The organism is Variovorax sp. UMC13 (genome assembly GCF_014170375.1).
Classification (GTDB): Bacteria; Pseudomonadota; Gammaproteobacteria; order Burkholderiales; family Burkholderiaceae_C; genus Variovorax.
Genome location: NZ_LZZW01000014.1, coordinates 1 through 55,822 on the forward strand (window position 1 = coordinate 1; position 55,822 = coordinate 55,822).

At 68.5% G+C, this 55,822-nt stretch carries 54 protein-coding genes and 1 pseudogene (1 of these 55 cut by a window edge); 46 read left to right on the forward strand and 9 right to left on the reverse strand.

The window, feature by feature from the left end; translation table 11 throughout:
- A pseudogene (locus tag A9977_RS11290) lies at window positions 1-169 on the forward strand (ABC transporter permease); the annotation flags it as partial.
- A gap of 104 nt (window positions 170-273) precedes the next feature.
- Here the strand turns inward: A9977_RS11290 and A9977_RS11295 are convergent.
- Genes A9977_RS11295 through A9977_RS11305 form a run of 3 tightly spaced genes read right to left on the reverse strand, consistent with a single transcriptional unit; the run spans window position 274 to window position 3,013 of the window.
- Window positions 274-1,146, reverse strand: coding sequence for an ABC transporter permease (locus A9977_RS11295; RefSeq protein ID WP_183024942.1), 873 nt, complete (start codon window positions 1,144-1,146; stop codon window positions 274-276).
- 23 nt (window positions 1,147-1,169) lie between these two features.
- The gene (locus A9977_RS11300) at window positions 1,170-1,982 is read right to left on the reverse strand and encodes an ABC transporter ATP-binding protein (RefSeq protein WP_183024943.1); all 813 of its coding nucleotides are present in this window, start codon (window positions 1,980-1,982) and stop codon (window positions 1,170-1,172) included.
- Between the two features lie 2 nt (window positions 1,983-1,984).
- A complete protein-coding gene (locus A9977_RS11305; RefSeq protein ID WP_183024944.1) occupies window positions 1,985-3,013 on the reverse strand; it encodes an ABC transporter substrate-binding protein in 1,029 nt (342 codons plus the stop codon).
- A 159-nt stretch (window positions 3,014-3,172) separates the two neighbouring features.
- Here A9977_RS11305 and A9977_RS11310 point away from each other — a divergent pair, with 159 nt between their 5' ends.
- Entirely contained in the window at window positions 3,173-3,847 is a 675-nt protein-coding gene (locus A9977_RS11310; RefSeq protein WP_183024945.1) for a response regulator transcription factor, read from the forward strand.
- Window positions 3,848-3,858: 11 nt separating this feature from the next.
- Window positions 3,859-5,301 carry a sensor histidine kinase gene (locus tag A9977_RS11315; RefSeq protein WP_183024946.1) on the forward strand — a complete coding sequence of 481 codons (1,443 nt, stop codon included), beginning with the start codon at window positions 3,859-3,861 and terminating at the stop codon, window positions 5,299-5,301.
- 3 nt (window positions 5,302-5,304) lie between these two features.
- On the opposite strand, the gene metK is transcribed toward A9977_RS11315, so the two are convergent.
- Window positions 5,305-6,489 (reverse strand): methionine adenosyltransferase, encoded by a 1,185-nt coding sequence (gene metK, locus A9977_RS11320; RefSeq protein ID WP_183024947.1) that lies wholly within the window; start codon window positions 6,487-6,489, stop codon window positions 5,305-5,307.
- A gap of 209 nt (window positions 6,490-6,698) precedes the next feature.
- Here metK and A9977_RS11325 point away from each other — a divergent pair, with 209 nt between their 5' ends.
- Together A9977_RS11325 and A9977_RS11330 are read left to right on the forward strand one after the other, a co-directional pair.
- Window positions 6,699-7,577 carry a lysophospholipid acyltransferase family protein gene (locus A9977_RS11325; RefSeq protein WP_183024948.1) on the forward strand — a complete coding sequence of 293 codons (879 nt, stop codon included), beginning with the start codon at window positions 6,699-6,701 and terminating at the stop codon, window positions 7,575-7,577.
- Between the two features lie 61 nt (window positions 7,578-7,638).
- The gene (locus A9977_RS11330; RefSeq protein WP_183024949.1) at window positions 7,639-8,523 is read left to right on the forward strand and encodes a lysophospholipid acyltransferase family protein; all 885 of its coding nucleotides are present in this window, start codon (window positions 7,639-7,641) and stop codon (window positions 8,521-8,523) included.
- A gap of 10 nt (window positions 8,524-8,533) precedes the next feature.
- Here A9977_RS11330 and A9977_RS11335 read toward each other — a convergent pair whose 3' ends face one another.
- Window positions 8,534-9,445: an alpha/beta fold hydrolase gene (locus tag A9977_RS11335; RefSeq protein WP_183024950.1), complete on the reverse strand. Its 912-nt coding sequence runs from the start codon at window positions 9,443-9,445 to the stop codon at window positions 8,534-8,536.
- Window positions 9,446-9,576: 131 nt separating this feature from the next.
- Entirely contained in the window at window positions 9,577-10,260 is a 684-nt protein-coding gene (gene yihA, locus A9977_RS11340) for a ribosome biogenesis GTP-binding protein YihA/YsxC (protein WP_183024951.1), read from the reverse strand.
- A 70-nt stretch (window positions 10,261-10,330) separates the two neighbouring features.
- Between yihA and A9977_RS11345 the strand changes: the two genes are divergently transcribed.
- From A9977_RS11345 to A9977_RS11365, 5 genes are all read left to right on the forward strand, one after another.
- Window positions 10,331-10,999, forward strand: a complete 669-nt coding sequence (locus A9977_RS11345) for a cytochrome c (protein WP_183024952.1) — start codon at window positions 10,331-10,333, stop codon at window positions 10,997-10,999.
- Window positions 11,000-11,153: 154 nt separating this feature from the next.
- Entirely contained in the window at window positions 11,154-13,289 is a 2,136-nt protein-coding gene (locus A9977_RS11350; protein ID WP_183024953.1) for a cytochrome c biogenesis protein ResB, read from the forward strand.
- Entirely contained in the window at window positions 13,286-14,602 is a 1,317-nt protein-coding gene (ccsB, locus tag A9977_RS11355; protein ID WP_183024954.1) for a c-type cytochrome biogenesis protein CcsB, read from the forward strand. Before A9977_RS11350 ends, ccsB begins: the two co-directional genes overlap by 4 nt.
- 85 nt (window positions 14,603-14,687) lie before the next feature.
- The gene (gene msrP / locus A9977_RS11360; protein ID WP_183024955.1) at window positions 14,688-15,686 is read left to right on the forward strand and encodes a protein-methionine-sulfoxide reductase catalytic subunit MsrP; all 999 of its coding nucleotides are present in this window, start codon (window positions 14,688-14,690) and stop codon (window positions 15,684-15,686) included.
- 16 nt (window positions 15,687-15,702) lie between these two features.
- Window positions 15,703-16,371: a sulfite oxidase heme-binding subunit YedZ gene (locus tag A9977_RS11365; RefSeq protein ID WP_183024956.1), complete on the forward strand. Its 669-nt coding sequence runs from the start codon at window positions 15,703-15,705 to the stop codon at window positions 16,369-16,371.
- Here the strand turns inward: A9977_RS11365 and lysA are convergent.
- Together lysA and A9977_RS11375 are read right to left on the reverse strand one after the other, a co-directional pair.
- A complete protein-coding gene (lysA, locus tag A9977_RS11370; protein ID WP_183024957.1) occupies window positions 16,368-17,648 on the reverse strand; it encodes a diaminopimelate decarboxylase in 1,281 nt (426 codons plus the stop codon). The genes A9977_RS11365 and lysA overlap by 4 nt on opposite strands.
- Window positions 17,645-17,863: an LPS translocon maturation chaperone LptM gene (locus tag A9977_RS11375; protein ID WP_405054684.1), complete on the reverse strand. Its 219-nt coding sequence runs from the start codon at window positions 17,861-17,863 to the stop codon at window positions 17,645-17,647. Before A9977_RS11375 ends, lysA begins: the two co-directional genes overlap by 4 nt.
- Before the next feature lie 36 nt (window positions 17,864-17,899).
- Between A9977_RS11375 and cyaY the strand changes: the two genes are divergently transcribed.
- Window positions 17,900-18,229 (forward strand): iron donor protein CyaY, encoded by a 330-nt coding sequence (gene cyaY / locus A9977_RS11380; protein WP_183024959.1) that lies wholly within the window; start codon window positions 17,900-17,902, stop codon window positions 18,227-18,229.
- A 9-nt stretch (window positions 18,230-18,238) separates the two neighbouring features.
- Here the strand turns inward: cyaY and A9977_RS11385 are convergent, their stop codons facing one another.
- Window positions 18,239-20,638, reverse strand: a complete 2,400-nt coding sequence (locus A9977_RS11385; protein WP_183024960.1) for a penicillin-binding protein 1A — start codon at window positions 20,636-20,638, stop codon at window positions 18,239-18,241.
- 241 nt (window positions 20,639-20,879) lie between these two features.
- Between A9977_RS11385 and A9977_RS11390 the strand changes: the two genes are divergently transcribed.
- The 35 genes from A9977_RS11390 to hisF form a co-directional block, all read left to right on the forward strand.
- A complete protein-coding gene (locus A9977_RS11390) occupies window positions 20,880-21,959 on the forward strand; it encodes a pilus assembly protein PilM (RefSeq protein WP_183024961.1) in 1,080 nt (359 codons plus the stop codon).
- Window positions 21,956-22,567, forward strand: a complete 612-nt coding sequence (locus A9977_RS11395; RefSeq protein ID WP_183024962.1) for a PilN domain-containing protein — start codon at window positions 21,956-21,958, stop codon at window positions 22,565-22,567. Before A9977_RS11390 ends, A9977_RS11395 begins: the two co-directional genes overlap by 4 nt.
- Window positions 22,568-22,579: 12 nt before the next feature.
- Complete coding sequence (locus A9977_RS11400; RefSeq protein WP_183024963.1) at window positions 22,580-23,257, forward strand: type 4a pilus biogenesis protein PilO; 678 nt, start codon at window positions 22,580-22,582, stop codon at window positions 23,255-23,257.
- On the forward strand, window positions 23,254-23,796 hold the full coding sequence (locus A9977_RS11405; protein WP_405054685.1) for a pilus assembly protein PilP: 543 nt from the start codon (window positions 23,254-23,256) through the stop codon (window positions 23,794-23,796). Before A9977_RS11400 ends, A9977_RS11405 begins: the two co-directional genes overlap by 4 nt.
- Entirely contained in the window at window positions 23,793-25,943 is a 2,151-nt protein-coding gene (gene pilQ / locus A9977_RS11410; RefSeq protein WP_183024965.1) for a type IV pilus secretin PilQ, read from the forward strand. Before A9977_RS11405 ends, pilQ begins: the two co-directional genes overlap by 4 nt.
- A gap of 25 nt (window positions 25,944-25,968) precedes the next feature.
- Window positions 25,969-27,543 carry an Ig-like domain-containing protein gene (locus A9977_RS11415; RefSeq protein ID WP_183024966.1) on the forward strand — a complete coding sequence of 525 codons (1,575 nt, stop codon included), beginning with the start codon at window positions 25,969-25,971 and terminating at the stop codon, window positions 27,541-27,543.
- A gap of 79 nt (window positions 27,544-27,622) precedes the next feature.
- The gene (locus A9977_RS11420; RefSeq protein WP_183024967.1) at window positions 27,623-28,177 is read left to right on the forward strand and encodes a shikimate kinase; all 555 of its coding nucleotides are present in this window, start codon (window positions 27,623-27,625) and stop codon (window positions 28,175-28,177) included.
- Window positions 28,178-28,203: 26 nt separating this feature from the next.
- Window positions 28,204-29,313: a 3-dehydroquinate synthase gene (aroB, locus tag A9977_RS11425; RefSeq protein ID WP_183024968.1), complete on the forward strand. Its 1,110-nt coding sequence runs from the start codon at window positions 28,204-28,206 to the stop codon at window positions 29,311-29,313.
- A 12-nt stretch (window positions 29,314-29,325) separates the two neighbouring features.
- Window positions 29,326-30,495, forward strand: coding sequence for a deoxyguanosinetriphosphate triphosphohydrolase (locus A9977_RS11430; protein ID WP_183024969.1), 1,170 nt, complete (start codon window positions 29,326-29,328; stop codon window positions 30,493-30,495).
- A 2-nt stretch (window positions 30,496-30,497) separates the two neighbouring features.
- The gene (locus tag A9977_RS11435) at window positions 30,498-31,757 is read left to right on the forward strand and encodes a CynX/NimT family MFS transporter (protein ID WP_183024970.1); all 1,260 of its coding nucleotides are present in this window, start codon (window positions 30,498-30,500) and stop codon (window positions 31,755-31,757) included.
- Window positions 31,754-32,332, forward strand: coding sequence for a DUF1415 domain-containing protein (locus A9977_RS11440; protein ID WP_183024971.1), 579 nt, complete (start codon window positions 31,754-31,756; stop codon window positions 32,330-32,332). The genes A9977_RS11435 and A9977_RS11440 overlap by 4 nt, the downstream gene beginning before the upstream one ends.
- On the forward strand, window positions 32,329-33,201 hold the full coding sequence (locus A9977_RS11445) for an SAM-dependent methyltransferase (protein WP_183024972.1): 873 nt from the start codon (window positions 32,329-32,331) through the stop codon (window positions 33,199-33,201). The genes A9977_RS11440 and A9977_RS11445 overlap by 4 nt, the downstream gene beginning before the upstream one ends.
- Window positions 33,202-33,223: 22 nt before the next feature.
- Window positions 33,224-33,919 (forward strand): transposase, encoded by a 696-nt coding sequence (locus A9977_RS11450; protein WP_183024973.1) that lies wholly within the window; start codon window positions 33,224-33,226, stop codon window positions 33,917-33,919.
- Between the two features lie 197 nt (window positions 33,920-34,116).
- Complete coding sequence (locus A9977_RS11455) at window positions 34,117-38,856, forward strand: glutamate synthase-related protein (protein WP_183024974.1); 4,740 nt, start codon at window positions 34,117-34,119, stop codon at window positions 38,854-38,856.
- Between the two features lie 38 nt (window positions 38,857-38,894).
- Window positions 38,895-40,373: a glutamate synthase subunit beta gene (locus A9977_RS11460; protein ID WP_183024975.1), complete on the forward strand. Its 1,479-nt coding sequence runs from the start codon at window positions 38,895-38,897 to the stop codon at window positions 40,371-40,373.
- A 144-nt stretch (window positions 40,374-40,517) separates the two neighbouring features.
- Window positions 40,518-41,348, forward strand: coding sequence for an ABC transporter ATP-binding protein (locus A9977_RS11465; RefSeq protein ID WP_183024976.1), 831 nt, complete (start codon window positions 40,518-40,520; stop codon window positions 41,346-41,348).
- Window positions 41,345-42,124: a lipid asymmetry maintenance ABC transporter permease subunit MlaE gene (gene mlaE, locus A9977_RS11470; RefSeq protein WP_183024977.1), complete on the forward strand. Its 780-nt coding sequence runs from the start codon at window positions 41,345-41,347 to the stop codon at window positions 42,122-42,124. The genes A9977_RS11465 and mlaE overlap by 4 nt, the downstream gene beginning before the upstream one ends.
- A 27-nt stretch (window positions 42,125-42,151) precedes the next feature.
- Window positions 42,152-42,661 carry an outer membrane lipid asymmetry maintenance protein MlaD gene (gene mlaD / locus A9977_RS11475; RefSeq protein WP_183024978.1) on the forward strand — a complete coding sequence of 170 codons (510 nt, stop codon included), beginning with the start codon at window positions 42,152-42,154 and terminating at the stop codon, window positions 42,659-42,661.
- The gene (locus A9977_RS11480; RefSeq protein ID WP_183024979.1) at window positions 42,658-43,413 is read left to right on the forward strand and encodes a VacJ family lipoprotein; all 756 of its coding nucleotides are present in this window, start codon (window positions 42,658-42,660) and stop codon (window positions 43,411-43,413) included. The genes mlaD and A9977_RS11480 overlap by 4 nt, the downstream gene beginning before the upstream one ends.
- Before the next feature lie 192 nt (window positions 43,414-43,605).
- Window positions 43,606-44,265: a phospholipid-binding protein MlaC gene (locus tag A9977_RS11485; RefSeq protein WP_183024980.1), complete on the forward strand. Its 660-nt coding sequence runs from the start codon at window positions 43,606-43,608 to the stop codon at window positions 44,263-44,265.
- A 2-nt stretch (window positions 44,266-44,267) separates the two neighbouring features.
- Entirely contained in the window at window positions 44,268-44,540 is a 273-nt protein-coding gene (locus A9977_RS11490) for a lipid asymmetry maintenance protein MlaB (RefSeq protein WP_183024981.1), read from the forward strand.
- 71 nt (window positions 44,541-44,611) lie between these two features.
- Window positions 44,612-45,559, forward strand: coding sequence for an ABC transporter ATP-binding protein (locus tag A9977_RS11495; protein ID WP_183024982.1), 948 nt, complete (start codon window positions 44,612-44,614; stop codon window positions 45,557-45,559).
- The gene (locus A9977_RS11500; protein WP_183024983.1) at window positions 45,556-46,320 is read left to right on the forward strand and encodes an ABC transporter permease; all 765 of its coding nucleotides are present in this window, start codon (window positions 45,556-45,558) and stop codon (window positions 46,318-46,320) included. Before A9977_RS11495 ends, A9977_RS11500 begins: the two co-directional genes overlap by 4 nt.
- A 161-nt stretch (window positions 46,321-46,481) precedes the next feature.
- Window positions 46,482-46,724, forward strand: coding sequence for a BolA family protein (locus A9977_RS11505; protein WP_183024984.1), 243 nt, complete (start codon window positions 46,482-46,484; stop codon window positions 46,722-46,724).
- Between the two features lie 43 nt (window positions 46,725-46,767).
- The gene (gene murA / locus A9977_RS11510; protein WP_183024985.1) at window positions 46,768-48,039 is read left to right on the forward strand and encodes a UDP-N-acetylglucosamine 1-carboxyvinyltransferase; all 1,272 of its coding nucleotides are present in this window, start codon (window positions 46,768-46,770) and stop codon (window positions 48,037-48,039) included.
- 28 nt (window positions 48,040-48,067) lie between these two features.
- The gene (hisG, locus tag A9977_RS11515; RefSeq protein WP_183024986.1) at window positions 48,068-48,709 is read left to right on the forward strand and encodes an ATP phosphoribosyltransferase; all 642 of its coding nucleotides are present in this window, start codon (window positions 48,068-48,070) and stop codon (window positions 48,707-48,709) included.
- A gap of 4 nt (window positions 48,710-48,713) precedes the next feature.
- Window positions 48,714-50,036: a histidinol dehydrogenase gene (gene hisD / locus A9977_RS11520; protein WP_183024987.1), complete on the forward strand. Its 1,323-nt coding sequence runs from the start codon at window positions 48,714-48,716 to the stop codon at window positions 50,034-50,036.
- 10 nt (window positions 50,037-50,046) lie between these two features.
- A complete protein-coding gene (locus A9977_RS11525) occupies window positions 50,047-50,400 on the forward strand; it encodes a hypothetical protein (RefSeq protein ID WP_183024988.1) in 354 nt (117 codons plus the stop codon).
- 6 nt (window positions 50,401-50,406) lie between these two features.
- Window positions 50,407-51,507, forward strand: a complete 1,101-nt coding sequence (gene hisC, locus A9977_RS11530) for a histidinol-phosphate transaminase (RefSeq protein WP_183024989.1) — start codon at window positions 50,407-50,409, stop codon at window positions 51,505-51,507.
- Window positions 51,504-52,133: an imidazoleglycerol-phosphate dehydratase HisB gene (gene hisB, locus A9977_RS11535; RefSeq protein ID WP_183024990.1), complete on the forward strand. Its 630-nt coding sequence runs from the start codon at window positions 51,504-51,506 to the stop codon at window positions 52,131-52,133. The genes hisC and hisB overlap by 4 nt, the downstream gene beginning before the upstream one ends.
- A complete protein-coding gene (hisH, locus tag A9977_RS11540; protein ID WP_183024991.1) occupies window positions 52,133-52,780 on the forward strand; it encodes an imidazole glycerol phosphate synthase subunit HisH in 648 nt (215 codons plus the stop codon). The genes hisB and hisH overlap by 1 nt, the downstream gene beginning before the upstream one ends.
- A gap of 21 nt (window positions 52,781-52,801) precedes the next feature.
- Window positions 52,802-53,545, forward strand: a complete 744-nt coding sequence (hisA, locus tag A9977_RS11545; protein WP_183024992.1) for a 1-(5-phosphoribosyl)-5-[(5-phosphoribosylamino)methylideneamino]imidazole-4-carboxamide isomerase — start codon at window positions 52,802-52,804, stop codon at window positions 53,543-53,545.
- 49 nt (window positions 53,546-53,594) lie between these two features.
- Window positions 53,595-54,782, forward strand: coding sequence for an AAA family ATPase (locus tag A9977_RS11550; protein WP_183024993.1), 1,188 nt, complete (start codon window positions 53,595-53,597; stop codon window positions 54,780-54,782).
- A gap of 19 nt (window positions 54,783-54,801) precedes the next feature.
- Entirely contained in the window at window positions 54,802-55,635 is an 834-nt protein-coding gene (locus A9977_RS11555) for a D-hexose-6-phosphate mutarotase (protein ID WP_183024994.1), read from the forward strand.
- A 28-nt stretch (window positions 55,636-55,663) separates the two neighbouring features.
- Window positions 55,664-55,822, forward strand: the 5' portion of a protein-coding gene (gene hisF / locus A9977_RS11560) for an imidazole glycerol phosphate synthase subunit HisF (RefSeq protein ID WP_183024995.1). 621 nt of this gene lie beyond the right edge of the window; the window shows 159 of its 780 coding nt (coding positions 1-159); its start codon is at window positions 55,664-55,666; the stop codon falls past the right edge of the window.

The window sequence follows — 55,822 nt, forward strand, 5'->3', positions numbered from 1 at the left end:
CGGCGCCAAGGAAGGCATCGGCCTGCTGATCTCGACCGCGCAGGGCGCGTTCAACGCCAGCGGCGTGTTCGCGGCCATGATCGTGCTGGCGGTGGTCGCACTGGCGGCGGACTTCCTGCTGAGTTCGCTGGAGAAGCGGCTCCTGAAGTGGCGGCCCGCGGCGTTCTGACGGGCTGCGCTTCCCCTCCCCTTCCTTGAAAGAGAGCTGGGCCGCGATGGGCTGAAGCCGCAGCCCCGCTCTCTTTCAAGGAAGGGGAGGGGAAGCGCAGCCCGTCAGAACGCCGCGGGCCGCCACTTCAGGAGCCGCTTCTCCAGCGAACTCAGCAGGAAGTCCGCCGCCAGTGCGACCACCGCCAGCACGATCATGGCCGCGAACACGCCGCTGGCGTTGAACGCGCCCTGCGCGGTCGAGATCAGCAGGCCGATGCCTTCCTTGGCGCCGAGGAACTCGCCCACCACCGCACCCACCAGCGCGAAGCCGAAGCTCACGTGCAGGCTGGCCAGGATCCACGACATGGCCGAGGGGATGACCACGTACCAGGTCAGCTGGCGCGGCGAGGCGCCCAGGATCTGCGCGTTGGCGATCATGTACTTGTCGGCTTCGCGCACGCCCTGGAAGGCATTGCCGAAGACCACGAAGAACACCATCACCACCGCCAGCGCCACCTTCGAGGCCATGCCCAGGCCCAGCGCGATCACGAAGATCGAGCCCAGCACCACGCGCGGGATCGAATTGGCGATCTGGATGTAGAGGCTGAACACGTCCGACAGCAGCTTGTTGCGGCCCAGCAGGATGCCGCAGACGACGCCGGCGACCGAGCCGATCAGGAAGCCGATCACGGTCTCTTCCAGCGTGACCGCCACCTGCATCCACAGCGAGCCCTGCGAGGTGCCGTCGCGCATCCACTCCACCAGCTGGTCGTAGATCAGCGTGGGCTGCGAATAGAAGAAGGGATCGATCCACTTGAGGCGGGCGGCCAGCTCCCAGCCGCCGAGCACCACCACCAGCACGATCAGCCGCAGCGTGATGATCATGCGGCGGCGCGCGCGGATGGCGGCCTGCGCGATCTCGGATTCGCGCGCCAGCGCGGCGTCGCTCAGCGAGGAGGGCAGCGCGCCGGTCTTGGGGGCGGTCGAAGGGTTCATGGCGGGGGTTGTCGTCGTCGTGTTCATTGAATCACCACCTCTTCACGCAGGTCGTCCCAGATGTGCTTGGACAGTTCGATGAACTGCTTGTCGTAGCGCACCTCGGACATCACGCGGGGGCGCGGCAGGTCGATCTCGTAGATGCGCTTGAGCGTGCCGGGGCGTGCCGACAGCACGAACACGCGGTCGGCCAGCGCGATGGCTTCCTCGAGGTCGTGGGTGATGAACAGCACGCTGCCGCCATTGCCCGACCACAGCTGCAGCAGCTCGTCCTGCATCAGCGTGCGGGTCTGCATGTCGAGCGCCGAGAAGGGCTCGTCCATCAGCAGGATCTCGGGGTCGTTGATGAAGGTTTGCGCCAGCGCCACGCGCTTGCGCATGCCGCCCGACAGCTGGTGCGGGTAATGCTTGCCGAACTTCGACAGGCCCACGCGGTGGATCCACTCCTGCGTGAGTTCCATGGCTTCCTTCTTGGGCTTGCCGCGGAACATCGGGCCGGCGGCCACGTTGTCTTCCACGCTGCGCCACGGGAACACCGCGTCGGCCTGGAACACGAAGCCGATGCGCGGGTCCACGCCGTTCACCGGCTGGCCCATCACCTTCACTTCGCCCACGGTGGGCTTGAGCAGGCCGGTGATCATGTTGAGCGTGGTCGACTTGCCGCAGCCTGTCGGGCCGACGATGGCGACGAACTCGCCGCGCGCCACCGACATGCTGAAGTTGCGCAGCGCCACGGTGGCGTTGCCGTCCTGCGAGATGAAGCGCAGCGAGACGTCGTCGAAGTCGATCGCCGAGGTCACCGCGGTGCCCTGGCCGGTGGGGGTTCCGTTGCGCATGGTCACTTGGCCGCCGTTGCCGCTGCCGCCAGGTAGGCGTTGCTGTAGGTCTTGGACAGGTCGATGTTCTTGCTCTTGACCAGCGGCTTGTACGTGGCCAGCACCTTCAGCACGGTCTCGGGGCCGCCGGCGGGCATCTTCGCGTCGGTGGTGAACATCGACAGCGAGGCCTTGAGGGCCGTGACGTACAGGTCCTTGTCGTTGCCGTAGTAGTCGCGCGGCACCTTCTCGGCGATCTCCTCGGCGCTGTGCGTGTGGATGTACGCCATGGTGCGGGCGAAGGCATGGGCCAGCTTGGTGGCCTCGGCCTTGTGCGACTCGGCCCAGCTGTTCTGCACGTAGAGGCTGGCCGCCGGGTACAGGCCGCCCAGCGCCTTGACGGTGTCGGGCTCGGTGCGCAGGTCGACCAGCACCTGGGCGTCGCCGGTCTTGAGCATCTGCGAGACCGTGGGTTCGGTGGTCATGCCGACCTGGATGCGGTCCTGCTTCATCGCGGCGATGAAGGTGTTGCCCGCGCCCACGGGCAGCAGCGAGTATTCCTTGGAAGCCACGCCGGCGCGGTCGGCCAGGTAGCGCGTGAGGAAGTCGGTCGACGAGCCCAGGCCGGTCACGCCCAGCGTCTTGCCGCCCTTGGCATCGGCCATCGACTTGAAGCCCGCGGCCGCGGCCTTGGTCGACACCAGTTCGACTTCGCCCGGCACCTTGCAGAACACCGCGATGGCCTGGATCTCCTTGCCCTTGCTCTGCAGGTCGATGGTGTGGTCATAGAAGCCCACCACGCCCTGCACCGCACCGGCGATCAGCTGGTTCTCGGCGTCGACGCCGGCCGGCTGCGATTGCAGCTCGACGTTCAGGCCTTCGTCCTTGAAATAGCCCAGCGCCTCGGTGAGCTTGGCCGGCAGGTAGATGATCTTGTTGATGCCGCCCACCATGATGGTGATCGGCGCCTCGGCGGCCTGCGCGAGCGGCGCGGCGACGGCGAAGGCGGTGCACAGGGCGGCAGCCAGCAGGGTGCGGCGGGAAGCGGACATGGTGTGTTGTCTCCGGAAAAGGTTGAGCGACGAGGCCAGTCTAGGAATCGGCATCCTTCGGCCAGCTTTCGGCGGGCTGCGTGATTTCTCATGGTTATCCCTAGGCCGGGACGACATCGGCGATGCTTCCTAGAATCCACCGCCACCACCCCGACCCCCATGAAGCTGCTGCTGATCGAAGACAACCCGCAACTCGCGCACTGGCTCTCCAGCCTGCTGCGGGCGCAGGACTTCGTGGTCGACCATGTGGAAGACGGCGACGCCGCCGACCGGCTGCTGCTGCAGGCGGCCTACGACGTGGTGCTGCTCGACCTCAACATCCCGCAGCTCTCGGGCAAGGGCGTGCTGCGCCGCCTGCGCGAGCGCGGCGACACGGTGCCGGTGATCATCCTCACGGCCACCGCCTCGCTCGACCAGAAGGTGCTGTGCCTGGAGATCGGCGCCGACGACTACCTGGTCAAGCCCTTCGAGATCCGCGAGCTGGTGGCGCGCATCAAGGTGCTGGTGCGCCGGCAGATGCCGGGCAAGGCCAACGACATCGCCTGCGGCGACCTGCGCTACGACCTGCGCACGCGCCAGTTCACGCTGGCCGGCGAAGAGCTCTCGCTGCCGCCGCGCGAGCGCACCCTGCTCGAGACGCTGGTGCTCAAGGCCGGCAGCACGGTGTCCAAGCAGGCGCTGATCGACGCCATCTTCGGCCTCGACGACGAGCCCAGCGCCGACGCGGTCGACATCTACATCCACCGGCTGCGCAAGAAGCTCGAGGCCAGCCAGGCGACCATCATCACGCTGCGCGGCGTGGGCTATCTGCTGCGCACGCGGCAGGAAGACTAGCGGGCCGCCGGATGAAACGCGCCAGCCTGCGCCTGCGCCTGGCCCTCTGGCTGCTGTTGCCCCTGTCGGTCTTCGTCGCGATCTGCGGCTGGCTCAGCTGGCGCAACGCGGCCGAGGTGGCCGACTACGTGCAGGACCACGACCTGCTGTCTTCGGCCAAGGTGCTGTCGGACCGGCTGATCTGGGAGGGCGACGACGTGCAGGCCAGCGTGCCGCCCTCGGCGCTGAGCCTGTTCGTCTCGCCCGAGCGCGACCGCGTGTTCCTCAGCGTGACCGGCGCCAACGGCGAGGTGCTGGCCGGTTCGGCCGACTTCCCGCTGCCCGCGGTGCGCAAGCCCGAAGGCATCGACCGCGCGCAGTGGTACGACACGCAGTTCGGCGGCCTGCCGCTGCGCGCCGTGGTCACCACGCGCGCGATGTACGAGGCCGGCGGCGCGCGCGACATCACCATCGCCGTGGGCAAGACCGAAGGCAGCCGCAACCACATGCTGCGCACCCTGTGGTGGCCGACGATGGAATACCTGCTGATCGCACTGGCGCTGGCCATCGCGCTGGCGGTGGCGGCGCTGACGCTGGAGCTGCGGCCGATCGTGCGGCTGAGCCAGCAGCTCGCCGAGCGAAACGCGCGCGATCCGCTGCACCTCGACCTGGTGGTGGACCCGGCCGCGCTGCACAGCGAGCTGCGACCCGTGGCCGACACCCTCAACCGTTTCGTCGCGCAGCTGAAGGCGCATTCCGAGGCGCAGCGCCGCTTCATCGCCGATGCGGCGCACCAGCTGCGCACCCCGCTGGCCATGCAGGCCTCGCAGATCGAGTTCGCGCGCTACACGCGCCAGCACCGCGGCGAATGGGACACGCGCCGGGCCGACATGGATGCGATGTGGCAGGAGATGCAGACCAGCAACCGCCGGCTGGTCGACGTGACCAACAAGCTGCTGCTGCTGGCCCAGGCCGAGCACGGCGACGCGCACACGGGCTTCGAGCGGGTCGACCTGAGCGCAGTCGCGCTGCGCTGCGTGGAGCAGCTGGCCGCGCTGGCCGACCGGCGCGGCATCGACCTGGGCCTTGAAGCCGCGCAGCCGGCCTTCGTGATGGCGCAGCCGGCGATGCTCGATGCGCTGGTGAGCAACCTGCTCGACAACGCGCTGCGCTACACGCAGCAGGGCGGCCGGGTGACGGTGGGTGTGCGGGAGGGGCAGGGGCGGGCCCGGCTGACGGTCGAGGACAACGGCCCGGGCATTGCGCCCGAGGCACGGGAGCGGGTGTTCGAGCGCTTCTACCGCGTGGCCCAGGACAGCGAGGGCACGGGCCTGGGGCTGGCCATCGTGCGCGAGATCGCGCGGGCCTTCGATGCGGACGTGGACCTGTCGGCCAACCCGCGCGAGGCGAGCGGGCTGCTGGTCACGGTGCGCTTTCCGCCGGTCGCGCCGGTCGCGCCGGCGGAAAACGCGTAGGCCTTACTTCAGGCCGGCGGCCGCGCGCAGGGCCGCGGCCTGGTTGGTGGATTCCCAGGTGAATTCGGGCTCTTCGCGGCCGAAGTGGCCGTAGGCGGCGGTCTTCTGGTAGATCGGGCGCAGCAGGTCGAGCATCTGGATGATGCCCTTGGGGCGCAGGTCGAAGTGTTCGCGCACCAGGGCGGCGATCTGCTCGTCGGGGATCAGGCCGGTGCCTTCGGTGTAGACCGTGATGTTCATCGGCTCGGCCACGCCGATCGCGTAGGCGACCTGGATCTGGCACTGGCGCGCGATGCCCGCGGCCACGATGTTCTTGGCCACGTAGCGCGCAGCGTAGGCGGCCGAGCGGTCGACCTTGGACGGGTCCTTGCCCGAGAACGCGCCGCCGCCGTGCGGGCAGGCGCCGCCGTAGGTGTCGACGATGATCTTGCGGCCCGTGAGGCCGCAGTCGCCCTGCGGACCGCCGATGACGAAACGGCCGGTGGGGTTGATCAGGTAGCGCGTGTTCTGCAGCCATTCCTTGGGCAGCACCGGCTTGATGATCTCCTCGATGATGGCTTCGTTGAACGAGGCCTTCATCTTGGTCGAGGTTTCGCTCTGGTCGGGGTGGTGCTGGGTCGAGAGCACCACGGTGTCGATGCTGTGCGGCTTGCCGTCGACATAACGCATCGTGACCTGGCTCTTGGCGTCGGGGCGCAGGAAGGGCAGGCGGCCGTCCTTGCGCAGCTGGGCCTGGCGCTCGACCAGGCGGTGCGCGTAGTAGATCGGCGCGGGCATCAGCTCGGGCGTCTCGTCGCAGGCGTAGCCGAACATCAGGCCCTGGTCGCCGGCGCCGGTGTTCAGGTGGTCGTCGGACGCGTGGTCCACGCCCTGGGCGATGTCGTTGGACTGCTTGTCGTAGCAGACCATCACCGCGCAGCCCTTGTAGTCGATGCCGTACTCGGTGTTGTCGTAGCCGATGCGCTTGATGGTGTCGCGCGCGACCTGGATGTAGTCGACGTGGGCGTTGGTCGTGATCTCGCCCGCGAGCACCACCAGGCCGGTGTTGGTCAGCGTCTCGGCGGCCACGCGGCTGCGCGGGTCCTGCTCGAAGATCGCGTCGAGGATGGCATCCGAGATCTGGTCGGCGACCTTGTCGGGGTGGCCCTCGGAAACGGACTCGGAAGTGAAGAGGAAATCGTTCGCCATTGATAAAACTCCGTCTGGTCAGTTGGCGCGTTGCCAGCTGGGGAGCTTCGGCGAACGCTTTAGCAGAATGCCGGATCGGCACGGGCACAATCGCCTGGCGCTTGTGCATGTCGCCCTGCAAGTAGTTCCATAACTCAGCGACAATTTGGATTCTATGCGAGCCGCGTTTTGCTTGCGTGAGCCTCACTTCTCACCCTTCTTCCGACTCGATGATTCCTCTGTTCCGCCTGCTCGCCCATGTGCCGCTGCCCTGGATGCACCGGCTGGGCGCATGCTTCGGCTGGCTGGTCTGGTGGGCCGCCCCCGACTACCGGCGCCGCTTCCGGGCCAACGCCGAAGCGGCCGGTTTCACGCCTGCCCAGTACCGCCCCGCCGTCGGCGCGGCCGGCGCCATGGCGGCCGAGCTGCCCTGGCTCTGGGCCCGGCCGCAGGGCGCGAGCGTGCTGCCGCGCATCGCGCGCTGGGACGGCGCCGAAGCCTTCGAGGCCGCGCTGGCCGAGCGCAAGGGCCTGATCCTGATCACGCCCCACATCGGCAGCTGGGAGCTTTGCGGCCAGGCGATCGCCGAGCGCTTCGTGGCCGCGCACGGCCCGCTCACGGCCCTGTTTCGGCCGCCGCGCAAGGCCTGGATGGCCGAACTGATGAAGGGCTCGCGCGACCGCGCCGGCCTGCAGACCCTGCCCACCAGCGTGGCCGGCGTGCGTGGCCTGATGCGCACGCTGCGCAACGGCGGCTACACCGGCATCCTGCCCGACCAGGTGCCGCCGCTGGGGCAGGGCGTCTGGGCGCCCTTCCTGGGCCGGCCGGCCTACACCATGACCCTGCTGCCGCGCCTGGCGCAGCAGACCGGCGCGCACGTGTTCCTCTGCGTCTGCGAACGGCTGCCCCGGGGCGGGCGTTTCGTGATCCGCTTCGAGCCCTTCGACGGCACCGCGGTCAGCGACCCGGCCGCCACGCCCGAGGCCGCCGCCGCGGCGATGAACCAGGGTATCGAGCGCCTGATCCGCCGACTGCCGGGCCAGTACGTCTGGGACTACGCGCGCTTCAAGCAGCCCAAGGGCGAGCCGGCGCAGAAGGCGGCGACATGAGCGCCGCGCCGGGCCGCCCCAAGCAAGCTCGCACCGCAGTGCGCAGCACGAAGGTTTTGGAATGAGCCTCTCGTCCCGATTGGGCATCGGCTTCATGCGCACGCTGGCGCGCCTGCCCTTGCCGCTGGTGCGTGGCTTCGGCAAGGTGCTGGGCCGCGTGTTGTACGTGGTCGCGGTGTCGCGCCGCCATGTGGTGCAGACCAACCTCGCGCTGTGCCTGCCGCAGAAATCCAAGGCCGAGCGCGACGCCATCGCCCGCGAGACCTTCGTCTTCGTGGCCCAGTCCTGGCTCGACCGCAGCTGGCTCTGGCATGCGCCCGAGGCCGTGGTGGCGAGCCGGCTGCGGGTGGTCGGTTCGGCGGCCGAGATCGACGAGATCGCGCACGGCAGCGCGCCGATGATCCTGTTCGCGCCGCACTTCTACGGCCTCGACGCGGCGGCCACGGCCCTCACCATGCACACGGCGCGGCCCTCGACCACCATCTACACCACGCAGCGCGATCCGCTGGTCGACGCCTGGATCCGCGAAGGGCGGCAGCGCTTCGGCAATGTGATCACGCTCAACCGCACCGAGGGCATCAAGCCGATCGTCGCGGGCCTGCGCAAGAACGGCCTGCTCTACCTGTTGCCGGACATGGACTTCGGCCGCGAGCAGTCGGTGTTCGTGCCCTTCTACGGCGTGCCCGCCGCCACCTTGCCTTCGCTCTCGCGCTTCGCGCGGCTGGGCAAGGCCAAGGTGGTGCCGGTGGTGTCGCGGCTCACGGCCACGGGCTACGACATCGAGGTGCTGCCGGCCTGGCAGAACTTCCCGAGCGAGGACGCGGTGGCCGACACGGCGCTGATGAACACCCGGTTGCAGGGCTACATCGACGCGATGCCTTCGCAGTACTACTGGGTACACCGGCGCTTCAAAACGCGCCCCGAAGGCGCGCCACCCGTGTACTGACGCGGCGCCTTCAGGTGCCGCGCTGGAAGGCTTCGATCTCGGCCGCCACGCGCTGCGGCTGCTCGTGCACGATCCAGTGCGTCGCGCCCGGCACCTTCACCAGCTTGAGCTGGGGCACGTAGTCTTCCAGTCCGTCGAGCAGGCCGGGCAGCAGCGCGCTGTCGTCGAGCGCCCAGAGCACCAGCGTGGGCGCCTCGATGGTCAGGCGTTCGCGCGGCAGCTGCGGGATGGGTGGCGCGTCCTGGCCCGGCATGGCCGGCTTGAGCGGCGTCACGGCGTAGAGATTGCAGGCGCCGCGCAGCCCCGCATCCCAGAGCGCGCGGTACTGGTCCTTCACGCTGTCGGTGAGCCAGCCGAAGCCGTCGCTGCCCGCGCCCATGAGCGTGAAGAAGGGCCACATGCGGCGGTAGTCGTCGGCCGCCAGCAGCGCGGGCGCATCGGGGCGCGCCAGGAAGTTCATGTAGGCGCTGGCCTGCTGCTGCACCGGGTTGTCGCGCAGCTCGCGCGCGAAGGTGCCGGGGTGCGGCGAGTTGACGATCACCAGCCGCCGGACCTGCGCCGGAAAGGCGTTGGCGAAGCCCCAGCCGAAGGCGCCGCCCCAGTCGTGCGCGACCAGCGTGTCGATCACGCCGTCGGCGCTTTCGGTGGCGGCCAGCTGGCGCACGTCCTGCACCAGCAGGTGCGGGCGGTAGTCCTCGACGGCCGGCGGCGCGCTCGACTGCTCGAAGCCGCGCAGGTTGGGCGCGACGCAGCGGTAGCCGCCGTGTTCGGCTTGCGAGAAGTGCTCGAGCAGTGCGTCCCAGATGAACGCGCCCTCGGGAAACCCATGGAGGAACAGCATCAAGGGCCGGCCCGGTGTGCCGCTGGCGCGGCAGCTGAGCGTGATGCCGTTGGGCAGGGTGCGCTGGAAGGTTTCGATCATCGCCATGTCTCCTCGTTCGTTTCGGGTTCCTTCCAGGGACACCGCGGAACCGGCTTTGCCGGGCCGCGGGTGTCGCCCCCGGAAGGGGGAAGGCGAAGCGACACGCAGTGCGCGAGTCCTCGGGGGAGAGCCTAGTTCTCGGGGTGAGCCCAGCGCCAGAGCAGTTCGGCGGCTTCGTCGACGCCTTGCTTCTTCAGCGCCGAGAACAGTTTGACCTCGCCGCCGCCGGCCTGCAGTCGCACGATCGACAGCGCCTTCGCACCCTCGGCGCGGGTCAGCTTGTCGGACTTGGTCAGCAGCACCAGGAACTTGAGGCCGGCCTCGACGCGCGGGCGGATCACGTCGAGCAGGATCTCGTCGAGTTCGGTCAGGCCGTGGCGCGGGTCGCACATCAGCACCACGCCGCGCAGGTTCTCGCGCGTCATGAGGTAGTTGCCCATCACGCGCTGCCAGCGCAGCTTGGCCTCGCGCGGCACCGCGGCATAGCCGTAGCCGGGCAGGTCGGCCAGCACGGCGTCGTCGACCTTCTGCTTGCCCACGCCGAACAGGTTGATGTGCTGGGTGCGGCCCGGGGTCTTCGAGGCGAAGGCCAGCCGGTGCTGCTGCGTCAGGGTGTTGATCGCGGTGGATTTGCCCGCGTTGGAGCGGCCGACGAAGGCGATTTCAGGCAGATCGAAGGCGGGCAGATGCTCGAGCTGGGGTGCACTGGTGAGGAAATGGGCGGTGTGCATCCAGCCCATGGCCGTGCGGATCCGGTCGGGTGCAGGCGCCGCGGTGGGCGTAGCGGGAGCCGGTGAAGGCGCGGGGGTGGTCATAGGAAGCCTTGGTAACGGAGCACCATTGTAGAATCGCGGGGTTTTGCGCCAATAAATCGAGCCCCCCGATATGAAGTTGTTTGCCCATTTCCTGCTTGCAGCCCTCATGGGCGCCGCCACCAGCGCTGCTTTTGCAGCCGACGAGCCTGCGGCTGCACCCGCCGCGGCCGCCAAGCCGGCCAAGCCCGACCCGGCCAAGGGCGACACGATCTTCAATGCGACACCGGCCAACAGCCAGAGCTGCGCTTCGTGCCACAACGCAGACGGCAACTCGGCCATCGCGGCCAACCCCAAGCTGGCGCAGCAGCATCCCGAATACATCCTCAAGCAGCTGCAGGAATTCAAGTCCGGCAAGCGCAAGAGCGCGATCATGAAGCCCTACGCTTCGGCCCTGTCGGATGAAGACATGCGCAACATCGCCTGGTTCGTCGGCTCGAAAACCGTCAAGCCCGGCTTCGCCAAGGAAAAGGACCTGGTCGCGCTGGGCGAGAAGATCTACCGCGGCGGCATCGCCGACCGCATGATCCCGGCCTGCGCCAGCTGCCACAGCCCCACCGGTGCCGGCCTGCCCGCGCAGTACCCGCGCCTCGGCGGCCAGCACGCCGACTACACCTCGGCCCAGCTGGTGGCCTTCCGTGACGGCGTGCGCGCCAACAGCGGCCCCATGACCGGTGTGGCCGCCAAGCTCAACGACCGTGAAATCAAGGCGGTGTCGGACTACATTGCCGGCTTGAGGTAAGCCCGCACTGTCTTCACGACCAGACCCTGGCAAGGGGCCGGTCGTGATGAACTAACCGCCAATAACAAATCCAACAAGGCGGGCCGATCCAGCAGGATGGCCCGCCTTTTTGCTTTTTTCTCCAGCCAGCGTTTCCGAAGAAGTTTTTCTTTTCATGTCAGTCTCCACCCACGGCCTCCGCGTCCGTCGCGGCCCGCAAGCGGTCCGCGCGACGGTGGAGCTGTTCTCGTCGATGCGCTTCGCGATCGCGCTCCTCACGGTCATCTGCATCGCCTCGATCATCGGCACCGTGCTCAAGCAGCACGAGCCCCTGGGCAACTACATCAACCAGTTCGGCCCCTTCTGGGCCGCGCTGTTCCGCGCCGCCCGCCTCGACGCCATCTACAGCGCCTGGTGGTTCCTGCTGATCCTGCTGTTCCTGGTGATCAGCACCACGCTGTGCATCGCGCGCAACACGCCGCACATCCTGCGCGACCTCAAGAACTACAAGGAAGACCTGCGCGTCCAGGGCCTGCGAGCCTTCGGCCAGCGCGCCGCGACCACGCTGGGCGACGTGCCCGAGGCGGCCGCGCAGCGCATCGGCACCTTGCTCACGGGCGGTGGCTGGAAGGTCAAGCTGCAGCACCGCGAAGGCGCGGGCTGGATGGTGGCGGCACGCGCCGGCGGCGCCCACAAGCTGGGCTACATCGCGGCGCACGGTGCGATCGTGCTGATCTGCATCGGCGGCCTGCTCGACGGCGACCTGGTGGTGCGCGCCCAGACCTGGTTCAACGGCAAGAGCGTGTTCACCGGCGGCGGCATGATCGCCGACGTGGCGCCCGAGCACCGGCTGTCGCCCTCGAACCCGACCTTCCGCGGCAACATCCTGGTGCCCGAGGGCGGCCGCTCCAGCGTGGCGATCCTGAACCAGGCCGACGGCGTGCTGCTGCAGGACCTGCCCTTCTCGATCGAGCTCAAGAAGTTCATCGTCGACTACTACTCCACCGGCATGCCCAAGCTGTTCGCCAGCGAGGTGGTGCTGCACGACCGCGAGACCGGCGAGCAGGTGCCCGCGCGCATCGAGGTGAACCACCCGGCCAGCTACAAGGGCGTGGAGATCTACCAGTCCAGCTTCGACGACGGTGGCTCGACGGTGAAGGTCAAGGCGGTGCCGATGTCGGCCGCGGCCAAGCCCTTCGAGCTCGAAGGCACGATCGGCAGCAGCTCGGAGATCACCAACGGCAGCGACAAGCTCACGCTCGAGTACGTGGCGCTGCGCGTGATCAACGTCGAGAACTTCGCCGACGAGGCCGGCGGCGCCATGACCAGCGGTGCCGACGTGCGCAAGGTCGACCTGCAGCACAGCCTGGAGTCGCGCCTGGGCGCGGCCAACAAGGTCAACAAGCCCAAGGTGCTGCGCAACATCGGCCCGAGCATCGGCTACAAGCTGCGCGACGCCGCGGGCCAGGCCCGCGAGTACCAGAACTACATGGTGCCGGTCGACACCGGCGACGGCCAGCCGGTGTTCCTGCTGGGCATGCGCGAGAAGCCCGAAGACCCGTTCCGCTACCTGCGCGTGCCGGCCGACGAGAATGGCTCGATGGATGGCTTCCAGCGCATGCGTGCCGCACTCGACGACGAGTCGATGCGCGCCCGCGCGGTGGAGCGCTACATCGCGCGCGCCACCGACCCGGCGCGCCCCGAGCTGGCCGAGCAGCTGCGGGCCTCGGCCACGCGCGCGCTGGCGCTGTTCGCCGGCACCGAGCGGGTGAAGGCCGACGCCACCAGCAAGGGCGGCTGGCAGGCGATCGCCGAGTTCATGGAATTCAACGTGCCCGAGGCCGAGCGCCCGCGCGCCGGCGCGGTGCTGGTGCGCATCCTCAACGAGGTGCTGTTCGAGGTGCTCAACCTGAGCCGCGAATCGGCGGGCCAGGCCGCGCTGCCGGGCGACGACAAGTCGCAGGCCTTCCTCACGCAGGCGGTGCTGGCGCTGAGCGACGCCCACTTCTACCCGGCGCCGGTCGCGATGATGATGACCGATTTCAAGCAGGTGCAGGCCAGCGTGTTCCAGGTGGCCCGGGCCCCGGGCAAGAGCATCGTCTACCTGGGCTGCCTGTTCCTGATCGTCGGCATCTTCGCCATGCTCTACGTGCGCGAGCGCCGCCTCTGGGTGTGGCTGGCGCCGGCCGAGGCCGGCGGCAGCAGCGCGACCATGGCCTTCTCGGTCAATCGCCGCACCATCGACAGCGACCGCGAATTCGACAATCTCAAAGACAAGCTGCTCGCCCTCCAGAAAGAACCGGCGCCATGACCACCACGACACTGACCCTCAACGACGGCTGGCTCGCCCGCCGCAACCTCCTGGACTGGGTGTTCGCGGCCATCGTCGCGGCCGGCGCACTGTTCGCCTTCTCGCGCTACGCAGGCTCGATGGACATCTACGAGAAGGCCATCCTCGTGGCCACCGTGCCGGCCATGGTCTGGCTGGGCTGGTTCTGGCGCCCGCTGCAGCTGCTGGCGGTCGGGGTCGCGGCCGCCACGGTGCTGGCCATCACCTCCTACCAGGGCGACCTGGCGCGGGCCGACACGGTGTTCTGGCTCAAGTACTTCCTGTCGAGCCAGTCGGCCATCCTCTGGATGAGCGTGCTGTTCTTCATGAGCACCGTCTTCTACTGGCTGGGCCTGTTCGGCGGCAAGCAGGGCGATGCGATGGAGCTGATCGGCTCGCGCGTGGCCTGGGCCGCGATCACGATGGCGCTGATCGGCACCATGGTGCGCTGGTACGAAAGCCACCAGCTGGGCCCGGACATCGGCCACATCCCGGTGAGCAACCTCTACGAGGTCTTCGTGCTGTTCAGCTGGCTCACCGCGGCCTTCTACCTGTACTTCGAATCGATCTACCGCACCCGTGCCATGGGCGCCTTCGTGATGCTGGTGGTGAGCGCCGCGGTCGGCTTCCTGCTCTGGTACACGCTGGTGCGCGAGGCGCACGAGATCCAGCCGCTGGTGCCGGCGCTGCAGAGCTGGTGGATGAAGCTGCACGTGCCCGCCAACTTCATCGGCTACGGCACCTTCGCGCTCGCGGCCATGGTGGCCTTCGCCTACCTGATCAAGGAGCAGGCCGAGGAGAAGCGCTGGTACAAGCTCACGCCGATCTGGCTGCTGGGCGTGGCGCTGTGCTTCGTGCCCGTGGCCTTCCGCCAGCGGGTGCAGGAGGCCGGCGGCAGCTACTGGGTGGTCTACGCGGCCATCTCGGCGCTGATCGCGGCCGGCATCCTGCTGGGCCGCAAGCGCATTGCGGCGCGCCTGCCGGCCAACGACGTGCTCGACGACGTGATGTACAAGTCGATCACGGTCGGCTTCGCCTTCTTCACCATCGCCACCGTGCTGGGCGCCCTGTGGGCCGCCGACGCCTGGGGCGGCTACTGGAGCTGGGACCCGAAGGAGACCTGGGCGCTGATCGTCTGGCTCAACTACGCGGCCTGGCTGCACATGCGGTTGGTCAAGGGCCTGCGCGGCACCGTGGCCGCCTGGTGGGCGCTCGGCGGCCTGGCCGTGACCACTTTCGCCTTCCTGGGCGTGAACATGTTCCTCAGCGGATTGCACAGTTACGGCACGCTCTGAAACCGAACGCGCGGCCAGCGCGTAACCTTTCGGTGCCCCGCAACGAAGTTGAGGGTGAGATCCACCTGCCATCGAAAGGCGCGCCATGCTGATTCGTTCCCGTGACAACGGCTTCATCCACCCGGCCTCCAGCGAGATCACCTCGCGCAGCGCCTACGAAGGCCGGCGCGACCTGCTCAAGCTGATGGCCGGCGGCGCCGCTGGCGCGGCGCTCGCAGGCTGGGCCGCGCGCGACGCGATGGCGCAGACCGTGGCGCCGGGCAAGCTGGCGGCGCTCAAGGGTGGCAAGTCGGCGGTGCCGGGGGCGCAGTCGATGGAGAAGCTCACCGACTACAAGGACGCGTCGAGCTACAACAACTTCTACGAGTTCGGCACCGACAAGGGCGACCCGGTGAAGAACGCCGGCACGCTCAAGACCCGCCCCTGGACCGTCGAGATCGAGGGCCTGGTGAAGAAGCCGGGCAAGTACGGCATCGAGGACCTGATCAAGCTCAGCGCGCAGGAAGAGCGCATCTACCGCCTGCGCTGCGTCGAGGGCTGGTCGATGGTCATCCCCTGGGTCGGCTACTCGCTGGCCGAGCTGATCAAGAAGGTCGAGCCGCAGAGCAATGCCAAGTACGTCGAGTTCGTGACCCTGGCCGATCCCAAGACCATGCCCTTCGTGGGCTCGCGGGTGCTCGACTGGCCCTATGCCGAGGGCCTGCGCATGGACGAGGCCATGCATCCGCTGACGCTGCTGACCTTCGGCATGTACGGCGAGGTGCTGCCCAACCAGAACGGCGCGCCGGTGCGCCTGGTGGTGCCTTGGAAGTACGGTTTCAAGTCGGCCAAGTCGATCGTCAAGATCCGCTTCGTCGAGAAGGAGCCGAGCACGGCCTGGAACAAGTCGGCCGCCAACGAGTACGGCTTCTATTCCAACGTGAACCCCAACGTCGACCATCCGCGCTGGAGCCAGGCCACCGAGCGCCGCATCGGCGACGGCGGCGGCCTGTTCGCCAAGCGGCGCAAGACCGAGATGTTCAACGGCTACGAAGCCCAGGTCGGCCAGCTCTACGCCGGGATGGACCTGAAGAAGTTCTACTGACGCCGGGCGGCCCGCGATGAACAAGCTGTTGCTGCACCAGGCGGCCAAGCCGCTGGTCTTCCTGCTGTGCCTGCTGCCTTTCGCCTGGCTGGTGTTCGGGGCCGTCACCGACGGCCTGGGCGCGAACCCGGCCGAGTACCTGATCCGCTCGACCGGCGACTGGACGCTGCGCTTCCTGTGCATCGTGCTGGCGGTGACGCCGCTGCGCGTGAGCCTCAAGCTCACCGGCCTGGCGCGCTACCGGCGCATGCTGGGACTGTTCGCGTACTTTTACGTGGCCGTGCATTTGCTGAGCTACAGCTGGTTCGACATGGGCTTCGAGCTGGGCGACATCGCGCGCGACATCGCCAAGCGGCCCTTCATCCTGGTGGGTTTCGCGGCCTTCGTGCTGCTGACGCCGCTGGCCGCGACCTCCTTCAACCGCGCGATCAAGGCGCTGGGCGCGAAGCGCTGGCAGCGGCTGCACAAGCTGGTCTATTTGATCGCCGGCCTGGGCCTGCTGCACTTCTTCTGGATGCGCGCCGGCAAGAACAACTTCGCCGAAGTGTTCGTCTACGCGGGCATCGTGGCCGCGCTGCTGGCCTGGCGGGTCTGGCACTTCGTGCGCCAGAAGCAGAAGCAGAAGCAGAAGCCGGCAGCGGCCCGCGCGCCGGCCGTGGCGCGCGTGCAGCCGACCAAGTCCTAAGTCAGTTCGTTGCGCAACTGGTCCTCGACGCTCTCGCGCCGGCGGATCAGCGTGGCGCGGTTGCCCGCCACCAGCACCTCGGCGGCCCGGCCGCGGGTGTTGTAGTTGCTGGCCATCGACATGCAGTAGGCGCCCGCCGAGAGCACCGCCAGCAGGTCGCCCTGGGCCACGTTCAGTTCGCGGTCGCGGCCGATCCAGTCGCCGCTCTCGCAGACCGGGCCGACCACGTCGTAGGTCGTGGCTCCGGCGGCGTCGCGCGCGGCCAGTGGCACGATCCGATGGAAGGCCTGGTACATGGCCGGGCGCGGCAGGTCGTTCATGGCCGCGTCGACGATGCAGAAGTTCTTGTCCTCGCCGGGCTTGGTGTAGAGCACCTCGGTCACGCAGACGCCGGCATTGCCCACCAGCGAGCGGCCCGGTTCCACCACCAGCTTGCGCTGGCCGAAGCCGCGCGCGTCGAGCCGGGCCAGCAACTGCTTCCACAGCGCGTCCGCGGCCGGCGGCGTGTCGTGGTTGTAGTCGATGCCCAGGCCGCCGCCGAAGTCCAGGTGGTGCAGCGGGATGCCCGCTTCCTCGATCAGCACCACCAGGTCGAGCACGCGCTCGAGCGCGTCGAGGTAGGGCGAAGCTTCGGTGATCTGCGAGCCGATGTGGCAGTCGATGCCCACCACCTCGAGGCCTGGCAGCGATGCTGCATGGCGGTAGGTGGCCAGCGCGCGGTCGTGCGCCACGCCGAACTTGTTGCCCTTGAGCCCGGTCGAGATGTAGGGGTGGGTCTTCGGGTCGACGTTGGGATTGATGCGGATGCTGATGCGGGCGCGCCGGCCTGCTTCTTCCAGCGCCACGGCGTTGAGCACCTCGAGCTCGGCCTCGCTCTCGACGTTGAAGCAGGCGATGCCCGCGGCCAGCGCCTGGCGCATCTCGGCGCGGGTCTTGCCCACGCCCGAGAAGATCACCTTGGCCGGGTCGGCGCCCGCGGCCAGCACGCGTGCCAGCTCGCCGCCCGACACGATGTCGAAGCCGCAGCCGGCCTCGGCGAAGACGCGCAGCACGCCCAGCGAGGAGTTGGCCTTCATCGCGTAGCAGATCAGGGCGTCGCGGCCCTCGAAGCCGCGCTGGTAGGCGGCCAGCGCGTCCAGCATCCATTGCTTCGAGTAGACGAACAGCGGCGTGCCGTGTTCGCGGGCCAGCGCTGCCAGCGGCAGGGCCTCGACGTGCAGCGCGCCGTCGCGCTGGGCGATGTGCGGGTGGCCGGGGAGGGCGGGCGAGGGGCTCATCGCGGGGCTCCGGTGGGGACGCTGGCGGCAGGCGCGGGCGCCGGTGCTGGTGCCGCGCCGGCATCGGCCGCGGCGGGCTTGCCGATCGACGGCGTGAGCACTTCGGGCAGCGTGGCGCGCTGGGCAGCGGCCGGATCGGTGGGCAGGTAGAGCGGGCCCTTGAGCCCGCAGCCGGACAAGCCGACCCCGAGCGCACAGAGGCCAATGGCGCTCACTAGAATTTGGCGGACGTTCAACATGGTGAAATTGTAATGACCGACCCCGAGTACATGGATCGTGCGGAAGCCGCACTGGCTGCGATCGAGCAGTCCTGCGACCGCATCAACGACGCCACCGAGGCCGACATCGACAACCAGCGCGTAGGCGGCATGATCACGCTGACCTTTCCGAACCGCAGCCAGCTGATCATCAACCTGCAGAAGCCGCTGCACGAAATCTGGCTGGCGGCGCGCTCCGGCGGCTACCACTACCGCCACGACGGCACGGCCTGGGTCGACACCAAGACCGGCGAGGAGTTCTTCGGCAACCTGTCGCGCGAAGCCACGCTGCAGGCGGGACAGCCCTTGCTGTTCACCGCCTGAGCCCGCGCCTCAGTTCCTGAACAGGTCGAGGATGCGGTTGCGCTCCTCGGGCGCCGGCGGGGCGCCGATCGGTGCGTTGCCGCTGACCTCGGACGAACCCGATCCGCCGCCATCCACGCCCAGGCTGGACACGCCACGGCCCGGGCCGTAGTCGTCGTAGTACCACTCGCCGCCGACGTTGACCACGCCGGCCGGCGCCGTGAGTTCGGCCACGGGCACGCCCTTGAGCGCGGTTTCCATGAAGCTGATCCAGATCGGCAGGCTCAGGCCGCCGCCGGTCTCGCGGTCGCCCAGCTTGCGCGGCGTGTCGTAGCCCATCCACGCGACCGCGGTCATGGTCGGCTGGAAGCCGGCGAACCAGGCGTCGAGCGAGTCGTTGGTGGTGCCGGTCTTGCCGTAGATGTCGGTCCGCTTGAGCGTGGCCTGGGCCCGTGCGGCGGTGCCGCCGCTGGCCACCGACTGCAGCAGGCTGTCCATGATGAAGGCGTTGCGCTGCGGGATCGCGCGCATGGTCTCGTTGAGCATCGGCGGCTGCGTCTCGACCAGCACCCGGTCCTTGTGGTCGGTGACGCGTGTGATCAGGTAGGGATTGACGCGGTAGCCGCCGTTGGCGAAGACCGAGTAGGCGGTCGCCATCTGCATCGGCGTGACCGAGCCGGCGCCCAGCGCCATCGGCAGGTAGGCCGGGTGCTTCTCACGCTCGAAGCCGAAGTTGCCGATCCATTCCTGGCCGTAGCGCGTGCCGATCGACTGCAGGATTCGGATCGACACCATGTTCTTGGACTTCATGAGCGCGCGCCGCATCGACATCGGGCCCTCGAAGCCGCCGTCGTAGTTCTTCGGCTCCCAGGGCTGGCCGCCGGTGGTGCCGGCGTCGAAGAACAGCGGGGCGTCGTTGATCACGGTCGAGGGCGAGAAGCCCTTTTCCAGCGCGGCCGAGTAGATGAAGGGCTTGAAGCTCGAGCCCGGCTGGCGCCAGGCCTGGGTCACGTGGTTGAACTTGTTCTTGCCGAAATCGAAGCCGCCGACCATGGCCTTGACCGCGCCGTCGCGCGGGTCCATGGCGACGAAGGCGCCCTCGACCTCGGGCAGCTGGGTGATCTCGAAGGTGTTCTTGGGCGTGCGCGCGACCCGGATCACGGCGCCGCGGCGGACCTTGATGTTGGGCGGCGCCTTGTCGGACAGGCCCGACTGCGCGGGCTTCAAGCCGTCGCCGGTGATCTGCAGCACGTCGCCGTTGGCGCGCACCGCGGTGATCTCCTTGGGGCTGGCCTTGAGCACCACGGCCGCCATGACGTCGCCGTTGTCGGGGTGTTCGGCCAGCGCGTCGTCGACGGCCTCGTCGAGTTCCTTGGGGTCGGTCGGCAGGTCGATGAACTTCTCGGGGCCGCGGTAGATCTGGCGCCGCTCGTAATCCATGATGCCCTTGCGCAGCGCCTTGTACGCCGCCGCCTGGTCGGCCGCCACCAGCGAGGTGTAGACCTTGAGGCCGCGGGTGTAAGTGCTGTCGCCGTACTGGCTGTACATCAGCTGGCGCACGGTTTCGGCCACGTACTCGGCATGCAGCCGGTTCGGATCGGCGGCGTCGCGCAGGTGCAGTTCTTCCTTCTTGGCCTCGGTGGCCTGCTCGGCGGTGATGAAGCCGGCGTCGCGCATGCGGTCGATCACGTACAGCTGGCGGCCACGGGCGCGGGTCGGGTTGTTGACCGGGTTGTTGGCACCCGGGGCCTTGGGCAGGCCGGCCAGCATCGCGGCCTGGGCAATCGAGATGTCCTGCAGCGGCTTGCCGAAATAGGCTTCGGAGGCGGCGGCGAAGCCGTAGGCGCGGTTGCCCAGGTAGATCTGGTTCAGGTAGATCTCGAAGATCTGGTCCTTGCTCAGCAGGTGCTCGAGCTTGAAGGTCAGCAGCACCTCGTAGATTTTGCGGGTGAGCGTCTTCTCGGAGCTCAGGTAGACGTTGCGCGCCACCTGCATGGTGATGGTCGAGGCGCCCTGGCTCTTGACCCGGTTCATGTTGGCCAGGCCGGCCCGCACCAGGCCCTTGTAGTCCACGCCGCCGTGGTCATAGAAGCGGGCGTCCTCGGCGGCCAGCACCGCGTCCTTCATGACCTTGGGGATGGTGGCGATGGGCGTGAGGTTGCGCCGTTCCTCGCCGAACTCGCCGATCAGCGTGCCTTCGGACGAGAACACCCGCAGCGGCAGCTTGGGCCGGTAGTCGGCCAGTTCGGAGATGTCGGGCAGGTTGGGGTAGGCAACCGCCAGCGCAACGGCGATCACGCAGGCCAGCGACACGGCGCCGGCGAGCACGATGCCGCCGCTCCAGAACAGCAGGCGCAGCAGCCACTTCAGCCAGAAAGGCCGGGTCGAGGCGGGCTTGGCGCGCTTCTCGGGGCGGGGAGATTGGGGCATGGAGGAGGGCGGAGTCACCACGCATTATAAAAAATGGCCCGGAAAAGGGGCGTCAGCAAAGGTCTCGGACGGCCAAATACCGGGGTGTCGTCACGTAAGTTGCAGAAGGCTACGTGGGCGTCAACTTTTGACAACGCTCCCGCGGATCCTCGGCGGGGCGCCTTGGTAGTGCCCACTTCTTGCTGCTAGCATGCAACCATACGTAAATATTTCCAATCGTTACAAACGGATGGGATCGAACTTGACTGCACTGGGATCGTTGTTTCGCCGTCAGCCCGCGCCGTTGGTCGGGTTGGATGTTAGTTCGTCCAGCGTCAAGCTGGTCGAGCTGGGCCGTGACGCGAGCGGCAAGCTGGTGCTCGAGCGATGCGCGATCGAGCCGCTGGAACGGGGCTGGATCAGCGACGGCAACGTCGAGAAGTTCGACGAGGTGGCCGAGGCCGTGCGCCGCGTGGTGCGCAAGAGCGGCACCCGCACCCGCAACGTCGCGCTGGCGCTGCCGCCGTCGGCCGTGATCACCAAGAAGATCGTGCTGCCCGGCGGCATGAGCGAGCAGGAACTCGAGTTGCAGGTCGAGTCCGAAGCCAACCAGTACATTCCCTTTTCCCTCGACGAAGTGAGCCTGGACTTCTGCGTGGTCGGCCGCAGTGCCGGCGCGGCCGAGGACGTCGAGGTGCTGATCGCCGCCTCGCGCAAGGAAAAGGTGCAGGACCGCCAGGGCCTGGCCGAGGCGGCCGGGCTCAAGGCCGTGATCCTCGACGTGGAGTCCTATGCCTCGCGGCTCGCGACCTCGCGGCTGATCGAGCAGTTGCCGGGCCAGGGCCGCGACGCGGTCGTCGCGCTGTTCGAGGTCGGGGCCTTCACCACCAGCATGCAGGTGCTGCGCAACCAGGAGGTGCTGTACGACCGCGACCAGGCCTTCGGCGGCGCCCAGCTGACCCAGTTGATCGTGCGCCAGTACGGCTTTTCGGCCGAAGAGGCCGAAAGCAAGAAGCGCAGCGGCGACCTGCCCGAGGACTACGGCTCGGGCGTGCTCAAGCCCTTCGTGGCCAGCATCGCGCAGGAAATCGCGCGCGCGCTCCAGTTCTTCTTCACCAGCACGCCGCACAACCGCGTCGACTACGTGCTGCTCGCCGGCGGCTCGGCCGCGCTGCCGGGCCTGACCAGTGCCGTGACCCGCCAGACTTCCTTCGCCTGCACGCTGGTCAACCCCTTCGACGGCATGGAACTCGGCTCGGGCATCCGGGAAAAGAAGGTGCGCCGCGAGGCGCCTTCCTACCTGACGTCCTGTGGCCTGGCGATGCGGAGGTTTCTGCAGTGATCCTGATCAACCTGTTGCCGCACCGCGAAGCGGCCCGCAAGCGCCGCCGCGAGAGCTTCTATGTGACCCTGGGCGCGGCGGCCCTGCTCGGCGGCCTGATCGCGGGCGCGGCCTATGTCTGGTACCAGGCGCAGATATCGACCCAGCAATCGAAGAACAGCTACCTGCAGGCCGAGATCAAGAAGCTCGAGTCCGAGATCAAGGAGATCTCGACGCTGCAGGCCGAGATCACGGCGCTCAAGGCGCGCCAGCAGGCCGTCGAGGACCTGCAGGGCGACCGCAACATGCCGGTGCACCTGCTCAACGAACTGGTGCGGCAATTGCCCGACGGCGTGTACCTGGCCAGCATGAAGCAGACCGACCGCACGGTCACGCTGCAGGGCATGGCGCAGTCGAACGAGCGGGTGTCCGAATTGCTGCGCAACCTGGGCAACGGCAGTCCCTGGCTGGTCAAGCCCGAACTGGTCGAGATCACGGCCGGCACCGTGACCCTGAACCCGCGCGACCAGCGCCGCGTGGCGAACTTCACCATGCGCATTGGCCTCAAGCGTCCGACCGATGTGGCGAAGCCGGCGGCCGGCGCGGCCGCGGCGGCGGTCAAGGGTTAAGCGGGGTCCGATATGGCAAGCAAACGATTCGCCTCCAACGTCGATGTCGCCGCATCCCTGCGCCGCTTCGGCGAGCAGTTCCGTGGCCTGAACCCGAACGATCCTTCCGTCTGGCCGGCCGCGCCGCGCTACGCGCTGTGCGTCGCCGTGACCCTGCTGGTGCTGGTGGCGCTGTGGTTCGTCTGGCTGACCAACGCCAACGACGAGCTCGAGACCGAGCGCGCCACCGAAGTCACGCTCAAGGCCGACTACCAGAAGAAGGTCGCGCAGGCCGCCAACCTCGACCTGCTCAAGAAGCAGCGCGAACAGGTGCAGCAGTACGTGACCCTGCTCGAGAAGCAGTTGCCCAGCAAGGCCGAGATGGATGCCCTGCTGTCCGACATCAACCAGGCCGGCCTGGGCCGCAGCCTGCAATTCGAGCTGTTCCGCCCGGGCCAGGTGGCGGTCAAGGACTACTACGCCGAGCTGCCGATCGCGCTGCGCGTGACCGGGCGCTACGACGACATGGGCGCCTTCGTGGCCGACGTGGCCAACCTCTCGCGCATCGTGACGCTCAACGACCTGTCGATCGCGCCGCAGAAGGACGGGGCCCTGACCATGGACGCCACGGCCCGCACCTACCGCTACCTCGACGACGAGGAACAGGCCAGCCAGCGCCGCGCCGCGACCGCGGGAGCGCAGAAGAAATGATGATCCGCCTCAAAGCCCTGGGACTGTGCGCCGCGGCGCTGCTGCTGAGCGGTTGCTGGGGATCGGAACAGGACGACCTGCAGCAGTGGATGGTCGAGGAGCGGGCCAAGGTGCGGCCCGCGGTGCCGCCGATCAGCGAGCCGAAGAAGTTCACGCCCCAGGCCTACACCGAGGGCACGACCCTCGATCCCTTCAACAGCCAGAAGCTCACGCAGGCCCTGCGGCGCGACTCCGCGCAGCCCAGCAGTTCGGGGCTGATCGGGCCCGAGCTGGCACGGCGCAAGGAAGCGCTCGAAGCCATGCCGCTGGACTCGATGGCGATGGTCGGCAGCATGAACCGCGGCGGCCAGCCGGTGGCGCTGGTGATGGTCGACAAGCTGCTCTACCAGGTGCGCGTGGGCAACTACCTGGGACTGAACTACGGGCGCGTGACCCGTATCGGTGAAACCGAACTGTCCTTGCGGGAAATCGTGCAGGACGCCGCCGGTGAGTGGATCGAGCGCGTGGCGACGTTGGAATTGCAAGAGAGGTCGAAATGAGTCAGCAGAAATCAACGATGGCACGGTGGCTTCGTGCCGCGGGCCTCTCCCTTGCCACGCTGAGTGCCGTGGTCGCGGCGCATGCGCAGAACGCGATCGAATCGGTGACCACCTCGATGCAGTCGGGCGCCGAAGTGGTGCGCATCGACCTCACACAGCCCCTCGCCGCGGCGCCCCCGGGCTTCGCGATCCAGACGCCGGCGCGCATCGCGCTCGATTTCCCGGGCGTTACCAACGGCATCGGCCGTTCCGCCGTCGAGGTGAACCAGGGCAACCTCCGTTCGATCAACGTGGTCCAGGCGGGCGAACGCACGCGCCTGGTGTTGAACCTCAAGCAGGCGACCGCCTACAGGACCGAGATCCAGGGCAAGTCGCTGCTGGTGTCGCTGGAACCCGTGGCCGGCGCCGCGCTGGTGACCTCGACCTCGAGTTCGTCCGCGTTCGCGGAAAACCGCAACCGCGACACCCTGCCGCTGCGCGACGTCGATTTCCGGCTGGCGTCCGAGCGCACCGGCCGGGTGATCGTCGACCTGGCCAACAACCAGGTGGGCGTGGACATCCGCCAGCAGGGCAAGAACCTGGTGGTCGAGTTCACCAAATCGACCTTGCCCGAAGGCCTGCGCCGCCGCCTCGACGTGGCGGATTTCGGCACCCCCGTCCAGCTGATCACCACGCAGCAGGTGGGCGACCGCGTGCGCATGACGATCGAGCCCAGTGGCGAATGGGAGCACAGCGCCTACCAGAGCGAGAACCAGTTCGTGGTCGAGGTCCGCCCGCGCAAGGTCGACCCGACCAAGCTCACGCAGGGCGTGGGCTACAGCGGCGAGAAGCTGTCGCTGAACTTCCAAAACATCGAGATCCGTTCGCTGCTGCAGGTGATCGCCGATTTCACCAACTTCAACATCGTCACCTCGGACTCGGTGACCGGTGCGCTCACGCTGCGCCTGAAGGATGTTCCCTGGGACCAGGCGCTGGACATCATCATGCAGGCCAAGAACCTGGGCATGCGCAAGAACGGCAGCGTGCTGTGGATCGCGCCCAAGGACGAAATCAACGCCAAGGAAAAGATGGAGTTCGAGGCCAAGGCGGCCATCGAGACCCTCGAGCCCCTGCGCACCCAGTCGTTCCAGCTCAACTACACCAAGGCCCTGGTCATCGCCGAAGGCCTGACCGGCACCGGTGCCTCGGCCGGCGGCGGTGGCGGTGGCGGTGGTGGCGGCACCACCTCGCGCCTGCTGAGCGCACGCGGCAGCGTGATCGCGGAGTCGCGCACCAACCAGATCTTCGTCTCCGACGTGCCCTCGCGCCTGGCGCGGGTGGCCGAACTGATCCAGAAGCTGGACATCCCGGTGCGCCAGGTCTTGATCGAGGCGCGCATCGTCGAGGCCTCCGACACCTTCGGCAAATCGCTGGGCGTGCGCCTGGGCGGCGGCATCATCAACACGCGCAGCACCGTCGGCGCGATGCCGGTGGTGACCTCGAACCCGGTCGTCGGCGGCAGCTTCACCAACCAGCCCAGCGCCACCACGACCTTCACCAACTCGAACTTCGTGAACCTGCCGTCCACGGGCGTGGCCGGCAACGGCAATGCGCCGGGCACCTTCGCGGTGTCGCTGTTCAACTCGAGCTTCTCGCGGTTGCTGAACCTCGAGATCTCGGCGCTCGAGGCCGACGGCAAGGGCAAGGTGGTGTCCAGCCCGCGCGTCGTCACGGCCGACCAGACCAAGGCCCTAATCGAGCAGGGCACCGAATTGCCCTACCAGGTGGCGACTTCCAGCGGTGCGACGTCGATCGCGTTCCGCAAGGCCAACCTCAAGCTCGAGGTCACGCCGCAGATCACGCCCGAGGGCAACATCATCCTGACGCTGGACGTCAACAAGGACACGGTCGGCCAGGCCACCACGGCCGGCTTCGCGATCAACACCAAGCACGTGCAGACCGAAGTGCTGGTGGAGAACGGCGGCACGGTGGTCATCGGCGGCATCTTCGAGATGACCGAGAACAACAACGAGTCGCGCATCCCGCTGCTGGGCGAACTGCCCTACCTGGGCACGCTCTTCCGCACGCGTGACCGGACGTTTAACAAGACCGAAATGTTGGTCTTCATCACGCCGAAGATGATCACTGACCGCAACGCAGCGCGCTGAAGCCGCTTTTCTTAAGGACGATTGAATGACTTGCAAGAAGATACTGCTGGGGATCCTCATGGCGGCGACCTTGGCCGCATGCGGCGGAGGCGGCGGTAGTCCGGCGGTGCCCAGTGGTTCGGGGTCTGGCGGCAATGGCAACGGTGGCACGACGAACCCGCCCACGACCGAAACGCCGACGGTGGCGCAGAGCACGCTGACGCTCGACGTTCTGGGCGGCAGCGGCACGTCGACGACGTCCATTTCCAGCGCGGAGATCGCGCAGGTCAAGGCTGTGCTCAAGGATGCCAAGGGCGCGGTCGTGAAGGGCGCGATCGTCACCTTCAGCGAGACCGGTGCGGGTCTGCTGACCTTCTCTCCGGCCGCCAAGACGGCGTTGACAGACGACGCCGGCACGGCCGTCGTGGAAGTGCGTGCAACCTCTACTTCCAGCACGGGTGCGACGATGTTGACCGCTTCGGCGGACGTGGCTGGAACCGCGACGACCGGACAGAAGGCGATCGCGATCTCGAGCGCACCTTCGACGGGCGTGGTGGATCCCCAGACGCTGGCCAACGCGGTCAACTTCCTGGACGTCAATCCGGCGGACCGTTCGATCGTCATCGCGGGTTCGGGCGGCAATGGGCGCTCGGAGTCCGCAACCTTGCGTTTCCGGGTGGTCGACAAGAATAACTCGCCGGTCAAGGGCGCCAACGTGACGTTCAGCGTCACGCCGGCCAACGACGTGGTGTTGAACATCGCGACGGCGACCAGCGATTCCGACGGCGTTGTCGTCACCACCGTGTCTTCGAAGAGCGTGGCGACCGCGGTGATCGTGCAAGCGACCGTCGTCGGGAAGTCGATCACCTCGCAGTCCGATCAGCTGACCGTGACCACGGGGCTGGCGACGCAGGCCGGCTTCGACATGAGCGCGAGCAAATACAACATGAACTCGCGCAAGACCGGCGACTCGAGCAAGGTCAGCGTCCGTATCGTGGACATCAACGGCAACCCCGTGGCTGACGGTGTGCCGGTGGTCTTCACCGCAGACTATGGCGCGGTGGGCTCGTCGTCCCGTGGCGGTTGCGTCACGGCGGGTGGCGGCTGCGATGTGGACTACCTCGTGCAGGATCCGCGTCCCGCCGACGGCACCTTGGCCACGGTGACCGCCTCGACGCGACTCGGCAACGGCGCCACCATCAGCAAGAACCTGCGGTTCGTGATGTCGGATCTGCTCCTTCTCGACCTGTTCAATCTGCCCGGCCTGAGCGGCACCACCGTCAGCACCTGGGCCATCAACAGCTGTGCGCCGGCGACCATCAGCGTCTACGCGGGCACGCCCAGGGCTTTCCCGGCACCGGCCAACACGGTGGTCACGCTGGTGCCCATCACCGCAGGCCTGACGGCGACCATGACCAACGGCTCGCCGATCCTGGATCAGCTGGCTGCGACACCGGTCCGGACGCCGATCGATTTCAGCGTCGACGTCTCGGCCATCACGGGGCCGGGCGCTTGCAATGCCGCGGGACCGGGCCGCGCCAGCGTGCTGCTGGACGTCAGATTCACCAACGACGGCATCTCGCAAGCCCGACGCCTGAGCGTGACCTACCCGACACTCTGACCTGACGCGGCCACGGCCTCACAATCAAAACCGCCGGCATGCCGGCGGTTTTGTCATTCAGACTCGGGAGTGGATCGGTATGAACATTGCACTCGTCGGATTGCCCGGCGCGGGCAAATCCGCGGTGGGGCGGCGCCTGGGCGAGCGCCTGGGGCACCATTTCGTCGACAGCGACCATGTGATCGAACAGCGCCTCGGCTGCTCCATCCGCGACTATTTCGAACGCGAAGGCGAGGCCGCCTTCCGTGATGTCGAGCAGCAGGTGCTGGCCGAACTGGCGGTGTCGGCCCAGGGCGTGGTCGCCACCGGCGGCGGCGCGGTGCTGCGCGAGGCGAATCGGCGGGCGCTGCAGGATCACTTCCATGTGATCTACCTGCGCTCCTCGCCCGAAGACCTGCTCAAGCGGCTGCGCCACGACACCAAGCGGCCGCTGCTGCAGGTAGCCGATCCGCTGGCGCGGCTGCGCGAACTGCACGACCAGCGCGATCCGCTCTACCGCGCAACCGCGCACAGCATCGTCGACACGGGCCGGCCCTCGATCGCCATGCTGGTCAACACCATCGTGATGCAGCTCGAGCTGTCGGGCATCGTGACGCCCCCGCCGCCCGCGGCCGGTGGCGAGCCCGTCGCCTGAGGGGGCAAGGCCCTAAACTTGGGGCCATGCCCCAGCCTGAATCCATCGCTTCGCCCCAGCGCGTCGACATCCGCCTCGGCGACCGCAGCTATCCCATCCTGATCGGCGCCGGCCTGCTCGGCGACCCGTCGCAGTTCGACGCGGTGCCCGCCGCCGCCAGCGCCCTGATCGTCACCAACACCACGGTGAGCCCGATCTATGCCGAAGCGCTCCAGAAGACGCTCGCCGGGCGCTTCCGGACCATCCACGTGCTCGAACTGCCCGACGGCGAGGCGCACAAGGACTGGCCCACGCTCAACCTGGTCTTCGATGCGCTGCTGCAGCAGGGCAGCGACCGCAAGACGGTGCTGTTCGCACTGGGCGGCGGCGTGGTTGGCGACATGACCGGCTTCGCGGCCGCCAGCTACATGCGCGGCGTCCCCTTCGTGCAGGTGCCGACCACGCTGCTGGCGCAGGTCGATTCCTCGGTGGGCGGCAAGACCGCCATCAACCATCCGCTGGGCAAGAACATGATCGGCGCCTTCTACCAGCCGCAGCTGGTGCTGTGCGACCTGGCGACGCTGGCCACCCTGCCGGCGCGCGAGCTGAGCGCAGGCCTGGCCGAGGTCATCAAGTACGGCCCGATCTACGACATGGCCTTCTTCGACTGGATCGAGGCGAACATCGACGCGCTGATGGCCCGCGACCCGGCCGCGCTCGCGCATGCGGTGCGCCGCAGCTGCGAGATCAAGGCCGAGGTGGTGGGGCAGGACGAGCGCGAGACCGGCCTGCGCGCGATCCTCAACTTCGGCCACACCTTCGGTCACGCGATCGAGTCGGGCCTGGGCTACGGCGAGTGGCTGCACGGCGAGGCCGTGGGCTGCGGCATGGTGATGGCGGCGCAGCTGTCGCAGCGCCTGGGCGGCGTCGACGCGGCCTTCGTGCAGCGGCTGACGACGCTGGTCGAGCGCGCCGGCCTGCCCACCGTCGCGCCGAAGCTCGGCGCCGAGCGCTACCTGGAACTGATGCGCGTCGACAAGAAGTCCGAGGCCGGCGAAATCCGCTTCGTGCTCATCGACAAACCCGGTTCGGCCGTGATGCGCCCGGCGCCCGACGCGCTGGTGCGCGAGGTGCTCGCGCACTGCGGCGGCGCCTGAAGAGACGCTGCCATGGCGCCGGTCGAATCCTCCTTCACCGATGGCTCCGCGGGGCGGCTGGCGCCCTACGCCAGCCATGCGGCCGCGTCGCGCGGCCGCCGCCATCCGGAGCCGCCCGCGCCCACGCGCGATGCCTTCCAGCGCGACCGCGACCGCATCGTCCATTCCACCGCCTTCCGCCGGCTGGTCTACAAGACCCAGGTCTTCCTCAACCACGAGGGCGACCTGTTCCGCACCCGCCTCACGCACTCGCTCGAGGTGGCGCAACTCGCGCGCTCGATCGCGCGCGCGTTGCGGCTCAACGAAGACCTGGTCGAGGCGATCGCGCTGGCGCACGACCTGGGCCACACGCCCTTCGGCCATGCGGGCCAGGACGCGCTCGACGACTGCATGGCCGGCCATGGCGGCTTCGAGCACAACCTGCAGAGCCTGCGCGTGGTCGACACGCTCGAGCACCGCTACCCGCAGTACGACGGCCTGAACCTGAGCTTCGAGACGCGCGAGGGCATCCTCAAGCACTGCTCGCGCGCCAATGCCGAGCGCATGGAGGCGGCCGAACCCGGCGGCGTGGGCCGGCGCTTCCTCGAGCGCACCCAGCCCAGCCTCGAAGCGCAGCTGTGCAACCTGGCCGACGAGATCGCCTACAACGCGCACGACATCGACGACGGCGTGCGCTCGGGCCTGATCAGCATCGAGCAACTGGGCGAGGTCGAGCTGTTCGAGCGCTACCGGCGCGAGGCGCTGGCCGAGCACCCGGCGCTGGGCGGGCGGCGCGTGCTCTACGAGACCATCCGCCGCATGCTCAGCGCGCAGGTCTACGACGTGATCGACGCCACCCGCGCGGCCGTCGAGGCGGTCGCGCCCGCCGATGCCGATGCGGCCCGGCGTGCCGATCCGCTGCTGCGCTTCAGCGACGGCATGCGCGCGCAATCGATCGTGCTCAAGCAGTTCCTGTTCGCCAACCTCTACCGCCATCCGCAGGTCACGCAGACCACGGGCCAGGCCAAGGTCATGGTGCGCGAACTCTTCACCGCCTACCTGGAGCGACCGGCCGAGATGCCGGAATCGTTCGCGGCCCGGCCCGACGTGGCGCGCGCCGTGGCCGACTACATCGCCGGCATGACCGACCGCTTCGCGATGCGCGAGCACGAGCGCCTGACCGGGCGCGCCTGGCAGGCCTGAGCATGGCCGCGATCGCCCCTGCCGCGCGCCCGCGCTTGCCGGCCGCCACGCTGGCCGTCGTCGCGGCCGGCGTCAGTGCCGCATTGCACCTGGGCAAGCTGCCGCCGGCCGTGCCGGCGCTGCAGGCCGCGCTGGGCATCGACCTGGTCGAGGCGGGCTTCCTGCTGTCGCTGGTGCAGATGGCGAGCATGACGCTGGGCCTGGCTGCCGGCCTGGCCTCCGACACCATCGGGCTGCGCCGCAGCATGCTCTGGGGCCTGGCGCTGCTCACGCTGGCCAGCCTGGCGGGCGGGGCGATCGGTGCCGCCGCGCAGCCCGGCGCCCATGCGGTGCCCGCGCTGCTGGCGCTGCGTGCGCTCGAGGGCCTGGGCTTCCTGCTGGTGGTCATGCCGGCGCCGGCGCTGATCCGCGCCACCGCGCCCAGCGGCGCGGAGAAGAGCGCGCTCGGCTGGTGGGGCGCCTACATGCCGCTGGGCGTGGCCTCGGCGCTGCTGGTGGGGCCGGCGCTGATCGCGGCCCTGGGCTGGGGCGCCTGGTGGTGGGCGCTGGCCGGCGTATCGGCGGCCGCGGCGTGCTGGGTGGCGGCCAGCGTACCGGCCGATGCCGCCGCACCGCCGACGCAGGCCGAACCATGGCCGGCCCGGCTGCGCGACACCCTGCGCGCGCCCGGCCCCTGGCTGCTGGCGGCCGCCTTCGCCGTCTATTCGGCCCAGTGGATGGCAGTGATCGGCTTCCTGCCCGCGATCTATGCCGAGGCCGGCGTGCCCGTTGCCTGGAGCGCGGTGCTCACGGCCGGCGCCGCGGCCATGAACATCGGCGGCAACCTGCTGGGCGGCCGCCTGCTGCAACGCGGCCGGCCGCCCGCCGGGCTGCTGCGCTGGGGCTACGGCGCGATGGCGCTGGGCGGCGTCGCGGCCTTCCTGCAGTTCGGCGACGGCCTGCTGGCCGCCGGCCTGCCGCCCGCGCTGCGCTACGCCGCGGTGTGCGCCTTCTCCTTCGGCGGCGGCATGGTGCCGGCCACGCTGTTCGTGCTGGCGCTGCGTTTCGCGCCCGGGCCCGGCACCGTGTCGACCACGGTCGGGCTGATGCAGCAGGCCTCGGCGCTGGGCCAGTTCTGCGCGCCGCCGCTGGTGGCCTGGCTCGCGCACCGCATGGGCGGCTGGCAATGGACCTGGGCCGTGACGCTGGCCTGCGCGCTGGCGGGCATCGCGCTCGCGGCCCGGCTGAGGCCGGGGCCATCGACACAAGGAATCCACGCATGAACGACACGACTGCGACAATCACGGCCGCGCAGGCCGAAGCCGACACGCGACGCTGGCTCGAGCGCGCGGTCATCGGCCTGAACCTCTGTCCGTTCGCCAAGGCGGTGCACGCCAAGGGCCAGGTCCACTACGCGGTGCACCTGGCCGCCAACGACGATGCGGGCCTGCTCGACCTGCTGATGGCCGAGGCCCAGGCGCTGGTCGACCGGCCGGCTTCCGAACGCGACACCACCCTCCTGATGGCACCCCACACCTTGGCCGACTTCCTGGATTTCAACGACTTCACCGAACGCGCCGAGCGCCGCCTGGCCCGCGCGGGCTTCGAAGGCACGCTGCAGCTCGCGAGCTTCCATCCGCGCTTCCAGTTCGGCGGCACCGAGCCGGACGACATCGGCAACGCCACCAACCGCGCGCCGTACCCCACGCTGCACCTGCTGCGCGAGGAAAGCATCGACCGCGCGGTCGAGGCCTTCCCCGAGGCCGAGGTGATCTTCGAGCGCAACATCGAGACGCTGGAGGCGCTGGGCCCGGCCGGCTGGGCCGCGCTCGACGTGGGTGCGGGAGCCGCGCGATGAGCCGCCCCGACCACAAGACCGGCAAGGCCGCCAAGGCCGAGGCCGACGTGCAGGAGGCGCTGCGGCCCGGGCAGTCGATCGAACTGCTCAAGGAACTGCACATCCTCACGCGCGAAGGCCGGCTCAACCAGGATTCGCGCCGCAAGCTCAAGCAGGTCTACCACCTGTTCCAGTTCATCGAGAAGCTGCTGCGCGAACTGCCGGAGCAGGGCCGCCACGCGACGCTGGCCGACCACGGCGCGGGCAAGTCCTACCTCGGCTTCATCATCTACGACCTGTTCTTCCGCGCGCTCGACGGCGGCCATGTCTACGGCATCGAGACGCGCAGCGAACTGATCGAGAAGTCGCGCGCGCTGGCCCAGCGGCTGGGCTTCGACCGCATGGCCTTCCTGAACCTCACGGTGGCCGAATCGACCCACGCCAGCGAGCTGCCGGCGCAGATCGACATCGTGACGGCGTTGCATGCATGCGACACCGCCACCGACGACGCGATCGCCTTCGGGTTGGCCAAGCGGGCGAAGTACATGGTGCTGGTGCCCTGCTGCCAGGCCGAGATCGCGGCCTGCCTGCGCGAGACCAAGGCGCTGTCGCTGTCGCGCACGCCGCTGGCCGAACTGTGGCGCCATCCGCTGCACACGCGCGAGATCGGCAGCCAGCTGACCAACGTGCTGCGCTGCCTCTACCTCGAGGCCCAGGGCTACCAGGTCACGGTGACCGAGCTCGTGGGCTGGGAGCACAGCATGAAGAACGAGCTGATCATCGCGCGCCGCACCGGCCAGGCCAAGACCAGCGCCGCCGAGCGCCTGCGCAGCCTGCTGGCCGAATTCGGGCTGAGCGCTCTGCTGCAGACGCGTTTCCGGCTGGATTGAGCGGGAAAGGCCGCGCGCCGCCATGGCCCGACTGCCCCGACTCACGCTGGCGCAGCAGCTGCACCACGTGATCCAGCGCGGGAACAACCGCCAGCCGATCGTCGTCGATACCGCGGATCGCGAGCGGCTGGTCGCGCTGTGGGCCGAGCACGCGCCGCGCTTCGGCGTGGCGCTGCACGCCTACGTGCTGATGGACAACCACTTCCACCTGCTGGTCACACCGTCCACCGCCGAAGGCCTGCCGCAGTTCATGCAGGCGGTGGGGCGCAGCTATGTGCGCAGCTTCAACGACCGCCATGCGCGCAGCGGCACGCTGTGGGAAGGGCGCTACCGCGCGACCGTGCTGCAGGCCGAGCGCTACCTGTTGCCCTGCATGGTCTACCTCGACCTGAACCCGGTGCGCGCCGGGCTGGTGGCGGAGGCGCGCGACTTCGCCTGGTCCAGCCACCACCACTACGCGGGCCTGCGTGGCGATCGCTTCCTGTCGCCGCATCCGCTGTACTGGGCGCTGGGCAACACGCCCTTCGCGCGCGAGGCCGCCTATGCGGAGCGGGTGCGCGAGGGCCTTGGCGCCCAAGAGCAGGCGCTGCTGACCGACGCCGCGCTGCAGGGCTGGGCGGCGGGGGACGAGCGCTTCCTGGCGCAACTGCAGCAGGCCACGCCGCGCCGGCTGGTCAAGGCGCGGGCCGGGCGCCGGCCGAATCCTCCGGCCATCTGATCTTTAACCATGGCCTTGCGGCCACCCACCGGGCCTGTCATCGTCAGTTTTGATATGTCCCCAATTAATAACTCACTAAAAAAGTCAGAAAATAATATGAATCTGACCCCATTTAATCTTCTTGGCATTATTTGTGCAACGCAATATCCTCCGATTCCCTGCGAGAGATCCCGCGATAAATTGAAGGAGTGCGCCCCATGACGACGGATGTCGAGATCCAACACCTGGAACAGCACGGGCTGTATTCGTCCAGCAACGAACACGATGCCTGCGGCCTCGGTTTCGTCGCCCACATCAAGGGCGAGAAGCGCCACGACATCGTGACGCAGGCCCTCAAGATCCTCGAGAACATCGACCATCGCGGCGCCGTCGGCGCCGACAAGCTGATGGGCGACGGCGCCGGCATCCTGATCCAGATCCCCGACGCGCTGTACCGCGAGGAGATGGGCAAGCAGGGCGTCGAACTGCCGCCTTATGGCGAATACGGTGTCGGCATGATCTTCCTGCCCAAGGAGCATGCATCGCGCATGGCCTGCGAGCAGGAGATGGAGCGCGCGATCAAGGCCGAAGGCCAGGTGCTGCTGGGCTGGCGCGACGTGCCGGTCAACCGCGAGATGCCGATGTCGCCGGCGGTCAAGAAGACCGAACCCATCCTGCGCCAGGTCTTCATCGGCCGCGGCAGCGACGTGATCGTGCAGGACGCGCTGGAACGCAAGCTCTACGTGATCCGCAAGACCGCCAGCGCCAACATCCAGAACCTGGAACTCAAGCACAGCAAGGAATACTACGTTCCGAGCATGTCCAGCCGCACGGTGGTCTACAAGGGCCTGCTGCTGGCCGACCAGGTCGGCGTGTACTACCTCGACCTGTCCGACGAGCGCTGCATCTCGGCCATCGGCCTGGTGCACCAGCGCTTCTCGACCAACACCTTCCCCAAGTGGCCGCTGGCCCACCCGTACCGCTATGTCGCCCACAACGGCGAGATCAACACGGTGCGCGGCAACTACAACTGGATGAAGGCGCGCGAGGGCGTGATGTCCTCGCCGGTGCTGGCGGCCGACCTGAAGAAGCTCTACCCGATCAGCTTCGCCGGCCAGTCCGACACTGCGACCTTCGACAACTGCCTCGAACTCATGACCATGGCCGGCTACCCGATCAGCCAAGCCGTGATGATGATGATCCCCGAGCCGTGGGAGCAGCACACGACGATGGACGAGCGCCGCCGCGCGTTCTACGAATACCACGCCGCGATGATGGAGCCGTGGGACGGCCCGGCCTCGATCGTGTTCACCGACGGCCGCCAGATCGGCGCCACGCTGGACCGCAACGGACTGCGCCCCTCGCGCTACTGCGTGACCGACGACGACCTGGTGATCATGGCCTCGGAGTCGGGCGTGCTGCCCGTGCCCGAGCACAAGATCCTGCGCAAGTGGCGCCTGCAGCCCGGCAAGATGTTCCTGATCGACCTGGAGCAGGGCCGCATGATCGACGACGACGAGCTCAAGGCCTATGTCGTCAACACCAAGCCCTACAAGCAGTGGATCGAGAACCTGCGCATCAAGCTCGACAGCGTCGATGCACCGCCGGCCGAAGTGCCCGCCAGCGCCGTCTCGCTGCTCGATCGCCAGCAGGCCTTCGGCTACACCCAGGAAGACATCAAGTTCCTGCTGAGCCCGATGGCGCAGGCCGGCGAGGAAGGCATCGGCTCGATGGGCAACGACAGCCCGCTGGCCGTGCTCTCGAGCAAGAACAAGACGCTCTACAACTACTTCCGGCAGATGTTCGCCCAGGTGACGAACCCGCCGATCGACCCGATCCGCGAAGCGATCGTGATGTCGCTCAACAGCTTCATCGGCCCCAAGCCGAACCTGCTGGACATCAACCAGGTCAACCCGCCGATGCGGCTCGAGGTGAGCCAGCCCATCCTCGACTTCGCCGACATGGCCAAGCTGCGCAACATCGAGCAGCACACGCAGGGCAAGTTCCGCTCGACCACGCTCGACATCACCTACCCGGCCGACTGGGGCCGTGAAGGCGTCGAGGCCAAGCTCGCCTCGCTGTGCGCCGAAGCCGTCGACGCGATCAAGGGCGGCAGCAACATCCTGATCGTGAGCGACCGCGGCGTGAGCGCCACGCAGGTCGCGATCCCGGCCCTGCTGGCCTCGAGCGCGATCCACCAGCACCTGGTGCGCGAAGGTTTGCGCACCACGGCCGGCCTGGTGGTCGAGACCGGCAGCGCGCGCGAGGTGCACCACTTCGGCGTGCTCGCCGGCTACGGCGCCGAGGCGGTCCATCCCTACCTGGCGATGGAGACGCTGGCCTCGCTGCATGCCGAGCTCTCGGGCGACCTGTCGGCCGAGAAGGCGATCTACAACTACGTGAAGGCGATCGGCAAGGGCCTGTCGAAGATCATGTCCAAGATGGGCGTGAGCACCTACATGAGCTACTGCGGCGCGCAGCTGTTCGAGGCCATCGGCCTCAACAACGACACGATCGGCAAGTATTTCTCGGGCACCGCCAGCCGCGTCGAGGGCATCGGCGTGTTCGAGATCGCCGAGGAAGCGCTGCGCATGCACGCGGCCGCCTTCGGCGACGACCCGGTGCTGGCCAACATGCTCGACGCCGGCGGCGAGTACGCCTGGCGCACCCGCGGCGAGGACCACATGTGGACGCCCGACGCGATCGCCAAGCTGCAGCACAGCACGCGCGCCAACAACTGGAGCACCTACAAGGAATACGCCCAGATCATCAACGACCAGAGCCGCCGCCACATGACGCTGCGCGGCCTGTTCGAGTTCAAGATCGACCCGAGCCAGGCCATCCCGGTGGAAGAGGTCGAGTCGGCGGCCGAGATCGTCAAGCGCTTCGCCACCGGCGCGATGTCGCTGGGCTCGATCTCGACCGAAGCGCATTCGACGCTGGCCGTGGCCATGAACCGCATCGGCGGCAAGAGCAACACCGGCGAGGGCGGCGAGGATCCGGCGCGCTACCGCAACGAGCTCAAGGGCATCCCGATCCAGCAGGGCGACACGCTCAAGAGCGTGATCGGCGACGCCAACGTCGAGGTCGACCTGGCGCTCAACGCCGGCGACTCGCTGCGTTCGAAGATCAAGCAGGTGGCCTCGGGCCGCTTCGGCGTCACGGCCGAATACCTGTCCTCGGCCGACCAGATCCAGATCAAGATGGCCCAGGGTGCCAAGCCGGGCGAGGGCGGCCAGCTGCCCGGCGGCAAGGTCACCGAGTACATCGGCAAGCAGCGCTATTCGGTGCCGGGCGTGGGCCTGATCTCGCCGCCGCCGCACCACGACATCTACTCGATCGAGGACCTGGCCCAGCTGATCCACGACCTGAAGAACGTCGCGCCGCACGCCAGCATCAGCACCAAGCTGGTCAGTGAAGTGGGCGTAGGAACGGTGGCCGCGGGCGTGACCAAGTGCAAGAGCGACCACCTGGTGATCGCCGGCCACGACGGCGGCACGGGCGCCTCGCCCTGGTCTTCGATCAAGCATGCGGGCGGCCCCTGGGAGATCGGCCTGGCCGAGACCCAGCAGACGCTGGTGCTCAACCGCCTGCGCGGCCGCGTGCGGGTGCAGGCCGACGGCCAGATGAAGACCGGCCGCGACGTCGCCATCGGCGCGCTGCTGGGCGCCGACGAATTCGGCTTCGCGACCGCGCCGCTGATCGTCGAGGGCTGCATCATGATGCGCAAGTGCCACCTCAACACCTGCCCGGTGGGCGTGGCCACGCAGGACCCGGTCCTGCGCAAGAAGTTCTCGGGCAAGCCCGAGCACGTCGTCAACTACTTCTTCTTCATCGCCGAAGAAGTGCGCCAGATCATGGCGCAGCTGGGCATCCGCAAGTTCGACGACATGATCGGCCGTGCCGACCTGCTCGACATGAAGAAGGGCATCTCGCACTGGAAGGCCAGCGGCCTCGATTTCAGCCGCCTGTTCGCGCTGCCGAACGTGCCGGACGACGTGCCGCGCTTCCATGTCGAGAACCAGGACCACGGGCTCGAGCACAACCTCGACACCAAGCTGATCGAGAAGTCGCGCGCGGCCATCGACAAGGGCGAGAAGGTGCAGTTCATCGAGGTGGCGCGCAACGTGAACCGCACCGTCGGCGCCAAGTTGTCGGGCGCGCTCACGCGGGTGCATCCCGAGGGCCTGCCCGACGATTCGATCCGCATCCAGCTCGAGGGCACGGGCGGCCAGTCCTTCGGCGCCTTCCTGGCCCGCGGCATCACGCTGTACCTGATCGGCGACGCCAACGACTACACCGGCAAGGGCCTGTCGGGCGGCCGCATCGTGGTGCGCCCGAGCCTGGACTTCCGCGGCGAAGCGGTGCGCAACACCATCGTCGGCAACACCGTGATGTACGGCGCCACCACCGGCGAGGCCTACTTCTGCGGCGTCGCGGGCGAGCGCTTCGCGGTGCGGCTGTCGGGCGCGACGGCGGTCGTCGAAGGCACGGGCGACCACGGCTGCGAGTACATGACCGGCGGCACGGTGGCCGTGCTCGGCAAGACCGGCCGCAACTTCGCGGCCGGCATGAGCGGCGGCGTGGCCTTCGTCTACGACGAGGACGGCCAGTTCACCTCGCGCTGCAACCTGTCGATGGTCTCGCTGGAGAAGGTGCTGACCACGGCCGAGCAGACCGCCAGCATCAAGCCGTCGATCTGGCACAACGGCCTGACCGACGAGGCCCAACTGCGCAAGCTGCTGGAAGACCATCACCGCTGGACCGGCAGCAAGCGCGCGCGCGAACTGCTCGACGACTGGACCGTCTCGCGCACCAAGTTCGTGAAGGTGTTCCCCAACGAATACAAGCGCGCGCTGGCCGAGATCCACGACCGCAAGGCGCTGGCCGCGGCCAGCGGCAACGACGCGCACGCCGCCGTGGCCGCGGGCACCGCGCGCAAGACCGCGGCCGTCTGAGCCGTCCGCACGTAGAAACGAGAAACAAGGAAAGCACGATGGGAAAGATCACCGGCTTCATGGAGTACGAGCGCGTGGAAGAGGGCTACAAGCCCGTCGAGGAGCGCCTCAAGCACTACAAGGAATTCGTCGTCGGCCTCGACAAGGACCAGGCCAAGGTCCAGGGCGCGCGCTGCATGGACTGCGGCACGCCGTTCTGCAACAGCGGCTGCCCGGTCAACAACATCATCCCGGACTTCAACGACCTGGTGTACCGCGACGACTGGAAGAACGCCTTCGCGGTGCTGGACTCGACCAACAACTTCCCCGAATTCACCGGCCGCATCTGCCCCGCGCCCTGCGAGGCGGCCTGCGTGCTCAACGTGAACGACGATGCGGTGGGCATCAAGTCGATCGAGCACTCGATCATCGACCGCGCCTGGGACGAGGGCTGGGTCCAGCCGCGCGTGGCCAAGCACAAGACGGGCAAGAAGGTCGCCGTGGTCGGCGCCGGCCCGGCCGGCATGGCCGCGGCCCAGCAGCTGGCACGCGTCGGCCATGACGTGACGCTGTTCGAGAAGAACGACCGCGTGGGCGGCCTGCTGCGCTACGGCATCCCCGACTTCAAGATGGAGAAGTCGCACATCGACCGCCGCGTCGCGCAGATGCAGGCCGAGGGCGTGACCTTCCGCACCGGCGTGGTCGTCGGCGCCGCCAAGGACACGCTGGGCAAGGGCTCCAAGGTCACCAACTGGGCCAAGGAAACCGTCACGCCCGAGCAGCTCGACAAGGAATTCGATGCGGTGCTGCTGACCGGCGGCGCCGAGCAGTCGCGCGACCTGCCGGTGCCGGGCCGCGACCTCGACGGCATCCATTTCGCGATGGAGTTCCTGCCGCAGCAGAACAAGGTCAACGCCGGCGACAAGCTCAAGGGCCAGCTGCGCGCCGACGGCAAGCACGTGATCGTGATCGGCGGCGGCGACACCGGCTCCGACTGCGTGGGCACCAGCAACCGCCACGGCGCCGTCAGCGTCACGCAGTTCGAGCTGATGCCCGAGCCGCCGGTGGAAGAGAACCGCCCGATGACCTGGCCCTACTGGCCGTACAAGCTGCGCACCAGCTCCAGCCACGTCGAAGGCTGCGAACGCGAGTTCGCGATCTCGACCAAGGAATTCATCGGCGCCAAGGGCAAGGTCACGGGCCTGAAGACGGTGCGCGTCGAGTGGCAGGACGGCAAGATGGTCGAGGTGCCCGGCAGCGAGCAGGTGCTCAAGGCCGACCTGGTGCTGCTGGCCATGGGCTTCGTGAGCCCGGTGGCCGGCATCCTGGAAGCCTTCGGCATCGAGAAGGACGGCCGCGGCAATGCCAAGGCCACGGTCGACTTCAGCGGCGGCTACGCCACCAACGTGCCCAAGGTCTTCGCCGCGGGCGACATGCGCCGCGGCCAGTCGCTGGTGGTGTGGGCGATCCGCGAAGGCCGCCAGGCCGCACGCTCGGTGGACGAGTTCCTGATGGGCTTCAGCGACCTGCCGCGTTGAGCTGCGTGGGGGCCTGCGGGCAATCCCATGGCGCGCCGCATTGAATTTTGTTTCAATCCGGCGGGGCCCGACGCGGCCCCGGTATCATCCGCGTGAAACCGCAAGCCGGGATGCTCGAAGGAGCGCCCCGGCTTTTTTATTGAGATGGACCCAGCCCCCCCCCTGCCCACACCCTTCGTCGAGTTCCGTGACGTCACGTTCGGCTACGGTGCGCGCGCCATCCTTGATGGCGTGTCCTTCACCGTGCCGCGTGGCAAGGTGACGGCCCTGATGGGCGCATCGGGCGGCGGCAAGACCACGGTGCTGCGCCTGATCGGCGGACAGCAGAAGGCGCAGCGCGGCGAGGTCCTGTTCGATGGTCAGGATGTGCTCAGGTTCGACGCTGCGGCATTGTATGCAGCGCGGCGTCGCATGGGCATGCTGTTCCAGTTCGGTGCACTGTTCACCGACATGAGCGTGTTCGACAACGTGGCCTTCCCGCTGCGCGAACACACCCAACTGCCCGAAGCGTTGGTGCGCGACATCGTGCTGATGAAGCTCGACGCGGTCGGGCTGCGCGGTGCGCGCGAGCTGATGCCCAGCGAAGTCTCGGGCGGCATGGCGCGGCGCGTGGCGCTGGCCCGCGCGATCGCGCTCGACCCCGACCTGGTGATGTACGACGAGCCCTTCGCCGGCCTCGACCCGATCTCGCTGGGCACGGCCGCGCGGCTGATCCGCCAGCTCAACGACACGCTGGGGCTGACCAGCATCATCGTTTCGCACGACCTGGAAGAGACCTTCCGCATCGCCGACCACGTGATCATCCTGGCCAACGGCGGCGTCGCCGCACAGGGCACGCCGCAGGCCGTGCGCGAGAGCACCGACCCGCTGGTGCACCAGTTCGTCCATGCGCTGCCCGACGGGCCGGTGCATTTCCACTATCCGGGCGTCGGCGTCGAGGACGACTTCGGCTCGGCCTCGGGAGGCCGGCCTTGAGCTTCTGGAATCCCGCCGACCTCGGCTTCGCGGTGCGCTCCAAGCTGTCCGACCTGGGCCGCGGCGCGCGCCTGTTCTGGCGGCTGTTCAGCGACCTGGGCGGCCTGCGCCGCTTCTCGCTGGTGCGCGACCAGGTCCATTTCCTGGGCAACTACTCGCTGGCGATCATCGCCGTGTCGGGCCTGTTCGTCGGCTTCGTCATGGGGCTGCAGTACTTCTACGGGCTGCAGCGCTACGGCGCGACCGAGTCGGTGGGCGTGCTGATCAGCCTGAGCCTGCTGCGCGAATTCGGCCCGGTGATCACCGCGCTGCTGTTCGCCGGCCGGGCCGGCACCTCGCTGACCGCCGAGATCGGCCTGATGAAGGCCGGCGAGCAGCTCAGCGCGATGGAGATGATGGCGGTCGACCCCGTCAAGCGGGTGCTCGCGCCGCGTTTCTGGGGCGGCGTGATCGCGATGCCGATGCTGTCGGCGGTGTTCTGCGCGGTCGGCATCCTGGGCGGCTGGGTGGTCTGCGTGCCGCTGCTGGGCATCGACGCTGGTGCCTTCTGGAGCCAGATGCAGAACGGCACCGACGTGTTCAGGGACCTGGGCAACGGCGTCATCAAGAGCATCGTCTTCGGCTTCACCGTGACCTTCGTCGCGCTGCTGCAGGGCTTCGAGGCCCAGCCCACGCCCGAGGGCGTGTCGCGCGCCACCACCCGCACCGTGGTGGTGGCCTCGCTGGCCGTGCTGGCGCTGGACTTCCTTCTCACCGCCATGATGTTCAGCATCTGAGCGCAAACTCGACAACGAGAGCAAACCATGCAACGTTCCAACAACGACATCTGGGTGGGCCTGTTCGTGCTGATCGGCGCGGCGGCCCTGCTGTTCCTGGCGCTTCAGTCGGCCAACCTGCTGAGCCTGAACTTCCAGAAGACCTATTCCGTGACTGCGCGCTTCGACAACATCGGCGGCCTCAAGCCGCAGACGGCGGTCAAGAGCGCCGGCGTGGTGGTCGGCCGCGTGGAATCCATCACCTTCAACGACAAGCTCTTTCAGGCCGACGTGACGCTTGCGCTGCAAAACCGTTACAGTTTTCCCAAGGACAGTTCGCTCAAGATCCTGACCAGTGGCCTGCTCGGCGAGCAGTACATCGGGATCGAGGCGGGTGCCGAGGAAAAGAATCTGCAGGCCGGTGACACCGTCACCTCCACGCAATCCGCGGTGGTGCTGGAAAACCTGATCAGCCAGTTCCTCTTCAGCAAGGCTGCCGATGGAACGTCGAACACCGCGAATGCGGGTGCGGCGCCGGGAACCCCGAACAAAAAATGAAAACACGATCCTTCCTGTCTCCCGCTTCCCATGCCGTGAAGCGCATCGCCGACCACGCCCGCTGGGCGGGCGCCGCCGTCATCCTCGCCGTGCTGGCGGGATGTGCCACCGGGCCCAATGCCAATCCGTCCGATCCCTTCGAGCCGTTCAACCGCGGCGTGTTCTCGTTCAACGAGAAGGTCGACGAGGTGGTGCTGGTGCCGGTGTCCACCGCCTACGTCAACGTGCTGCCCTCGATGGTGCGCACGGGGGTGAACAACTTCTTCGGCAACCTGGGCGACATCTGGAGCTTCGCCAACAGCGTGGCCCAGCTCAAGCTGCAGAACAGCGCCGAGACCTTCATGCGGGTCAACGTCAACACCATCTTCGGCCTGGGCGGCCTGATCGACGTGGCGACCGAGGTCGGCATCGACCGCCGCGACGAGGATTTCGGCAAGACGCTGGGCCGCTGGGGCGTGGGCGCGGGCCCGTACGTCGTGCTGCCGCTGCTCGGCCCCTCGACGCTGCGCGACACGGCCGCCAAGCCGGTCGACCTCTATGGCGACGCGCTCAATGCCGTGCAAGACGTCGCCTGGCGCAACTCCCTGACCGCGCTGCGTGTGGTCGACAAGCGTTCGCAGTACCTGCGCGCCGGTCGGCTGATCGACGACGCCGCGCTCGACAAGTATTCGTTCACCCGCGATGCCTTCCTGCAGCGCCGCCGCAGCCAGATCCAGGACGGCAGGGCGCCCGACGACGACGCGGGCAAGTGACCGACGCCTGCGACAGACCGCAGGCGGCACGTTGAACTGCGAGGGCGGTTGGCCGATCGCTTGCATTCCGTTGCAAGCGGCGGCTGGCGCCCGAGGAACCCGGACGGCGGTGGCGCTGTCCAAACCTTTCATGCCGCGGCACGCCGTTTCCGTGCGGGCCGCGCGAGATCCGAAACCTGAGGGACCTGCCCGATGAACAACAAGATGATCCTGCAACGACGCAGCTTCGGCCACATGGCGCTGGCCGGTGCGCTGCTGTTCAGTGCCGCCGCGGCCTTCGTGAGCCCGGCGCGCGCCGCCGACGAGAGCCCCGATGCGCTGGTCAAGCGCATCTCGACCGACGTGCTCGAGACCATCAAGTCCGACAAGTCGATCAAGTCGGGCGACATCGGCAAGATCATGGTGCTGGTCGACAGCAAGATCATGCCCAACGTCAATTTCCAGCGCATGACGGCCTCCGCCGTCGGCCCAGCCTGGCGCACCGCCACGCCGGAGCAGCAGAAGCGGCTGCAGGACGAGTTCAAGACCCTGCTGGTGCGCACCTACGCGGGCGCGCTCGACCAGGTCAGCGACCAGACCGTCAGCGTGCGCCCCTTCCGCGGTTCGCCCGAGGACACCGATGTGCTGGTGCGGACCGAGGTCCGCGGCCGCGGCGACCCGGTCCAGCTGGACTACCGCCTCGAGAAGACGCCGGGCCAGGGCGCCGGCTGGAAGGTCTACAACCTCAACGTGCTGGGCGTCTGGCTGGTCGATACCTACCGCACCCAGTTCGCGCAGCAGATCAACAGCCAGGGCGTCGACGGCCTGATCTCCGCGCTGGCGGCGCGCAACAAGAGCAACGGCAGGAGCTGAGCATGCTGGTCCTGCCGACCAAGCTCACGCATGACGAGGCGCCGGCTTGCATGCGCATGCTGCAGCAGGGGCTGGCGGGCCAGAGCGGGTCGGCGGCGGTGGTGGATGCCAGCGCGCTGGTGCGCTTCGACTCCTCGGCGCTGGCGGTGCTGCTCGAATGCCGGCGCGAAGCCAGCGCCCTGGGGCGCAGCTTCGCGGTCAAGGGGCTGTCGCCCCGGCTGCGCGAACTGGCTGCGCTCTACGGCATCGCGGGCCTGCTGCCAGCCGCGCCCTGAGGGCTGGCCAAGAGGTCATTTGAGGGGCGGCGCACCTTGAAAGTGCAGGCCGCCTAGAATCCCGGGCTCCCATGCCCGCGATCTCCTTCCAATCGGTCTGCAAGACCTACCCCGCCTCACGTCAGCAACGCGCCCAGGGCAAACCTGGACTGCGCGCGGTCGACGACGTGAGCTTCCAGATCGAAGAAGGCGAGTTCTTCGGCCTGCTGGGGCCCAACGGCGCCGGCAAGACCTCGCTGATCAGCATGCTGGCGGGGCTCTCGCGCCCGACGGCCGGCGCCGTCAGCGTGCACGGCTTCGACGTGCAGCGCGACTACGCCGAAGCCCGCCGCCACCTGGGCATCGTGCCGCAGGAGTTGGTGTTCGACCCCTTCTTCAACGTGCGCGAATCGCTGCGTATCCAGTCGGGCTACTTCGGCATCAAGAACAACGACGCCTGGATCGACGAGCTGCTGCACAGCCTGGGCCTGTCCGACAAGGCCAGCGCCAACCTGCGCCAGCTGTCGGGCGGCATGAAGCGCCGCGTGCTGGTGGCACAGGCGCTGGTCCACAAACCGCCGGTGATCGTGCTCGACGAGCCCACCGCCGGCGTCGACGTCGAACTGCGCCAGACGCTGTGGCAGTTCATCGCCAAGCTCAACAAGCAGGGCAGCACCGTGCTGCTCACCACCCACTATCTCGAAGAGGCGGAGGCGCTGTGCCACCGGATCGCCATGCTCAAGCAGGGCCGCGTGATCGCGCTCGACCGCACCAGCGAGCTGCTGAAGTCGGCCGCCAGCAACGTGCTGCGCTTCAAGACCGATGCCAACCTGCCCTGGGCGATCGCCCAGCATGCGCGCATCACCGGGCGCATCGTGCAGCTGCCGGCGCAGAACGCGCACGAGGTCGAGCAGCTGCTCGGCGCGCTGCGTGAGGCCGGCGTGGCGGTGGAGGACGTCGAGATGCGCAAGGCCGACCTGGAGGACGTGTTCATCGACCTGATGGCCGGCGAGCAGATTCCGCTGGAGGTGGCGCGATGATCGGCACCACGGGCTGGCGCACGCTGCTCTACAAGGAGACGCTGCGCTTCTGGAAGGTCGGCTTCCAGACGGTCGGTGCGCCGATCCTCACGGCCGTGCTGTACCTGATGGTGTTCGGCCATGTGCTGGAAGACCACGTCAAGGTCTACGGCACGGTGGGCTACACCGCCTTCCTGATCCCGGGCCTGGTGATGATGAGCGTGCTGCAGAACGCCTTCGCCAACAGCTCGTCCTCGATCATCCAGAGCAAGATCATGGGCAGCCTGGTGTTCGTGCTGCTCACGCCGCTGTCGCACTGGGGCTGGTTCTTCGCCTATGTGGGCTCGTCCATCATCCGCGGCCTGGCCGTGGGCCTGGGCGTGTTCATCGTCACCGTGTTCTTCGCCGTGCCGGACTTCGCGGCGCCGGCCTGGATCCTCATCTTCGCCTTCCTGGGCGCGGCCATGCTGGGCACGCTGGGCCTGATCGCCGGCCTCTGGGCCGAGAAGTTCGACCAGATGGCGGTGTTCCAGAACTTCCTGATCATGCCCATGACCTTCCTGTCGGGCGTGTTCTATTCGATCGGCTCGCTGCCGCCGTTCTGGCAGAACGTGAGCCACCTGAACCCCTTCTTCTACATGATCGACGGCTTCCGCTACGGCTTCTTCGGCGTCAGCGACGCCTCGCCCTGGCTCAGCTTCGGCATCGTCGGCAGCGCCTGGCTGGTGGTGAGCGCGATCGCCGTGCACCTGCTGCGAATCGGCTACAAGATCCGGGGCTGAGAATCCGGATTGCCGGACGCAGAGGACGCAAAGACTTCGCAGAGGACGCGAAAAAATCGAGCCAATGGCTTTGGGCGTCTTTTGCGTTCTTTGCGAAACCTTCGCGTCCTCTGCGTCCGGAAGTCCGTTTTCCGAGAGCCCAAAGCACATTGAACAACCCCATGACCGCTGAAGAACTCCAAGCCATCATCACCGCCGGCCTGCCCTGCGAACACATCGCGCTGGAGGGCGACGGACGCCACTGGTACGCCACCATCGTGTCGGCCGAATTCGAGGGCAAGCGCTCGATCCAGCGCCACCAGCGGGTCTACGCCACGCTCGGTGCGAAAATGCATACCGACGAGGTGCATGCGCTGTCGATGAAGACCTTCACGCCCGCTGAATGGGCCGCGGCGCCCCGTTGATGCCGCTTTGCAGGCATTCCTGCTAGATATCGCTGGATTTTTCATGGACAAACTTCTCATTCGCGGCGGGCGCAAGCTTGGCGGCGAGGTACTCGTTTCCGGCGCCAAGAACGCCGCGCTGCCCGAGCTCTGCGCCGCGCTGCTGACCGACCAGCCCGTGACGCTGCACAACGTGCCGCGCCTGGAGGACGTGTCGACCATGCTCAAGCTGGTGCGCAACATGGGCGTGGCGGTCGAGCGCGACGGCAACGGCACCGTGCGGCTCGACGCCGGCCCGCTGCACACCATCGAGGCCCCCTACGAGCTGGTCAAGACCATGCGCGCCTCGGTGCTGGCGCTGGGCCCGCTGCTGGCGCGCTTCGGCCAGGCCAAGGTGTCGCTGCCCGGCGGTTGCGCGATCGGCTCGCGGCCGGTCGACCAGCACATCAAGGGCCTGCAGGCCATGGGCGCCGAGATCGTGGTCGAGCACGGCTACATGGTCGCGCGCCTGCCCGCCGGGCGCACCCGCCTGAAGGGCGCGCGCATCCTGACCGACATGGTGACCGTGACCGGCACCGAGAACTTCCTCATGGCCGCGGCCCTGGCCGAAGGCGAGACGCTGCTCGAGAACGCGGCCCAGGAGCCGGAGATCGTCGACCTGGCCGAGATGCTGATCAAGATGGGCGCCCGCATCGAGGGCCACGGCACCAGCCACATCCGCATCCAGGGCGTCGACAAGCTGCACGGCTGCGAGCACGCGGTGGTGGCCGACCGGATCGAGGCCGGCACCTTCCTCTGCGCGGTCGCGGCCGCCGGGGGCGAGGTGTTCCTGCGCCATGCGCGCGCCGACCACCTCGACGCGGTGATCGACAAGCTGCGCGACGCGGGCTGCGAAGTGCAGGCCGTCGAGGGTGGGGTGCGGATCGCGTCGACCGGCGCCACCGACCTCAAGGCCCAGGCCTTCCGCACCACCGAGTACCCGGGCTTCCCGACCGACATGCAGGCCCAGTTCATGGTGCTCAACTGCGTGGCCCATGGCTCGGCGGCCGTGACCGAGACCATCTTCGAGAACCGCTTCATGCACGTCAACGAGCTGGTGCGCCTGGGCGCGGCCATCCATGTCGACGGCCGCGTGGCGCTGGTCGAGGGCGGTGCCCGCCTGTCGGGCGCGACCGTGATGGCGACCGACCTGCGCGCCTCCGCCAGCCTGGTGATCGCCGGCCTGGTGGCCGAGGGCGAGACCCTGGTCGACCGCATCTACCACCTGGACCGGGGCTACGACCGGATGGAAGCCAAGCTGCGCGGCCTCGGCGCGGACATCGAGCGCATCGCATGAAGCCCACCCTCCCGACGAAAGCCCGCCCATGATCACGCTCGCCCTCTCCAAAGGACGCATCTTCGACGAGACCCTGCCGCTGCTGGCCGCCGCCGGCATCGAGGTCACCGAGGACCCGGACAAGTCGCGCAAGCTGATCCTCGCCACCACCCGGCCCGACGTGCGCGTGGTGCTGGTGCGCGCCTCCGACGTGCCGACCTACGTGCAGTACGGCGGCGCCGACCTGGGCGTGACCGGCCTCGACGTGCTGCTCGAAGGCGGCAACCAGGGCCTCTACCAGCCGCTGGACCTGCGCATCGCCGCCTGCCGCCTGAGCGTGGCGGTGCGCGCCGACTACGACTACGCCTCGGCCGTGAAGCAGGGCTCGCGCCTGACGGTGGCCACCAAGTACGTCAACCTGTCGCGCAACTTCTTCGCCAGCAAGGGCGTGCACGTCGACCTGATCAAGCTCTACGGCAGCATGGAGCTCGCGCCGCTGACCGGCCTGGCCGATGCCATCGTCGACCTGGTCTCGACCGGCAACACGCTCAAGGCCAACCACCTGGTCGAAGTCGAGCGCATCATGGACATCAGCGCCCGCCTGGTGGTGAACCAGGCCGCGCTCAAGCTCAAACAGGCACCGATCCGCCGCATCCTCGACGCCTTCGCGTCGGCCATTCCGCAATCCTGACACCATGACCCTGTCCGCCACTCCTCTGCGCCTGTCCACCGCTTCGGCCGATTTCGAAGCCGCCTTCAAGGCGCGCCTGCATTGGTCCGCGGAAGCGGACTCGGCGATCGAGACGGTGGTGGCCGGGATCCTGGCCGACGTGCAGCAGCGCGGCGACACGGCGGTGCTCGAGTACACGGCGCGCTTCGACCGGCTCGACGTGGCCGGCATGCCGGCGCTGGAACTCAGGGCCGACGAACTGCGCGCCGCCTTCGAGTCGCTGCCCGCCGTGCAGCGCGAGGCGCTCGAAGCCGCGGCACGCCGCGTGCGCAGCTACCACGAGGCCCAGAAGAAGGCGAGCGGGGAGAGCTGGCAGTACCGCGACGAGGACGGCACCTTGCTGGGCCAGAAGGTCACGCCGCTCGACCGCGTCGGCATCTACGTGCCGGGCGGCAAGGCCGCCTATCCCTCGAGCGTGCTGATGAACGCGATCCCGGCCCATGTGGCCGGCGTCGGCGAGATCATCATGGTCGTGCCCACGCCCGGCGGCGAGAAGAACCCGCTGGTGCTGGCCGCGGCGCACGTGGCCGGCGTGAGCCGCGCCTTCACCATCGGCGGCGCCCAGGCCGTGGCCGCGCTGGCCTACGGCACCGCCACCGTGCCCGCGGTCGACAAGATCACCGGCCCGGGCAACGCCTATGTGGCGGCGGCCAAGCGCCGCGTGTTCGGCACCGTGGGCATCGACATGATCGCGGGTCCGAGCGAGATCCTGGTGCTGGCCGACGGCAGCACGCCGCCCGACTGGGTGGCGATGGACCTGTTCAGCCAGGCCGAGCACGACGAGCTCGCGCAGAGCATCCTGCTGTGCCCCGACGCCGCCTACATCGCGCGCGTGCAGCAAGCCATCGACCGGCTGCTGCCCACCATGCCGCGCGCGGAGATCATCGCCGCCTCGCTCAACGGCCGCGGCGCGCTGATCCACACGCGCAGCATGGAAGAGGCCTGCGCCATCAGCAACCTCATCGCGCCCGAGCACCTGGAGGTCAGCAGCAGCGAGCCGCACCGCTGGGAGCCGCTGCTCAAGCATGCCGGTGCGATCTTCCTCGGCGCCTTCACCAGCGAGAGCCTGGGCGACTACTGCGCCGGCCCGAACCATGTGCTGCCCACCAGCGGCACCGCGCGCTTTTCGAGCCCGCTGGGCGTGTACGACTTCCAGAAGCGCTCCAGCCTGATCGAGGTCAGCCAGGCCGGCGCGCAGGTGCTGGGCCCGATCGCGGTCACGCTGGCCGAAGGCGAGGGCCTGCAGGCCCACGCCGAGGCGGCCCGGCTGCGGCTGCAGCGCGACTGAGGCGCCGACGATGGCTGCGCTCGCACGCACCGTCCTGCTGGCCGCGCTGCTGGCCGGCGCCGGCGCGCAGGCCATGAGCATCCGCGAACTGCGCACCCTCGAGGCCAACGAGAAGGACGGCAAGGCCTACGCCAGCTACTACCTGGTCGGCGTGATGGAGGGCCTGCGCGAGGCCAGCGACAGCGCCCAGCGCGCGGGCCAGAAGCCGCTGTTCTGCGTCGAGGGCCGCCGGCTCGAGCCCGCGATGGCGCGCTCGCTCTACCAGACCGAACTCGCGCGCAACGCCGACAGCTACGAGGCCGACATGCCGGTCCAGCTCGTGCTGTCGGCCGCGCTGCGCGGCAGCTACCGCTGCACCCACTGACATCCCATGACCGCTGATTCCACCTCCACCGCTTCTTCCCCCGCGCTCCAGCGCATCCGCGCCGACGTCCAGTCGATGCACGCCTATGCCGTGCAGGACGCGACCGGCCTGCTCAAGCTCGACGCCATGGAGAACCCGCACGGCCTGCCGCCCGCGCTGCAGGCCGAACTCGGCGCGCGGCTGGGCGCGCTGGCGCTCAACCGCTACCCTGGCGCGCGCGGCGACGACCTCAAGCGCGCGCTGGCCGTGCACGCGCAGATGCCCGAGGGCTTCGCGCTGATGCTGGGCAACGGCTCCGACGAGCTGATCTCGCTGCTGACCATGGCCTGCGACCTGCCGGGCGCGACGGTGCTGGCGCCGGTGCCGGGCTTCGTGATGTACGCCATGAGCGCGCAGCTGCAGGGCGTGCGCTTCGTCGGCGTGCCGCTCACGGCCGATTTCGAGCTCGACACGCCGGCCATGCTGGCCGCGATCGCGGCCGAGAAGCCCGCCATCGTCTACCTGGCCTACCCCAACAACCCCACGGCCAACCGCTGGGACGACGCGGCGATCGAACGGATCGTCGAGGCCCAGGGCGCGCAGGGCGGGCTGGTGGTGATCGACGAGGCCTACCAGCCTTTCGCCGCGCGCAGCTACATCGACCGCGTGGCGCGCCACGGCCACGTGCTGCTGATGCGCACGCTGAGCAAGTTCGGCCTGGCGGGGGTGCGGCTGGGCTACCTGATGGGCCCGGCGGCGCTGATCGCCGAGATCGACAAGGTGCGCCCGCCCTACAACATCAGCGTGCTCAACTGCGAGTGCGCGCTGTTCGCGCTCGAGCACGCCGAGGTCTTCGATGCCCAGGCGGCCGACATCCGGGCCCGGCGCGAGGAACTGGTGGCGGCGCTGGCCCGGCTGCCGGGCGTGACCCAGTGGCCCAGCGAGGCCAACATGGTGCTGGTGCGGGTGCCCGACGCGGCAAAGACCTTCGAGGGCATGAAGGCGCACGGCGTGCTGGTCAAGAACGTTTCTAGAATGCACCCATTGCTGGCGAACTGCCTGCGCCTGACCGTCGGCACGGCCGACGACAATAGCCGCATGCTCGCAGCCCTCGAATCCTCCCTATGAACACCCCCACGGCACCCCAGGCCGCCGCCCTCGCGGGCGATCGCGTGGCCTCCGTCACCCGCAACACGGCTGAAACCAAGATCACGGTCTCGGTCAACCTCGACGGCACCGGCCGCGCCAAGCTGTCGACCGGCATCGGCTTCTTCGACCACATGCTCGACCAGATCGCCCGCCACGGGCTGATCGACCTCGAGATCGACTGCCAAGGCGACCTGCACATCGACGGCCACCACACGGTGGAAGACGTGGGCATCACGCTGGGCCAGGCCGTGGCCAAGGCCGTGGGCGACAAGAAGGGCCTGCGCCGCTACGGCCACGCCTACGTGCCGCTCGACGAGGCGCTGAGCCGCGTGGTGATCGACTTCTCGGGCCGTCCGGGCCTGGTGATGCACGTGCCCTTCACCAGCGGCATGATCGGCGGCTTCGACAGCCAGCTGACCTACGAGTTCTTCCAGGGCTTCGTGAACCACGCCTTCGTCACGCTGCACATCGACAACCTCAAGGGCATCAACGCGCACCACCAGTGCGAGACGGTGTTCAAGGCCTTCGCCCGCGCGCTGCGCTCGGCGCTTGAGATCGACCCGCGCTCGGTCGGCGTGATTCCCTCGACCAAGGGATCCCTCTGATGCGCAACACCGTCGCCGTCGTCGACTACGGCATGGGCAACCTGCGCTCGGTGTCGCAGGCCGTGCAGCATGCGGCCGACCAGGTGGGCGTGGAGGTCTTCGTCACCTCCGACCCCGACGTGGTGCGCCAGGCCACGCGCGTCGTGCTGCCGGGGCAGGGCGCGATGCCCGACTGCATGCGCGAACTGCGCGACTCCGGCCTGCGCGAATCGGTGCTCGAAGCCGCCGCCAGCAAGCCGCTGTTCGGCGTCTGCGTGGGCATGCAGATGCTGCTGTCGCACAGCGACGAAGGTGCGACCGACGGGCTCGACCTGATCCCCGGCCGCGTCGTCAAGTTCGAGCTGGTCGGCCGCACCCAGCCCGACGGCAGCCGCTACAAGGTGCCGCAGATGGGCTGGAACCAGGTGCGCCAGGCGCAGCCGCATGCGGTCTGGGCCGGCGTGCCCGACGACGCCTACTTCTATTTCGTCCACAGCTTCTATGCGAAGCCGGTCGACCCGCGCCACAGCGTGGGCGAGGCCGACTACGGCGCGCCGTTCACGGCCGCCATCGCACGCGATAATATTTTTGCGACCCAGTTCCACCCTGAGAAGAGTGCGGACCATGGTCTGCAGCTCTACCGCAACTTTCTCCACTGGAACCCCTGAGCCTCCCCGGGCCGACCTGCCATGCTGCTGATTCCCGCCATTGATCTCAAAGACGGCCACTGCGTTCGCCTCAAACAGGGCGACATGGACCAATCGACCATCTTCAGCGAAGACCCGGCCGCCATGGCGCGCAAGTGGGTCCAGGCCGGCGCGCGCCGCCTGCACCTGGTCGACCTGAACGGCGCCTTCGCGGGCAAGCCGCAGAACCACGCGGCCATCAAGGCGATCCTGCGCGAAGTGGGCGACGAGATCCCGGTGCAGCTGGGTGGCGGCATCCGCGACCTCGACACCATCGAGCGCTACATCGACGACGGCCTGCGCTACGTGATCATCGGCACCGCCGCGGTCAAGAACCCGGGTTTCCTGAAGGACGCCTGCGTGGCCTTCGGCGGCCACATCATCGTGGGCCTGGACGCCAAGGACGGCAAGGTCGCGACCGACGGCTGGAGCAAGCTCACCGGCCACGAGGTCGCCGACCTGGGCAAGAAGTTCGAGGACTACGGCGTCGAGTCGATCATCTACACCGACATCGGCCGCGACGGCATGCTCTCGGGCATCAACATCGAGGCCACGGTCAAGCTGGCGCAGGCCCTGACCATCCCGGTGATCGCCTCGGGCGGCCTGTCGAACATGGCCGACATCGACCAGCTCTGTGCGGTCGAATCCGACGGCGTCGAGGGCGTGATCTGCGGTCGCGCCATCTACTCCGGCGACCTGGACTTCGCCGCGGCCCAGACCCGCGCGGATGCGCTGGCCGCGAACTGAGCGCAGCACGGGCCGGGCGCTGACCCGGGCCTGATCCGGTCGACCGCGCATGCTGTCCGCCCTCGCCATCGCCAACTACCGCTCGCTGCGCCAGCTCACGGTGCCGCTCGGGCGGCTCACGGTCGTGACCGGGCCCAACGGCAGCGGCAAGTCCAGCGTCTACCGCGCGATGCGCCTGCTGGCCGAGATCGCCAGCGGCGGCGCGGTGCGCTCGCTGGTGCGCGAAGGCGGCCTGGCCTCCACCCTGTGGGCCGGGCCCGAGCGCTTCTCGGCCGCGGTGCTGCGCGGCGAGGCACCGGTGCAGGGCACGGTGCGCAGCGAGCCGGTCAATTTGCGCCTGGGCTTTGCGGGCGAGGGCGATGACGATTTCGGCTACGCGATCGACATCGGCCTGCCGCCGCCCGTGCCGCCCTCGGCCTTCTCGCACGACCCGGAGATCAAGCGCGAGGCGCTCTGGAGCGGCCCGGTGCTGCGGCCCGCGAGCCAGCTGGTCGACCGCAAGGGCCCGGCGCTGCGCGTGCGCGACGAAGCAGGCCGCTGGGTGGTTGTCGAGCGCCGCATCCCGGCCTTCGCCAGCATGATGACCGAGTACGCCGACCCGCGCGCCGCGCCCGAGATGCTCTCGCTGCGCGAACGCATGCGCTCCTGGCGCTTCTACGACCATTTCCGCTCCGACGCCGAGGCGCCCGCGCGCAGCCCCCAGCTGGGCACCTACACGCCGGTGCTGGCCAACGACGGGGCCGACCTCGGGGCGGCGCTGCAGACCATCCGCGAGATCGGCGATTCCGAGGCGCTGGACCTCGCGCTGGACGACGCCTTTCCCGGCGCGCGCGTCGAGGTCGCGGCCGGCCCCGACGGCCGCTTCGAGGTGCGCATGCACCAGCACGGCCTGCTGCGCGCGCTGAGCGCGGCCGAGCTGTCCGACGGCACGATGCGCTACCTGCTGTGGATCGCCGCGCTGCTGTCGCCGCGGCCGCCCAGCCTGCTGGTGCTCAACGAACCCGAGACCAGCCTGCATCCCGACCTGCTGCCCGCGCTCGGCCGGTTGATCGCGCAGGCCGCGGCCCAGACCCAGGTCATCGTGGTGTCGCATGCCACCCGGCTGATCGCCTCGCTGGAGGCCGCCGCGGGCGCGCTGGCGCTGCAGTCGGTGGTGCTGGAGAAGCACTTCGGCGCCACGCGCATCGCCAACCTCGACATGGGCGACATCCCGCCCTGGCACTGGCCGGCCCGGTAGCGACCCTAGAATCGACGCCATGTCCCTCGAAACCCTCAGCGTCCGCGGCCAGCCCGCGGTCCGGCTCCGCCTGCCCGGCGGCGACGCCTGCACCGTGGCGCTGCACGGCGCGCAGCTGCTGTCGTGGCAGACCGCCGACGGCGTCGAGCGCATCTACCTGAGCCCCGAGGCGCTGTTCGACGGCCGTTCCGCGATCCGCGGCGGCGTGCCGGTGTGCTGGCCGCAGTTCAACCAGCGCGGTCCGCTGCCCAAGCACGGCTTCGCGCGCAACACGGCCTGGCGGCTCGAGCCGGACCAGGCGCCGGACGAACTCCTGTTGTGCCTGCGCGACGACGACGCCAGCCGCGCGCTGTGGCCGCATGCCTTCCGCCTCGGCTTGCGCCTCACGCTGACGCTGGGCGCGCTGCGCATCGCGCTGGACGTGCAGAACACCGGTGCCGAGCCCTGGGCCTTCACCGCCGCGCTCCACACCTACCTGCAGGTCGACGAGATCGCCGATGTGCGGCTCGAAGGCCTGCAGGGCGCGCAGCGCTGGGACGCGGTGCGCGATGTGCGCCATGCCGAGGCCGCCGAGGCCCTGCGCTTCGGCACCGAATTCGACAGCGTCTACGCCGCGCCCGCCTCGCCGCTGAAGCTGGTCCAGCCCCGCGGCGCCCTGGCCATCGCCCAGAGCGCGAGCTGCACCGAAACCGTGGTCTGGAACCCCGGCGCCGCGCTGGCGGCGAAGCTGGCCGACCTGCCCGACGAGGGCTGGCGCCGCATGCTGTGCGTCGAAGCCGCCCGCATCGACGACCCGGTGACGCTGGCGCCCGGCGCCGCGTGGCAGGGCTGGCAGCAGCTCAGCGTCCTTTGAATCTCCTTTTTTCTCCCGAACGAACACCATGCTCGCCAAACGCATCATTCCCTGCCTCGACGTGACCGGAGGCCGGGTCGTGAAGGGCGTCAACTTCGTCGAACTGCGCGACGCGGGCGACCCGATCGAGATCGCCGCGCGCTACAACGCCCAGGGCGCCGACGAGCTGACCTTCCTCGACATCACG

Coding starts and splice junctions, on each gene's coding strand:
- A9977_RS11295 (WP_183024942.1), bottom strand. CDS start 1,146: ATGAACCCTTCGACCGCCCCCAAGACCGGCGCGCTGCCCTCCTCGCTG.
- A9977_RS11300 (WP_183024943.1), bottom strand. CDS start 1,982: ATGCGCAACGGAACCCCCACCGGCCAGGGCACCGCGGTGACCTCGGCG.
- A9977_RS11305 (WP_183024944.1), bottom strand. CDS start 3,013: ATGTCCGCTTCCCGCCGCACCCTGCTGGCTGCCGCCCTGTGCACCGCC.
- A9977_RS11310 (WP_183024945.1), top strand. CDS start 3,173: ATGAAGCTGCTGCTGATCGAAGACAACCCGCAACTCGCGCACTGGCTC.
- A9977_RS11315 (WP_183024946.1), top strand. CDS start 3,859: ATGAAACGCGCCAGCCTGCGCCTGCGCCTGGCCCTCTGGCTGCTGTTG.
- metK (WP_183024947.1), bottom strand. CDS start 6,489: ATGGCGAACGATTTCCTCTTCACTTCCGAGTCCGTTTCCGAGGGCCAC.
- A9977_RS11325 (WP_183024948.1), top strand. CDS start 6,699: ATGATTCCTCTGTTCCGCCTGCTCGCCCATGTGCCGCTGCCCTGGATG.
- A9977_RS11330 (WP_183024949.1), top strand. CDS start 7,639: ATGAGCCTCTCGTCCCGATTGGGCATCGGCTTCATGCGCACGCTGGCG.
- A9977_RS11335 (WP_183024950.1), bottom strand. CDS start 9,445: ATGATCGAAACCTTCCAGCGCACCCTGCCCAACGGCATCACGCTCAGC.
- yihA (WP_183024951.1), bottom strand. CDS start 10,260: ATGACCACCCCCGCGCCTTCACCGGCTCCCGCTACGCCCACCGCGGCG.
- A9977_RS11345 (WP_183024952.1), top strand. CDS start 10,331: ATGAAGTTGTTTGCCCATTTCCTGCTTGCAGCCCTCATGGGCGCCGCC.
- A9977_RS11350 (WP_183024953.1), top strand. CDS start 11,154: ATGTCAGTCTCCACCCACGGCCTCCGCGTCCGTCGCGGCCCGCAAGCG.
- ccsB (WP_183024954.1), top strand. CDS start 13,286: ATGACCACCACGACACTGACCCTCAACGACGGCTGGCTCGCCCGCCGC.
- msrP (WP_183024955.1), top strand. CDS start 14,688: ATGCTGATTCGTTCCCGTGACAACGGCTTCATCCACCCGGCCTCCAGC.
- A9977_RS11365 (WP_183024956.1), top strand. CDS start 15,703: ATGAACAAGCTGTTGCTGCACCAGGCGGCCAAGCCGCTGGTCTTCCTG.
- lysA (WP_183024957.1), bottom strand. CDS start 17,648: ATGAGCCCCTCGCCCGCCCTCCCCGGCCACCCGCACATCGCCCAGCGC.
- cyaY (WP_183024959.1), top strand. CDS start 17,900: ATGACCGACCCCGAGTACATGGATCGTGCGGAAGCCGCACTGGCTGCG.
- A9977_RS11385 (WP_183024960.1), bottom strand. CDS start 20,638: ATGCCCCAATCTCCCCGCCCCGAGAAGCGCGCCAAGCCCGCCTCGACC.
- A9977_RS11400 (WP_183024963.1), top strand. CDS start 22,580: ATGGCAAGCAAACGATTCGCCTCCAACGTCGATGTCGCCGCATCCCTG.
- A9977_RS11405 (WP_405054685.1), top strand. CDS start 23,254: ATGATGATCCGCCTCAAAGCCCTGGGACTGTGCGCCGCGGCGCTGCTG.
- pilQ (WP_183024965.1), top strand. CDS start 23,793: ATGAGTCAGCAGAAATCAACGATGGCACGGTGGCTTCGTGCCGCGGGC.
- A9977_RS11415 (WP_183024966.1), top strand. CDS start 25,969: ATGACTTGCAAGAAGATACTGCTGGGGATCCTCATGGCGGCGACCTTG.
- A9977_RS11420 (WP_183024967.1), top strand. CDS start 27,623: ATGAACATTGCACTCGTCGGATTGCCCGGCGCGGGCAAATCCGCGGTG.
- aroB (WP_183024968.1), top strand. CDS start 28,204: ATGCCCCAGCCTGAATCCATCGCTTCGCCCCAGCGCGTCGACATCCGC.
- A9977_RS11430 (WP_183024969.1), top strand. CDS start 29,326: ATGGCGCCGGTCGAATCCTCCTTCACCGATGGCTCCGCGGGGCGGCTG.
- A9977_RS11435 (WP_183024970.1), top strand. CDS start 30,498: ATGGCCGCGATCGCCCCTGCCGCGCGCCCGCGCTTGCCGGCCGCCACG.
- A9977_RS11440 (WP_183024971.1), top strand. CDS start 31,754: ATGAACGACACGACTGCGACAATCACGGCCGCGCAGGCCGAAGCCGAC.
- A9977_RS11445 (WP_183024972.1), top strand. CDS start 32,329: ATGAGCCGCCCCGACCACAAGACCGGCAAGGCCGCCAAGGCCGAGGCC.
- A9977_RS11450 (WP_183024973.1), top strand. CDS start 33,224: ATGGCCCGACTGCCCCGACTCACGCTGGCGCAGCAGCTGCACCACGTG.
- A9977_RS11455 (WP_183024974.1), top strand. CDS start 34,117: ATGACGACGGATGTCGAGATCCAACACCTGGAACAGCACGGGCTGTAT.
- A9977_RS11460 (WP_183024975.1), top strand. CDS start 38,895: ATGGGAAAGATCACCGGCTTCATGGAGTACGAGCGCGTGGAAGAGGGC.
- A9977_RS11465 (WP_183024976.1), top strand. CDS start 40,518: ATGGACCCAGCCCCCCCCCTGCCCACACCCTTCGTCGAGTTCCGTGAC.
- mlaD (WP_183024978.1), top strand. CDS start 42,152: ATGCAACGTTCCAACAACGACATCTGGGTGGGCCTGTTCGTGCTGATC.
- A9977_RS11480 (WP_183024979.1), top strand. CDS start 42,658: ATGAAAACACGATCCTTCCTGTCTCCCGCTTCCCATGCCGTGAAGCGC.
- A9977_RS11485 (WP_183024980.1), top strand. CDS start 43,606: ATGAACAACAAGATGATCCTGCAACGACGCAGCTTCGGCCACATGGCG.
- A9977_RS11490 (WP_183024981.1), top strand. CDS start 44,268: ATGCTGGTCCTGCCGACCAAGCTCACGCATGACGAGGCGCCGGCTTGC.
- A9977_RS11495 (WP_183024982.1), top strand. CDS start 44,612: ATGCCCGCGATCTCCTTCCAATCGGTCTGCAAGACCTACCCCGCCTCA.
- A9977_RS11500 (WP_183024983.1), top strand. CDS start 45,556: ATGATCGGCACCACGGGCTGGCGCACGCTGCTCTACAAGGAGACGCTG.
- A9977_RS11505 (WP_183024984.1), top strand. CDS start 46,482: ATGACCGCTGAAGAACTCCAAGCCATCATCACCGCCGGCCTGCCCTGC.
- murA (WP_183024985.1), top strand. CDS start 46,768: ATGGACAAACTTCTCATTCGCGGCGGGCGCAAGCTTGGCGGCGAGGTA.
- hisG (WP_183024986.1), top strand. CDS start 48,068: ATGATCACGCTCGCCCTCTCCAAAGGACGCATCTTCGACGAGACCCTG.
- hisD (WP_183024987.1), top strand. CDS start 48,714: ATGACCCTGTCCGCCACTCCTCTGCGCCTGTCCACCGCTTCGGCCGAT.
- A9977_RS11525 (WP_183024988.1), top strand. CDS start 50,047: ATGGCTGCGCTCGCACGCACCGTCCTGCTGGCCGCGCTGCTGGCCGGC.
- hisC (WP_183024989.1), top strand. CDS start 50,407: ATGACCGCTGATTCCACCTCCACCGCTTCTTCCCCCGCGCTCCAGCGC.
- hisB (WP_183024990.1), top strand. CDS start 51,504: ATGAACACCCCCACGGCACCCCAGGCCGCCGCCCTCGCGGGCGATCGC.
- hisH (WP_183024991.1), top strand. CDS start 52,133: ATGCGCAACACCGTCGCCGTCGTCGACTACGGCATGGGCAACCTGCGC.
- hisA (WP_183024992.1), top strand. CDS start 52,802: ATGCTGCTGATTCCCGCCATTGATCTCAAAGACGGCCACTGCGTTCGC.
- A9977_RS11550 (WP_183024993.1), top strand. CDS start 53,595: ATGCTGTCCGCCCTCGCCATCGCCAACTACCGCTCGCTGCGCCAGCTC.
- A9977_RS11555 (WP_183024994.1), top strand. CDS start 54,802: ATGTCCCTCGAAACCCTCAGCGTCCGCGGCCAGCCCGCGGTCCGGCTC.